The organism is Mycolicibacterium novocastrense (assembly GCF_001570485.1).
Taxonomy (GTDB): Bacteria; Actinomycetota; Actinomycetes; order Mycobacteriales; family Mycobacteriaceae; genus Mycobacterium; species Mycobacterium novocastrense.
Genome location: NZ_BCTA01000043.1, coordinates 1 through 50063, shown reverse-complemented (window position 1 = coordinate 50063; position 50063 = coordinate 1). Strand labels below are relative to the sequence as shown.

General features: G+C 67.3%; 56 protein-coding genes. 20 read left to right on the top strand and 36 right to left on the bottom strand.

Annotated elements, in window-relative coordinates; translation table 11 throughout:
- Positions 1-141: 141 nt before the first annotated feature.
- On the bottom strand, positions 142-1347 hold the full coding sequence (locus tag RMCN_RS18045) for a glycosyltransferase family 4 protein (RefSeq protein ID WP_084377545.1): 1206 nt from the start codon (positions 1345-1347) through the stop codon (positions 142-144).
- A gap of 133 nt (positions 1348-1480) precedes the next feature.
- Between RMCN_RS18045 and RMCN_RS18040 the strand changes: the two genes are divergently transcribed.
- Complete coding sequence (locus RMCN_RS18040; RefSeq protein WP_067392001.1) at positions 1481-2152, top strand: DsbA family protein; 672 nt, start codon at positions 1481-1483, stop codon at positions 2150-2152.
- 3 nt (positions 2153-2155) lie between these two features.
- Here the strand turns inward: RMCN_RS18040 and RMCN_RS18035 are convergent, their stop codons facing one another.
- From RMCN_RS18035 to RMCN_RS17995, 9 genes are all read right to left on the bottom strand, one after another.
- A complete protein-coding gene (locus RMCN_RS18035; RefSeq protein ID WP_084377553.1) occupies positions 2156-2698 on the bottom strand; it encodes a DUF3592 domain-containing protein in 543 nt (180 codons plus the stop codon).
- Between the two features lie 83 nt (positions 2699-2781).
- Positions 2782-4431, bottom strand: a complete 1650-nt coding sequence (menD, locus tag RMCN_RS18030) for a 2-succinyl-5-enolpyruvyl-6-hydroxy-3-cyclohexene-1-carboxylic-acid synthase (RefSeq protein ID WP_064416683.1) — start codon at positions 4429-4431, stop codon at positions 2782-2784.
- Between the two features lie 2 nt (positions 4432-4433).
- A complete protein-coding gene (locus tag RMCN_RS18025) occupies positions 4434-5216 on the bottom strand; it encodes an alpha/beta fold hydrolase (RefSeq protein ID WP_067391999.1) in 783 nt (260 codons plus the stop codon).
- 66 nt (positions 5217-5282) lie between these two features.
- Positions 5283-5792, bottom strand: coding sequence for a nitroreductase family deazaflavin-dependent oxidoreductase (locus RMCN_RS18020; protein WP_067392021.1), 510 nt, complete (start codon positions 5790-5792; stop codon positions 5283-5285).
- A 23-nt stretch (positions 5793-5815) separates the two neighbouring features.
- Positions 5816-6523 carry a DJ-1/PfpI family protein gene (locus RMCN_RS18015; protein WP_201028864.1) on the bottom strand — a complete coding sequence of 236 codons (708 nt, stop codon included), beginning with the start codon at positions 6521-6523 and terminating at the stop codon, positions 5816-5818.
- A gap of 33 nt (positions 6524-6556) precedes the next feature.
- Positions 6557-7516 (bottom strand): GlxA family transcriptional regulator, encoded by a 960-nt coding sequence (locus RMCN_RS18010; RefSeq protein ID WP_067392019.1) that lies wholly within the window; start codon positions 7514-7516, stop codon positions 6557-6559.
- Positions 7517-7601: 85 nt separating this feature from the next.
- Positions 7602-8189 (bottom strand): TetR/AcrR family transcriptional regulator, encoded by a 588-nt coding sequence (locus RMCN_RS18005; protein WP_067391995.1) that lies wholly within the window; start codon positions 8187-8189, stop codon positions 7602-7604.
- Positions 8190-8198: 9 nt separating this feature from the next.
- On the bottom strand, positions 8199-9164 hold the full coding sequence (locus tag RMCN_RS18000; RefSeq protein ID WP_067391987.1) for an oxygenase MpaB family protein: 966 nt from the start codon (positions 9162-9164) through the stop codon (positions 8199-8201).
- 41 nt (positions 9165-9205) lie between these two features.
- Complete coding sequence (locus RMCN_RS17995; RefSeq protein WP_165604457.1) at positions 9206-10162, bottom strand: o-succinylbenzoate synthase; 957 nt, start codon at positions 10160-10162, stop codon at positions 9206-9208.
- Between the two features lie 100 nt (positions 10163-10262).
- Between RMCN_RS17995 and RMCN_RS17990 the strand changes: the two genes are divergently transcribed.
- Together RMCN_RS17990 and RMCN_RS17985 are read left to right on the top strand one after the other, a co-directional pair.
- Positions 10263-10745: a TspO/MBR family protein gene (locus RMCN_RS17990; RefSeq protein ID WP_067392018.1), complete on the top strand. Its 483-nt coding sequence runs from the start codon at positions 10263-10265 to the stop codon at positions 10743-10745.
- Positions 10745-11368, top strand: coding sequence for an SOUL family heme-binding protein (locus tag RMCN_RS17985; RefSeq protein ID WP_084377549.1), 624 nt, complete (start codon positions 10745-10747; stop codon positions 11366-11368). Before RMCN_RS17990 ends, RMCN_RS17985 begins: the two co-directional genes overlap by 1 nt.
- Here the strand turns inward: RMCN_RS17985 and RMCN_RS17980 are convergent.
- Genes RMCN_RS17980 through RMCN_RS17970 form a run of 3 tightly spaced genes read right to left on the bottom strand, consistent with a single transcriptional unit; the run spans position 11365 to position 15742 of the window.
- Positions 11365-12930, bottom strand: a complete 1566-nt coding sequence (locus tag RMCN_RS17980) for a long-chain-fatty-acid--CoA ligase (RefSeq protein ID WP_067391979.1) — start codon at positions 12928-12930, stop codon at positions 11365-11367. The genes RMCN_RS17985 and RMCN_RS17980 overlap by 4 nt on opposite strands.
- 30 nt (positions 12931-12960) lie before the next feature.
- Positions 12961-14565: an amidohydrolase gene (locus RMCN_RS17975; protein ID WP_067391977.1), complete on the bottom strand. Its 1605-nt coding sequence runs from the start codon at positions 14563-14565 to the stop codon at positions 12961-12963.
- A complete protein-coding gene (locus RMCN_RS17970; protein ID WP_067391974.1) occupies positions 14555-15742 on the bottom strand; it encodes a PA2928 family protein in 1188 nt (395 codons plus the stop codon). The genes RMCN_RS17975 and RMCN_RS17970 overlap by 11 nt, the downstream gene beginning before the upstream one ends.
- 170 nt (positions 15743-15912) lie before the next feature.
- Here RMCN_RS17970 and RMCN_RS17965 point away from each other — a divergent pair, with 170 nt between their 5' ends.
- Positions 15913-16377, top strand: coding sequence for a YciI family protein (locus tag RMCN_RS17965; RefSeq protein WP_064351373.1), 465 nt, complete (start codon positions 15913-15915; stop codon positions 16375-16377).
- A gap of 27 nt (positions 16378-16404) precedes the next feature.
- On the opposite strand, the gene RMCN_RS17960 is transcribed toward RMCN_RS17965, so the two are convergent.
- From RMCN_RS17960 to RMCN_RS17905, 12 genes are read right to left on the bottom strand one after another with little or no spacing between them, the layout of a single operon-like run.
- Positions 16405-16659 carry a DUF3253 domain-containing protein gene (locus tag RMCN_RS17960; protein WP_067391971.1) on the bottom strand — a complete coding sequence of 85 codons (255 nt, stop codon included), beginning with the start codon at positions 16657-16659 and terminating at the stop codon, positions 16405-16407.
- A 17-nt stretch (positions 16660-16676) separates the two neighbouring features.
- Positions 16677-17249, bottom strand: coding sequence for a hypothetical protein (locus RMCN_RS17955; RefSeq protein ID WP_067391968.1), 573 nt, complete (start codon positions 17247-17249; stop codon positions 16677-16679).
- Positions 17250-17251: 2 nt separating this feature from the next.
- Positions 17252-18055 carry a mannan-binding family protein gene (locus RMCN_RS17950; protein ID WP_067391965.1) on the bottom strand — a complete coding sequence of 268 codons (804 nt, stop codon included), beginning with the start codon at positions 18053-18055 and terminating at the stop codon, positions 17252-17254.
- A 19-nt stretch (positions 18056-18074) separates the two neighbouring features.
- Positions 18075-18761, bottom strand: coding sequence for an Rv1363c family protein (locus RMCN_RS17945; RefSeq protein ID WP_084377543.1), 687 nt, complete (start codon positions 18759-18761; stop codon positions 18075-18077).
- A 27-nt stretch (positions 18762-18788) separates the two neighbouring features.
- Positions 18789-20039, bottom strand: a complete 1251-nt coding sequence (locus RMCN_RS17940; RefSeq protein ID WP_067391958.1) for an MlaD family protein — start codon at positions 20037-20039, stop codon at positions 18789-18791.
- Entirely contained in the window at positions 20036-21367 is a 1332-nt protein-coding gene (locus tag RMCN_RS17935) for an MCE family protein (RefSeq protein ID WP_110765873.1), read from the bottom strand. The genes RMCN_RS17940 and RMCN_RS17935 overlap by 4 nt, the downstream gene beginning before the upstream one ends.
- Complete coding sequence (locus RMCN_RS17930) at positions 21367-22485, bottom strand: MCE family protein (RefSeq protein WP_067391952.1); 1119 nt, start codon at positions 22483-22485, stop codon at positions 21367-21369. The genes RMCN_RS17935 and RMCN_RS17930 overlap by 1 nt, the downstream gene beginning before the upstream one ends.
- A gap of 22 nt (positions 22486-22507) precedes the next feature.
- Positions 22508-23554, bottom strand: a complete 1047-nt coding sequence (locus RMCN_RS17925) for an MCE family protein (RefSeq protein WP_067391949.1) — start codon at positions 23552-23554, stop codon at positions 22508-22510.
- Positions 23547-24602 carry an MCE family protein gene (locus RMCN_RS17920; protein ID WP_064401358.1) on the bottom strand — a complete coding sequence of 352 codons (1056 nt, stop codon included), beginning with the start codon at positions 24600-24602 and terminating at the stop codon, positions 23547-23549. Before RMCN_RS17920 ends, RMCN_RS17925 begins: the two co-directional genes overlap by 8 nt.
- On the bottom strand, positions 24599-26110 hold the full coding sequence (locus tag RMCN_RS17915; RefSeq protein ID WP_067391946.1) for an MlaD family protein: 1512 nt from the start codon (positions 26108-26110) through the stop codon (positions 24599-24601). The genes RMCN_RS17920 and RMCN_RS17915 overlap by 4 nt, the downstream gene beginning before the upstream one ends.
- Positions 26111-26965: an MlaE family ABC transporter permease gene (locus RMCN_RS17910; protein WP_067391942.1), complete on the bottom strand. Its 855-nt coding sequence runs from the start codon at positions 26963-26965 to the stop codon at positions 26111-26113.
- Position 26966: 1 nt separating this feature from the next.
- Entirely contained in the window at positions 26967-27806 is an 840-nt protein-coding gene (locus RMCN_RS17905; protein WP_064416631.1) for an MlaE family ABC transporter permease, read from the bottom strand.
- A 375-nt stretch (positions 27807-28181) separates the two neighbouring features.
- On the opposite strand from RMCN_RS17905, the gene fadD8 reads away from it, so the two are divergent.
- The gene (fadD8, locus tag RMCN_RS17900) at positions 28182-29780 is read left to right on the top strand and encodes a fatty-acid--CoA ligase FadD8 (RefSeq protein ID WP_067392016.1); all 1599 of its coding nucleotides are present in this window, start codon (positions 28182-28184) and stop codon (positions 29778-29780) included.
- A 112-nt stretch (positions 29781-29892) separates the two neighbouring features.
- On the opposite strand, the gene RMCN_RS17895 is transcribed toward fadD8, so the two are convergent.
- Both RMCN_RS17895 and RMCN_RS17890 read right to left on the bottom strand, forming a co-directional pair.
- Positions 29893-30495: a nucleoside/nucleotide kinase family protein gene (locus RMCN_RS17895; protein ID WP_067391939.1), complete on the bottom strand. Its 603-nt coding sequence runs from the start codon at positions 30493-30495 to the stop codon at positions 29893-29895.
- On the bottom strand, positions 30479-30676 hold the full coding sequence (locus tag RMCN_RS17890) for a hypothetical protein (protein WP_234787702.1): 198 nt from the start codon (positions 30674-30676) through the stop codon (positions 30479-30481). The genes RMCN_RS17895 and RMCN_RS17890 overlap by 17 nt, the downstream gene beginning before the upstream one ends.
- A 141-nt stretch (positions 30677-30817) precedes the next feature.
- Between RMCN_RS17890 and RMCN_RS17885 the strand changes: the two genes are divergently transcribed.
- The 4 genes from RMCN_RS17885 to RMCN_RS17870 all read left to right on the top strand — a co-directional run bounded on the left by RMCN_RS17885 (position 30818) and on the right by RMCN_RS17870 (position 33945).
- The gene (locus RMCN_RS17885) at positions 30818-32020 is read left to right on the top strand and encodes an RNA polymerase sigma factor (protein ID WP_067392014.1); all 1203 of its coding nucleotides are present in this window, start codon (positions 30818-30820) and stop codon (positions 32018-32020) included.
- Between the two features lie 101 nt (positions 32021-32121).
- Positions 32122-32577 (top strand): nitroreductase family deazaflavin-dependent oxidoreductase, encoded by a 456-nt coding sequence (locus tag RMCN_RS17880; RefSeq protein ID WP_064416629.1) that lies wholly within the window; start codon positions 32122-32124, stop codon positions 32575-32577.
- A gap of 10 nt (positions 32578-32587) precedes the next feature.
- Positions 32588-33037 carry a nitroreductase family deazaflavin-dependent oxidoreductase gene (locus RMCN_RS17875; protein ID WP_064351357.1) on the top strand — a complete coding sequence of 150 codons (450 nt, stop codon included), beginning with the start codon at positions 32588-32590 and terminating at the stop codon, positions 33035-33037.
- Positions 33034-33945: a 1,4-dihydroxy-2-naphthoyl-CoA synthase gene (locus RMCN_RS17870; protein WP_064416628.1), complete on the top strand. Its 912-nt coding sequence runs from the start codon at positions 33034-33036 to the stop codon at positions 33943-33945. The genes RMCN_RS17875 and RMCN_RS17870 overlap by 4 nt, the downstream gene beginning before the upstream one ends.
- Here the strand turns inward: RMCN_RS17870 and RMCN_RS17865 are convergent.
- Positions 33936-34880 carry an oxygenase MpaB family protein gene (locus RMCN_RS17865; protein WP_067391936.1) on the bottom strand — a complete coding sequence of 315 codons (945 nt, stop codon included), beginning with the start codon at positions 34878-34880 and terminating at the stop codon, positions 33936-33938. The genes RMCN_RS17870 and RMCN_RS17865 overlap by 10 nt on opposite strands.
- A gap of 146 nt (positions 34881-35026) precedes the next feature.
- Here RMCN_RS17865 and RMCN_RS17860 point away from each other — a divergent pair, with 146 nt between their 5' ends.
- From RMCN_RS17860 to RMCN_RS17845, 4 genes are all read left to right on the top strand, one after another.
- The gene (locus tag RMCN_RS17860) at positions 35027-35608 is read left to right on the top strand and encodes a TetR/AcrR family transcriptional regulator (protein ID WP_067391934.1); all 582 of its coding nucleotides are present in this window, start codon (positions 35027-35029) and stop codon (positions 35606-35608) included.
- 61 nt (positions 35609-35669) lie between these two features.
- Positions 35670-36554: an SDR family oxidoreductase gene (locus RMCN_RS17855; RefSeq protein ID WP_067392006.1), complete on the top strand. Its 885-nt coding sequence runs from the start codon at positions 35670-35672 to the stop codon at positions 36552-36554.
- On the top strand, positions 36555-38096 hold the full coding sequence (locus RMCN_RS17850; protein WP_067391931.1) for a long-chain-fatty-acid--CoA ligase: 1542 nt from the start codon (positions 36555-36557) through the stop codon (positions 38094-38096).
- Positions 38097-38115: 19 nt separating this feature from the next.
- On the top strand, positions 38116-38487 hold the full coding sequence (locus RMCN_RS17845; RefSeq protein ID WP_064416623.1) for a VOC family protein: 372 nt from the start codon (positions 38116-38118) through the stop codon (positions 38485-38487).
- A gap of 10 nt (positions 38488-38497) precedes the next feature.
- Here RMCN_RS17845 and RMCN_RS17840 read toward each other — a convergent pair whose 3' ends face one another.
- The 3 genes from RMCN_RS17840 to RMCN_RS17830 are packed head-to-tail and all read right to left on the bottom strand — an operon-like array spanning position 38498 to position 40374.
- On the bottom strand, positions 38498-38800 hold the full coding sequence (locus RMCN_RS17840; protein WP_064416677.1) for a DUF3349 domain-containing protein: 303 nt from the start codon (positions 38798-38800) through the stop codon (positions 38498-38500).
- A 13-nt stretch (positions 38801-38813) separates the two neighbouring features.
- A complete protein-coding gene (locus tag RMCN_RS17835; RefSeq protein WP_064416622.1) occupies positions 38814-39098 on the bottom strand; it encodes a hypothetical protein in 285 nt (94 codons plus the stop codon).
- Positions 39099-39111: 13 nt separating this feature from the next.
- Complete coding sequence (locus tag RMCN_RS17830) at positions 39112-40374, bottom strand: inorganic phosphate transporter (protein ID WP_067391929.1); 1263 nt, start codon at positions 40372-40374, stop codon at positions 39112-39114.
- 223 nt (positions 40375-40597) lie between these two features.
- Between RMCN_RS17830 and RMCN_RS17825 the strand changes: the two genes are divergently transcribed.
- Complete coding sequence (locus tag RMCN_RS17825) at positions 40598-40900, top strand: DUF3349 domain-containing protein (RefSeq protein ID WP_067391926.1); 303 nt, start codon at positions 40598-40600, stop codon at positions 40898-40900.
- A gap of 68 nt (positions 40901-40968) precedes the next feature.
- Positions 40969-42156, top strand: a complete 1188-nt coding sequence (locus tag RMCN_RS17820) for an AMP-binding protein (RefSeq protein ID WP_084377547.1) — start codon at positions 40969-40971, stop codon at positions 42154-42156.
- Here RMCN_RS17820 and RMCN_RS17815 read toward each other — a convergent pair.
- Entirely contained in the window at positions 42153-42494 is a 342-nt protein-coding gene (locus RMCN_RS17815) for a DUF3140 domain-containing protein (RefSeq protein ID WP_067391923.1), read from the bottom strand. The genes RMCN_RS17820 and RMCN_RS17815 overlap by 4 nt on opposite strands.
- A gap of 76 nt (positions 42495-42570) precedes the next feature.
- On the opposite strand from RMCN_RS17815, the gene RMCN_RS17810 reads away from it, so the two are divergent.
- Positions 42571-43185, top strand: a complete 615-nt coding sequence (locus RMCN_RS17810) for a pyridoxamine 5'-phosphate oxidase family protein (protein WP_067391920.1) — start codon at positions 42571-42573, stop codon at positions 43183-43185.
- A 48-nt stretch (positions 43186-43233) separates the two neighbouring features.
- Here the strand turns inward: RMCN_RS17810 and RMCN_RS17805 are convergent, their stop codons facing one another.
- Positions 43234-43995 carry an SDR family NAD(P)-dependent oxidoreductase gene (locus tag RMCN_RS17805; protein WP_067391918.1) on the bottom strand — a complete coding sequence of 254 codons (762 nt, stop codon included), beginning with the start codon at positions 43993-43995 and terminating at the stop codon, positions 43234-43236.
- 77 nt (positions 43996-44072) lie between these two features.
- Positions 44073-44663 (bottom strand): TetR/AcrR family transcriptional regulator, encoded by a 591-nt coding sequence (locus RMCN_RS17800; RefSeq protein WP_067391914.1) that lies wholly within the window; start codon positions 44661-44663, stop codon positions 44073-44075.
- Positions 44664-44773: 110 nt separating this feature from the next.
- Between RMCN_RS17800 and RMCN_RS17795 the strand changes: the two genes are divergently transcribed.
- The gene (locus RMCN_RS17795; RefSeq protein WP_067391911.1) at positions 44774-46129 is read left to right on the top strand and encodes a hypothetical protein; all 1356 of its coding nucleotides are present in this window, start codon (positions 44774-44776) and stop codon (positions 46127-46129) included.
- 36 nt (positions 46130-46165) lie between these two features.
- Here the strand turns inward: RMCN_RS17795 and RMCN_RS17790 are convergent, their stop codons facing one another.
- Positions 46166-46828 carry a TIGR04282 family arsenosugar biosynthesis glycosyltransferase gene (locus RMCN_RS17790; protein WP_067391908.1) on the bottom strand — a complete coding sequence of 221 codons (663 nt, stop codon included), beginning with the start codon at positions 46826-46828 and terminating at the stop codon, positions 46166-46168.
- Entirely contained in the window at positions 46825-47481 is a 657-nt protein-coding gene (locus RMCN_RS17785) for a glycosyltransferase family 2 protein (RefSeq protein WP_067391905.1), read from the bottom strand. The genes RMCN_RS17790 and RMCN_RS17785 overlap by 4 nt, the downstream gene beginning before the upstream one ends.
- Positions 47482-47584: 103 nt before the next feature.
- Here RMCN_RS17785 and RMCN_RS17780 point away from each other — a divergent pair, with 103 nt between their 5' ends.
- The 3 genes from RMCN_RS17780 to RMCN_RS17770 all read left to right on the top strand — a co-directional run bounded on the left by RMCN_RS17780 (position 47585) and on the right by RMCN_RS17770 (position 49891).
- Positions 47585-48286 carry a response regulator transcription factor gene (locus RMCN_RS17780; RefSeq protein ID WP_064416612.1) on the top strand — a complete coding sequence of 234 codons (702 nt, stop codon included), beginning with the start codon at positions 47585-47587 and terminating at the stop codon, positions 48284-48286.
- A complete protein-coding gene (locus RMCN_RS17775) occupies positions 48286-49308 on the top strand; it encodes a sensor histidine kinase (RefSeq protein WP_067391902.1) in 1023 nt (340 codons plus the stop codon). The genes RMCN_RS17780 and RMCN_RS17775 overlap by 1 nt, the downstream gene beginning before the upstream one ends.
- Positions 49309-49441: 133 nt before the next feature.
- Positions 49442-49891, top strand: coding sequence for a nitroreductase family deazaflavin-dependent oxidoreductase (locus RMCN_RS17770; protein WP_067391899.1), 450 nt, complete (start codon positions 49442-49444; stop codon positions 49889-49891).
- Positions 49892-50063: the final 172 nt, after the last annotated feature.

The following is a 50063-nucleotide window of genomic DNA, read 5'->3' as shown; positions in this document are numbered from 1 at the left end:
GCCGCCTCGTCGAAGGCGGCACGCAACGCGCTCACCGCGGCCTGCAGGTCGACTCCCGACATACTTCGAACATACATTCGACCACCGACAAAATCGGGCTTGCACATCAGTCGCGCAATTGGCCACACCCGGGGTCGACAGTTACGCACTCTCGCTGCGGCGCGACTGTGCGCGAAGTGTCGAATTTCCGCGGCGCGTCGGGTGCAGACGCGCACCCTCGCGGGGATGGGGAGTGCCGGATTTGGCGATGACGTCTCGGTAGTGGCCGAGAAGTTCGTCGCAGATCGCCGGCCAGGTGCGCGTCAGCACACTGCGGCGCGCAGCGATCGAATACCGTTGCCGCTCGGCGATCAGGTGCTCGACGGACTCCGGCAGGCGGGCCTCGAACTCGTCGACCGCCAGAAGAAGCCCGGTGCGGTAGGGGGCGACGAGGTCCCGCGGGCCGCCGGCGTCCGGGGCGATGACCGGCAGACCCGAGGCCATCGCCTCCTGGACCGCCTGACAGAAGGTCTCGTGCTCGCCGGGATGCACGAACACATCCATGCTGGCGTACGCGGCTGCCAGGTCCCGGCCGTACAGCGCACCGGTGAAAACCGCTGAGGGAAGCAGGCTTTGAAGCTTAGCCCGGTCGATACCGTCGCCGACGATGACCACCCGCATGTCATCCCGCTGCGCGAGCACCGCCAGTCGCTCGACGTGCTTCTCCGGCGCGAGGCGACCGACGAACCCGACGATCGGCTTACCGCCGGGCGACCACCGGCGCCGCAGCGCGTCGTCGCGCGCCGACGGCACGAAGCCGGTGATGTCGACACCCCTCCCCCACTTGTGCACACTCGGAATGCCGTGCACCGTCAGGTCTTCCATCGCGGCGGTGGACGGGGCGAGGGTCCGGTCGGCCCGGCTGTGCAGATGCTTCGTCCACGCCCACGCGGCGCGGGACGTGAAGCCGACGCCGTAACTCTCGGCGAATCCGGCGACGTCGGTCTGGAACACGGCCACGGTCGGAACACCGAGATGGCGTGCAGCGCACAGGCCGCCGTACCCGAGCAACGCGGGTGACGCCAGGTGCACGATGTCGGGGTCGAATCCCCGTAGCACACCAACGATCCGGGGTCGTGGTACGCCGAGCGGCAGCGAAGTGACCTTGGGGAACATCCGCGAAGGCACGCGATGGACGCGGATGCCGTCGTGCACGCGTTCGGCGGGTGGTTCGCCGCGCGGCGTATCGGGGGCGATGACGAGGGCTTCGTGTCCGGTGCGGCGGAGATGCTCGATCACCCGCAGCACCGAGTTGGTGACGCCGTTGACATTCGGGAGGAACGATTCTGCGACGATTGCCACGCGCACGATGGAATCGTCTCAGCGCAGCCTGTCGCGAAGGTTGCGGCCAGGAATACGGCACGCGAAAGCCCGGTGCGCCAACGGGTGCTGCGACGCGTTCGCGTCGAGTATCGTGCGCACCAGAGAAAGGGCGGTCGACATGCGGTTCTCGCGGACACTGGCGGCGTTGGCGCTCACCGTGCTGCTCGCCGCCGTCGGCTGCACCAACCATGTCGCCGGCACCGCCAAGCGCGATCCCGCCCAGGCCCCACTGAAGGTCAGCGAAGACGGTTTCGGAGTGGTGGCCGGATTCGACGACGCACCGGTCAAAATCGAGATCTTCACCGAGCCGCAATGCACCCATTGCGCGGACCTACAAGCCGATTTCGGCGATCAGCTCGCCTACTACATCGGTGTCGGCCAACTCAACGTCACGTACCGACCGCTGATCTTCCTCGACGAGGCGACCGACGGACACTCGGCGCGGGTGAGCAACGCGTTGTTCCTCGCCACCGGAAGCGGCGCGACCGGCACCCAGTTCCAGCGGTTCGTCAAAGAGCTGTGGGCCAACCAGGATCCGGGCGGGCCTGGTCCGAGCGACGACGAGATGGCCGACATGGCCAGCGCCGCAGGCATGCCCGACAAGGCCGTCAAGCGGGTCGCCACCGGCGGGTCGGCGGTGAACATCGTCGAGATGGACGAGAGCAACTTCGGTTTCCTGTACGACGTGGATCCAGGGGCGACCGGCACACCGACCGTCTACGACCTGGTCACCGGCGAAAAGGTCGACATCTACGACAACGACTGGCTCGACAAGCTGATCCAGTCCTGACCGTCAGATCGTGCTCGACAGCTCGGCGGAGTTCCGATCGGGAGTCGAACGCGGTGAGGTTCTGCGCTCGATCAGCGTCACGCCGGCCAATGCGGCGCTGGCGATCAGCCAGCCGACGACCGCGATCGAACTCGCTGGGATGATCGCCAACGCCGCGTTGCGGTGCTGCACGCGAACGAGATCCGGGTCGTTTGTGTCGTATTCGACGTAGATGTTCATCCCCGTCTCGAGCTCGGAGGGATAGAGCACACCGAGTTCGGGGCGGTATGTGACGCGGTCGGGGGTGACGAACTCGATCGTCGACCGGCGCGGCCCGGCGTCGAGCACCTCGGCGGCGGCGACGCCCATGTGCCGTTCGATCTGGCGGTCGTTGCGCCACGCGCCCAACACCATCAGCACCGACTGCAGGGTCACCAGGCATGCCGCGATCACGATGCCGACGCGCATCCGGCGGAACACCCGCTGGCGGTGTGACTCGTTGGGGTCGGCGGTCAGCCGCGGCAGAAACCGGCGCGCCCATCGGATGGGTTTCCGTAGGCGGTCCACGGCGGATCGCCTCAGTCCGGTCGGGTTGCTCACAGGGGCTGAATCGTTCGCTTCGCTCACAGAAGCTGAATCGTTCGCTCCGCTCACAGGGCCGCCTTGATCGACGCGTGCAGCGCCCGCAACGACGACCGGTCGGCCTTCACCTCCAGCACCCGCATGCCGTCGTAGGGTTCGTCGAGCGCCTCGGCCAGATCGTCGGCCTCGAGTTGCCGGCTCTCGACGTGGTACGCCCGGCACAGAGCGCCCACGTCGACGTCGTGCGGCGTGCCGAAGATGCGCGACGACACGTCGGAGAACCGCGGGTCGCCCTGCTCGAGCAGTTCGAAGATGCCGCCGCCGTTGTCATTGGACACCACGATGGTCAGGTTGCGCGGCGTCGGCTCCGTCGGCCCGATCAACAGCCCCGAGCTGTCGTGGACGAACGTCAGATCACCGAGCAGCGCGATCGTGCGGTTCGCCCCGCTCCCGCCACCCGCCCGCTCATGGGCGAGCGCAGCCCCGATGGCCGTCGACACCGTGCCGTCGATACCGGCGACTCCGCGGTTCGATCGCACCTTGACGCCGTGGGTGCTCAGGCCGACCAGCGCCGCGTCACGTACCGGGTTCGACGCGCCGAGCACCAGCTGGTCGCCGGGCCGGACCGCGTCGGCGACCGCGGCGGCCACGTGCAAACCGGTCTTGAGCGGATGCGCCCGCAGCTGCGAGTGGACCGCCTCCATCGCGTGCCGGTGCACCTCGGCGCACCTGGCGAGCCAGGCGGGGTCCGGGGTGCCCGTGGTGACGGCGCGGGTACCGGTGGCCTGCGAATTGCCCGACACGTCGGGCCAGCGGGGACCGGTGGTCAGCGCGTACACCGGCACCGACGGGTCGGCCAACAGCGCCGAAACCGGGCGGTGCAGCGTCGGGCGGCCGAGCATGATGACCTGTTTGGGCCGCACCAACCGCAGCGCGAAGGGGTGCAGCGGGTTGTCCGCGGCCGGCGCCGTCGGTTCGGCGACGGTCGGCAACGCGGCCAGGTTCGGATGCTCGCCCGCGCCGTGCCCGGCGATCACGACGGTGTCCGGCGTCAGGTCGATGTCGAGCGGCTGGTCGAAGGACACCGGCGGCGTGTACGTCCACGGCTTGCCGCCGGGCCTGCCCTGGGGCACGTAGGTCACCGTCTCGTCCGCATCGGGCACCAGCGGCTCCCGCAGCGGGATGTCGAACTGCACCGGGCCCGCATTCGCGGATCGAGAACCCTTGGCCGCCACCAGAATCCGACATACCGCGGAACGCCATTGCGCGTTGAGCACATCGAGATGCTCCGGGGATTCCTCGGCCAGGCCCAGGCTGATCGACGCGCGGACCTGCGTGCCGAAATACCCCAGCTGCTCGAAGGTCTGGTTCGCGCCGGTGCCGAGCAACTCGTAGGGACGGTTGGCGCTCAGCACGACCAGCGGCACCCGCGCGTAGTTCGCCTCGACCACGGCGGGCCCGAGGTTGGCCACCGCGGTCCCCGACGTCATCGCGATGCAGACCGGGGCGCGCTCGGCGATCGCCAACCCGATGGCCAGGAAGCCCGCGGTGCGCTCGTCGATGCGGACGTGCAACCGGAGCCGTCCTGCGCGGTCGGCGTCCTGCAACGCAAACGCCAGCGGGGCGTTACGCGATCCGGGGCACAGCACGACGTCCCGTACGCCGCCGCGAATCAGTTCGTCGACGACCACGCGGGCCTGCGCGGTCGAGGGGTTCACCACTACAGCTTATCGGCGAAGAAATCGAGCGCCGCTTTGTTGATCGCCTCGGGATGCTCCAGGAAGCCGAGGTGGCCGGCGTCGGGAATCTCCAGGTAGCGGCCGTTCGGGATCGCGTCGGCGACCTCGCGGCTCAGGTGCGGGGGCAACACCAGGTCGTCGGCGAACCCGATGACCAGTGTGGGCGCCGTGATACTTCGGTAAGCCGGCAGTCGGTTGCCCTGCGGCCGGACCTCGATCTGCGCACGCCCGCCGGGTGTGGGCTTGGTCGGCCACATGACGAACATGTCGATCCAGTCGCGGACCTTGACGTCGTCGTTGAGCGTCTTGGGCGAGAAGCTCTCCAGCAGGCGCAGTTTCGCGTCGTACTTGGTGGGCAGCACCATGTTGGAGGCGGCGAGCTCGCGCTCGGCGTCGCGGAAGAACTCGCGGGTGCGGTCCTCGCGGCCACGGGTGGCCATCAACACCGCCCGGTCGACCAGGTCGGGCCGGGCCACCATCAGCTCCTGGGCGATGTACGAGCCCATCGACACCGAGACGATGCGCACCGGCGCCGCGTCGAGCTTCTCGATCAGCGCCGCCGTGTCGGACACCATCGTCTCGGTGGTGAAGCCGGTGGCGTTCTCGGTGGCGCCCACCCCGCGGTTGTCGAACGTGATGCAGCGGTAGCCGGCGCGCTGGAACTCGGGCACCTGATGCAGGTGCCAGGTTCGGCCCGCACCGCCGTGACCGGCGATGAACAGTACCGATGGGCCGCTACCGCGATCGTCGTAGGCCAAATTCACCCGACTGACGGTACTCAAGTCCCACGCGTGCGGCGCTTCGGGTGCAGTCGGTCGCACCCGGCGCGACTATGCCGATTCCGCCGCTTCGGTGAACGCGATGACCGGGATACGGCGGCCGGCGGCGCGCTTCTCGTAGTCGGCGTAGTTCGGTACGAACTGTTTGGCCAGCTCGAACAGGCGGTCCCGTTCGGCCCCGGTGACCTCCTCGCCGATGAAGGTGCCCTGGTAGCCGCGCGCCGACAGCGTGACCCGCGGGTTGGCTTTGACATTGTGAAACCACGCCGGATGCCGGTCGCCGCCGTAGTTGGAGGCGATGACGATCACCCGGCCGGCATCGGTGAAGTAGGTCAGCGGCGTACTGCGTTGCCGGCCGGTCTTGGCGCCCGTGTGCGTCAGCAGCACCTCCGGCATGACCAGCGACATCGAGACCCGGCCGTTGGTCAGGTTGATCACCGCGCGATCCAGCCGCCATCCGATGCGGCGCAGAAACCACCGCGACGGCCCCAACCCCATCAAACGGGCGCCCGCACGCACGAACGGCGTCGGCGGCTCGGGTCGCACTTCAGGAATCCCCACAGCTGCGAGGGTATCGCCGACCGTCAGCGCGCCGAGACCGCCTTCCTGCGGACCCGTTGCACCGCGGCGGTCCACAGCAGCGCCAACGTCGGGGCGAGCTGTCGCTGTTTGACGGTGTCGCGGCTCAGCAGGGTCGATGCGGTCGCCTTGGTGGCGGCCGACGCCTTCGACAGGTGCCCGGAGTCGTAGGGCGGCTGCGGGTCGTATTCGATGACGAGTTGCACCGCCTTGGCCTTCGCGTCACCGGCGATCTGCCCGTAGAGCCACAGGCCGAGGTCGATTCCGGCCGACACCCCTGCGGCGGTGACGATCTTGCCGTCATGCACCACGCGATGGTCGGAGACGGTGTCGACGCCGAACGGTTTGAGCATCGGCAACGCCATCCAGTGCGACGTCGCGCGTCGGCCGTCGAGCAGGCCCGCGGCGGCGAGGATGACCGAACCCGAGCACACCGATGTCGTCCAGGTCGACGTCTCGTGGGCCGTGCGCACCCAGTCGAGCACCTTCTCGTCGCGGGCGTGCTGAAAGCTCGACAGTCCGCCGGGGACCAAAACGATGTCGGGCGAGGGTGTCTCGTCGAACGAATGGGTCGCGCCGACGAGCAGCACGCCGGAGTCGGCCTCGATCGGCCCCGGTTCGTGCCAGACGAACCGCACCTCGGCGTCGGGCAGGTTGCGCAGCACCTCGTAGGGGCCGATGAAGTCGAGCGCGGTGTAGCCGGGGTACACCATGATCGCGATCTGGGTCACGGGTCATCTCCTGTCTCAGGCGAAGGTCTTGCGATACTGGTCGGGTGAGATACCAAGGCGGCGAACGAAATTGCGTCGAAGCGACTCGGCGCTGCCGAACCCGCAACGCGCGGCGATGACGGTGACGGTGTCGCCGGTCTCCTCGAGCTGTCGGCGCGCGGCCTCGGTGCGGATCCGTTCGACGTAGGCGCCGGGCGCCTCCCCCACCTCCTCGGTGAACAACCGGGTGAAGTGGCGCGGGCTCATCGCGGCACGACGAGCCAACTCCGTGATGCTGTGCACACCACCGGGTTCGGTCTCGATGGCCTCCTGCACCTCGCGGATGGGCGCCCTCTTCGCGCGCGGCATCCACACCGGTGCGGCGAACTGCGTCTGACCGCCCGGTCTGCGCAGGTACATGACGAGCCAGCGCGCGACCGTCTGCGCGACATCGGTGCCGTGGTCGTCCTCGACGAGCGAGAGTGCGAGGTCGATACCGGCCGTTACACCGGCGGCGGTCCACGTCCGATCGTTACTGCGCACGAAGATCGGCTCGGGATCGACTGTCACCGCCGGGAATTCACTCGAGAGCTGGTCGGTATAGGCCCAGTGTGTGGTGGCGGTGCAGCCGTCGAGCAGGCCGGCCTCGGCGGCGAGGAACGCGCCGGTGCACACGCTGACGACCCGGCGCGAGTTCGGGGCGACGGTCTGGATCCAGTTGATCAGGTCGAGGTTGTTCCGGGCATCCTGAACTCCGGCACCGCCGGGAAGGACCAGGGTGTCGATCGGTGCGCGCGGGTCCGGCAGTGGTGCGGCGACAAGCGCCAGGCCCGTGCCGGTGGTCGCCGGTTCGCCATCGAGTGTCACCACTTTGGCGTCGTAGCCCTCGCGGCCCATGCCCTGCAGATATCGGGACGCTCCCATGAACACCTCGAATGGACCGACCAGGTCCAGGGCCTGCACGCCGGTAAAGCCGAGAATCACCACCGATCGCATGAACCCAGTGTTGGCCACCAGGTCGATGGCGTCTAGGCCATGCAGCCCACAGATCAGGACATCACCGGCGACGAGTGTCGGACGCTCACCACACCAGCGGGGCGAGGTGTTTGAGCGCATAGGCGCGCACCGCGTCGCCGTCGTTGACGTCGAGCACCGGCGTGCGTACCTGAGCCAGCGATGCGGCCAGCCGGATGTGCAGCTCACTGACCGCAAGCAGATCCTCGTCGGGCATGGTCGCGCCGGCGGCCCTCAACGCCCTGGCCATGGCAGCGGACGCGCTGTCGAGGAACTCCTGGGCCTCGTCGTACATGCCCGACATCGCCGACAGGTCGCCGTCGAGCCGTAGGAACCGGCGCATGACCGGTTCGGCCGTCAGCAGCCGCAGGCCCTCACAGAACGCCGCGACGGCAGCCTCCTTGGCGCCGGAGTCGATGCCGACGGTCTGCAGGCGTGCCATCGCGAAATCGAATGTCTGCCTTCCGAGTTCGGTGATCAACACGTCGCGGCTCGGAAAGCGACGATACAGCGTGCTGCGGCTGACGCCTGCTTGGCGCGCGATGACGTCCATGCTGGCCCTGCCGACGCCGACGAGCGCGACCTCCTCGGCGGCCGCCTTGAGGATCGCGGCCTCCTGTTCGGTGCGGCTGTCGGTGTTGCGGAGACGGCGCATCGGTCTAGGTTATGCCCGCCGACCGGCCGGGCACGCCGCAGGCGGCGCGAAGGAGTCGAGCGTGACCGAGCGGTGGAACCGCACGAGCTTCTCGTACTCCAACCGGTTGCGCGCCAACGGAATCAGCCTCACCTTGTCGGGGAGTACCCGCCACGCCAGTTGCAGCACGCGGGTGTACACCTCGAACTCCCGCTGATGGCGGTCCTCCCATTGGAAGCCCGTCATCTCGCGGATCCCGGGATGCAGGATGCCGAACGAGCAGATTTTGACGACGCGTCCGGCGACAGGTCGTAGCAGCAGCCACGGCGGAGTCAGCGCGACACGCATCGCGGGTGGAATCATCAACGTCGGCAACGGCAGTCGCGTCAGCTGATCGGTGACGCGGCGCAGAAACGCGTTGTCGGCCAGCTCGTTGTCGACCATCGAGTCGTAGTACCGCACGGCCTCGTCGTAGCTCGCCGGGAGCTTGGCGTGGTTTCCGGGCAGTTCCAATGACCGGAAGGCCTCGAGCAACTGCTGATAGGCCGCCTCCTTCTCGGCTTCGGTCATGGTGATCGCCGTACAGGGAGTGAACGAGTTCAACACGAGGAACATCCCGCTCACCGCAATCCAGTTCCACAGCTTCGGATCGAGCGCGCTGTAGCGCACGTCGGTGAACGCGCCGTCACCGCGGCCGCGCACCTCGCGATGCATTCGCTTGAGCCGCTCCCCCTCGGCGGCTCGGTCGTGCGGATCGCCCCAGATCGCGAGGAACGCCGAGAGCCCACTTCGCACCCCTCGATCAGCGAAGTTGGCCTCGAATCGACCGGTCTTGTCGACGGCCGCGGCCACCGGCACCAACGCGACCTCGTCGAAGGCCGCCGCGCCGAAGAAGCCACCGAGCGCGCTGCCGCTGTGTTTTCGGAACTCGCGCATGACCTTTGGGCGGATATCGCCGGCGATCTGGACGGGTGGAGCTTCGGCCGTTTCGGTCATGTCGCCTCCGTAGCTTCTGAAACAGAGACTAGTGACTTGTGTCAATGTGTCAACGGGTGACAGGCGCGGACCCTCTCGATCCACCACCGGCGGCGGTCGGGAGGTGCGGCCAGCGCCGATAGGCGCGCCGGATCCGGTTCGGCGAGCGCCGCCGGCAGGTACCCACCCCGGGCACGCAGTGGTTCGGCGACGTCATCGACGAACAACCCGCCGGTGCCCAGCCCGCACGCGTAGCGCAGGTCTGGCAGCGCCGCGGCGGCGAGTAGGCCGCGGCCGATACCGACCGCCGAGTCCAACGCACTGGAGACGACGACGGGGATATCGATCTGCGCGGCGATCGCGAGCAGCGCGCGCACCCCGCCCAACGGTGCGACCTTTAGCACCGCGATGTCCGCCGCCTTCTCGCGCACCACCCGCAGGGGGTCGGTGGCCTTGCGGATGCTCTCGTCGGCGGCGATCGGGACGTCGACGCGGCGGCGCAGCTCGGCCAGTTCCGCCACCGTGGCGCACGGTTGTTCCAGGTATTCCAGCGGCCCGTCGGCGGTCAGCGCCGTCGCCGCCGCGACCGCTTCGTCGACGCTCCAGCCACCGTTGGCATCGACCCGCACCGTCGGCACTGCGGCCCGGACCGCGTTCACGCGCGCCGTGTCATCGGCCAAGGTCTGCCCCGGCTCGGCGACCTTGACCTTCGCGGTGCGCGCTCCGGGGAAGCGCGCCAGCACCTCCGGCACCTGGGCGGCGTCGACGGCGGGCACGGTCGCGTTGATCGGAATCTTGTCGCGATGTACCTGCGGCGGTGGTTCATAGGCCGCCTCCAGCGCGGATGCCAGCCAATGCGCCGCCTCCGGCGGCTCGTATTCGAGGAACGCGCCGAACTCGCCCCACCCGGCCGGGCCCTCGATCAGCGCGACTTCGCGGACCGTGATGCCGCGAAAGCGCACCCGCATCGGGAGCGCGACGACGTGCATGCGGTCGAGGACGTCGTCGAGCTGCGGCATGCGCACCATCCTGCCGGTTCCGGGTCGGGAGGTTTAACGATCACGAATCCGGCTACCTTTCAGTTGCTTAACTAATTGTGATTCGTAGTAGGAGCACATGGTGCAACTGAAGACTCTGGTGCCCTCGGCGCTGGCGGTGACGGTGACCGCGGTCGCCGGTGGTCTGGCCAGCAAGGACTCGCAATCCCTCTGGTACGCGAAGCTGCGTAAGCCGCCGTATCAACCACCGCGGCAAGCGTTTCCGATCGTGTGGCCCATTCTGTACGCCGATATCGCCGTGACCTCGTCGGCGACGCTCGACGAACTCGAGCGCCGTGGCCGAAGCGAGGAACGTCGGCGCTACCTCACCGCCCTCGCGGTCAACCTGGCGCTCAACGGCAGCTGGTCGTGGCTGTTCTTCAACCAGGGCAAGCTCGGCACGTCGGCGGTGGCGGCGGGCGCGCTGACGCTCAGCAGCGCCGACCTCACCCGCCGTGCCGTGCAGGTGCGCGGCGCCCAGGCGGCACCGCTGGCGTTGTATCCGCTGTGGTGTGCGTTCGCGACCGCGCTGTCGACGCACATCTGGTTCCTGAACCGACGATGATGCGGCTATTGGAGATCCCGCGCCAGGTCGCGGAGTCGGTGTTCTCGATGGTCGGGATCCGGGTGGGCACCGAGGAGCCGCACTACCTGGCCACGAAGCTGTCCGGGCAGGTGGAGATACGCCGGTACGGTCCCAGGATCGCCGCCGAGACCACGGTGAGCGCCGACGAGGACCGCGCCAGAAGCATCGGGTTCCGGCGCCTTGCCGGCTACATCTTCGGCGGCAACCACCGCGACGAGACGATCGCGATGACCGCACCGGTCAGCCAGCAGTCGCGCGAGAAGATCGCGATGACGGCGCCGGTCGCGCAAGCCCGCGACGGCGAGAACTCGACGATCCGCTTCTACATGCCGTCGAAGTGGACGATGGACACATTGCCCACTCCCGACGACGAGAACGTGCGATTGGTCCAGGTGCCGGGCGAAACGGTCGCGGTGCTGCGGTTCACCGGCGATCGCAGTCCGCGAGCCGTCGCCGAACGCACGCGTGAGCTCTCGGCGACGCTGCGCGCCAACGGGATCGAGGCCGTCGGGCCGCCGCAGTCCTGGTTCTACGACCCGCCGTGGACGCTGCCGTTCCGCCGCCGCAACGAGATCGCGATCCCGGTGCGGCCCACCGACTAAACTGTCGCGCGGTCGCGGCCCTCCCAGTAGGGCTTGCGCAGCTCCTTTTTCAGGATCTTGCCCGTCGGATTGCGGGGCAGCTCATCGGTGATGTCGACCGTCTTGGGGCACTTGTACGCCGCGAGCCGTTCCCGGCACCATGCGATGAGGTCTTCGGGTGCCACCGAATCCTCGACCGACACAACGGCCTTGACCACTTCGCCCCACTTCTCGTCGGGTACGCCGATCACCGCGACGTCGGTCACGGCGGGGTGTTCTGCGATGACGCGTTCCACCTCGATGGAGTAGATGTTCTCTCCGCCGGAGATGATCATGTCCTTGAGGCGGTCCTCGACGAAGATGTAACCGTCATCGTCGATGCGGCCGATGTCTCCCGTGCGGAACCAGCCGTCGTCGGTGATCGCCTCCGCCGTCGCCTCGGGTTTGTTGTGGTACCCCTTCATCAGTTGCGGTGTGCGGAACCACAATTCGCCCTGCTCCCCAGCCGGCACATCTTTCAGCGTGTCCGGGTCGACCACCCGGACCTCGGCGCCGGGGATGACTCGTCCCGCGCTGACCAGCCGTTCCTCGGTGCCCGAGCGGTGGTCGTCGGGCAACAGCTGGCTGATCACCCCGCAGACCTCGGTCAGTCCATACACCTGGATGAAATCGGTGTTCGGCCAGGCTTCCAACGCCGCGCGCAGCAGCGGCAGCGGCATCGGCGACGCCCCGTACACGTACGTCTTCAGTGCCCCGAACAACTTGACCGCGTCCTCGCCGGACTCCAGCACCTTGGCCAGCACCGCGGGCACCAGGAAGGTTCGGTTGGCGCCGTTGAGGATTGCGCCGGCCAGCGCAGCGCCGTCGACCTCGCGCGTCATCACCGTCGGTACACCGTCGTGAATGCTGAACTGCACGTAGGACGATCCGCCGACGTGGAAGAGCGGCATCGACACCATGCTCTTGTCGCCCTCGTCGAAGCCCCACCCGTTGTGCGCGTTGACGGTGTGCGCGATCAGGTTGGACTGGGTGATCTGCACACCCTTCGGGCGTCCCGTCGTGCCCGATGAGTACATGATGATCGCCACGTCGTCGGGCTGAACATCGTCGGCGCGCCCGACCGGCGTCGCGTCGGTGAGCAGCGCCTCGTACTCGTCACCGTCACCGCCGTCGGGCGTCACCTCGAAGAGGTGTTCGACGTGGGTGAGCTTGTCGCGGATCTTGTCGATCGTCGGCTTCAACTCCGTGCCCACGATCAACAGCTTGGCTCCCGAGTCGGTGAGCACGTAGTCGATCTCATCGGCGGCCAGCCGGAAGTTGATGATCGCCGTTGCCGCGCCCAACGACGCGGCCGCGATGGTCAATTCGACGCAGGCCGGGTGGTTCTTGTCGAGGAAGGCCACCACGTCACCGCGTTTGATACCGCGCTGCTGCAACGCGCCCGCCAAGCGGCGGACCCGGTCGTTCCATTGCGACCACGTCCAGGTGCGGTCGAGGAAGGTCATCGCCTCGGCGTCGGGTTTGGTTTCGGCCCAATGCGCGAGCCGTTCGTCGAGGAATCGCGGGTCATGCAGGTCAGACATGGGAGAAGCCTAGCGACCGTCGCGGTCTGGTCAGTCGCCTTTGCGGTAAACCTGTCGGCCGGCCAGATACGTGGCCTGCACCTGCAGATCGGCGATCTCCTCGGGCGCCACCGTGCGCGGATCGGCCGACAGCACCACCATGTCGGCGTACTTGCCCACTTCAAGCGAGCCGACCACGTCGTCGGCGAACAGCTGGTAGGCCGCGTCCACTGTCTGCGCCCGGATCGCCTGCTCGACGGAGATGCGTTGCTCCGGGCCGATCACCCGCCCGCTCGAAGCCGTGCGGGTGGCCGCGACGCTGATGTTGCGCAGCGGTTCTTCGGGGGTCACCGGCGGATCGTTGTGCAGCGAGATCCGCATACCCGTGGCGACCGCGGATCCGCATGGCATCCAACGGCTTCCGTGTTCGGTGCCGAACAAACCATCGACGATGATGTCGCCCCAGTAGTGGATCTGATCGACGAACACGCTGCAGACGACGCCGAGGTCGTGCGCGCGTTGCAGCTGATCGTCGCGGATGGCGCCGACGTGCTCGAGCCGCAGCCGGTGATCGTCACGGGGCCAGCGCCGCAACGCTTCTTCGTACACGTCGAGGATGGTGTCGACGCCGGCGTCGCCCTGGACATGGCAGGCCATCGGCCAGCCCTTGGGGAAATAGGCCTGCACGATCTCGGTGAGTTGTTCGCGGGTGTAGTTGGCGTGCCCGCACGATCCGGGTGCGACGCCGATGGTGCGCGTGGCGTCGGTGTCCAAGTACGGAAACGACAGGTCGATGTTGCCGATCCACGGCGACCCGTCGACCCAGATCTTGATCCCGACCTGACGGAGCAGGTCGTCGCCGGCGCCGGGGGTCGCGTCGGTGGACATCTGGGCATTGGAAATTTCGTAGAGCCGCAGTCGCACGCTCAATTCAGTGCGCAGCGTTTCGATCACCGGCCGGAACACCGGATCGAAGGCCATCTCCGAGCAGGTGGTCAGTCCGGCGGCGTTGAGCCGCTGCAGTTCGGTGTGCAGCATCGCCGGGTAGTCGGCGGGATCGATCACGCCTGCCAGCAGGCTGAACACCGCTGCGGTCTCCTCGGCGGTGCCGTCGAGTTCACCGTTCGCGTCGCGGCCGTACCGGGCGCCTTTGGGGTCGGGGGTGTCGCGGGTGAGCCCGAAGCGCCGGGCGGTGGCGCTGTTGAAGTAGGCCTTGTGCCCCGAGTTGTGCACGATCACCAAGGGATCGTCGGGGGCGACGTCGTCGAGCCAGGCCAATGTCGGCGCCGGTAAGCCCTTCTGCAGCAGCGGATCCCAGCCGTTGAGGTACGCACCCTCGGGGCCGCGGTTGGCGACCTCGGCCTTGATGGCGGCGACCACGTCGTCGGCCTTGGGCAGTGTGACCGGCCGGATGTCGACCATCCGCTCGGACAGCACGATGGCCTCCATCAGCGGATGGCCGTGCGCCTCGACGAATCCTGGCATCACGCACCCGTCGACGTCGCGGGTCTCGGTGCCGGGGCCGATCCAGCCGTCGATCTCGTTGCCGCTGCCCACGGCGACGATGCGGCCGTCGCTCACCGCGAGCGCCTCCGCGGTCGGCTGGCTTTCGTCGACCGTCAGGATGGTTCCACGGATGATCAGGTCAGCGGGCATCGCTGCTCCTCGTGTCGGCTTTGGTACGGCCCCAGAAGTCGGTCAGCCCGAGATCGGTCGACGTGACCCGGCCGTCGGGCCGCAGCACGATCAGACGGTTGTCGTTGGAGGGCTCGAAGGCGGGCGGGGTGGGCGTCGCGATGACGAGGATGTCCCCGTCGGGTGTGGCGGTCACCCGCTTGACGTCGTCGAGGTCGGCCACCACCGCCATCGTCTCCCCCGACCCGATGTCGATCAGCAAAAGTGACTCTCGCCCATCGGTGTTCGGGTCGTCGCCGCGCACGAGCACCACGCCGCTCACGGTACCCAGTGCCGCCGCGGCCGAGTGGTGCTTCGTGAACATGTCTGTGCCTTCGGCGAGTTGTTCGGCGGTGGCGAGTGCCGCAGGGGTGCGCACGATCTCGTAGACGAGTTCGGGGCGGGTCACATCGTGGATGCGGGTGAGCACCTCGGTGCGTCCGTCGGGCCATTCGCGGGTCAACACGCCCGTCTGCCGGGACAGGTGCACCGCGCCGCCGTCGGGAAGCGCCATGCGCTTCGGCGTGGCCGCCGGGTCGACGTCGATCATCTCGAATGCCGCGTCGCGCGTGGGCGCCGAGTCGGCGATCAGCGTGCCGCGCCAGTTGTCGGCCACATCGTGGGGTGTAGGCGTGGCTTCGGTTGTGCCCAGCGGGATGTGGACGACGGCGCCCGACTGGGTCAGCGCGATGACGGCGTCGAGGTCCGGGTCGACGTGGTAGGCCATGTAGGCCTGCACGTAATCGTTGCCGAGACCGGGGATCTGGTCGTTCTGCATGACGATCCGACCGTCCTCGACGGCAACGATCGACAATCCGTAGTCGGTGGCGACGTATGCGAGGCCGTCGGCGACGGCGAGTACAGCCCGCTCCCAGCCACTCTTGCCGTGCAACTGGACATCCCACAGCAGTTTGCCGGTGTGAAGCGACACCGCGGCCAAGCGCTCCTGCCATACGTCGTCGGTACCGAACGGGGCCGAGCGCACACCGCCGGTGCGGCCGTACGCCGCCAGCACGGCGGGGTGACCGGCGACGGTGGCGAAGCCCACGACGGGGCCGACGCTGGGCATCGGATCGCCGAGCACCCGCGGGACGGCGTACATCCCGAGCAGGGCGCCGACCACCACCACGGCGAATCCGAGCGAACGTGCGAGACCCATGACCGATTGTCGGCGGCGCGGTCTAAGTCCGCTCTGGCTCGGTGATGAGAAGTCTCCCAAACTCCGATGAAAATTTCGTGCGGCACGTGTCGAATTCAGTGGGAGCCCGTTCGACGGAGTTGTGAGGGCGCGAGAACCCGCCCCGACAGAAGCGACAAGGAGACAGACAAATGGCGCGATACATGCTGATCATGCGGGTCACCCCCGAGGCCGAAGCTGCGTTCGCCGACGCCAACGTGGACTTCAACGAGGTCATCGAGTCGATGGGCCGCTACAACGAGGAGCTCATCAAGGCCGGTGTGATGCTCGCCGGCGAGGGCCTGACCGGTCCGGAGGACGGTTTCGTCGTCGACTTCGACTCCGATCCGCCGGTGGTGACCGACGGCCCGTACACCGAGGCCAAGGAGCTGTTCAACGGGTTCTGGATCATCGACGTGTCGTCGAAGGAGGAGGCCAAGCAGTGGGCCCAGAAGTGCCCCCTGGGGCCTGGCGTGAGGCTCGAGGTGCGGCTGGTCGGCGAGACCGACCAGTTCCCGCAGGACAACCCCTGGATCAAGAAGGAGATCCAGTGGAAGGCCGAGCTGGCGGAGAAGGTCGCGGCGCAGGCGCGGGCCGAGGCCGACAAGTTGGCGTGAGTCCTTGCTGAGCGCGTGCGACGGGCGCTACGTGGCGCGGATCCGGATGGGTCCGCGCCACTGGGCGTTCGGGTCGAGCACCTCACCTTTCTGGGTGATCTCTACGTCGCCGTCGCGGGCCAGGTCGCGGGCGGTCTCGCGGGCGTCGTCCATCAGTTCGCGCCAGTCGTCGCCGCCGACGGCGCGGGCCGCGTCCGACGGGCAGATCGTCTTGTCCGGGCCGCGCTCATGAGTGAGCTTCAGGATCGTCTCGCGCAGCCGCTGCCTGGCATCGGTGCTCACCGGCCGAACCCTACGCGCTATGCGCCCGCACAGACCCCGGAGTCGCGGATCACGCCACCATAGACGTTGGCGGTCGCGATGTTGGCGTTGATCTGCCCGGACGGCATCCGCTTCTTGATCTTGTCGCTGATCTGAGTGAACTGATACCACAACCGGTAGATCGAATCCCCGTGGAACACCGGCGAATACTCGCTCTGGTCCGGGTAATTGATGATGAACAATGTGTGGGCGCGAGGGTCGAGGAATGCGGCGGACTGATCGAGGTTGGCCGCGACGATGTCGCCCGCCTCGCTGACCCCGGGCCGTCCCCAGTCGTCGCCCTGATCGGCCAGGAAACGCTGAAATCCGTACACCTGGCCCATCAGCTGCTCGTACTGCGCGTTGAACCACTGACATGAATCACGCATCGCGGTGATCTGCTCCGGCGTGACCCGTATCTGCCACAGGTTGTACGGGAACACGGTGTAGTCGGGCTGCCAATCCGACGGATGCGGTGTGAACACCGGCAGCGTCGGGGCTGCGGGTTCGGCGCGGCTCACCGGAGCGAACAACAGCAATCCGGTCAGTAGTGCGGCAAGCGCCCGAAACATGGTCAACCACCGCCGAATTCGGGGCGCAGGATCGGCGCGAGCGCCGACAGCGGGATGTGAGCCTGCACGGTGCCGCCGTCCATCGCCCACTGCGGAAGCCCCGGGCTGAAGTTGATCGGCCGGTCCCGGGCCACCGGGTAGTCAGGCATGTAGAGGATCAGCTCATCTGGAGTGAGCGCCCACGCCTTGTACGCACCGGAGTAGACCTTGTCCGGGGTCCAGCGGTCCGGGGTGAACGGGTAGGTGCCAGGTTGGTGCGGCGGCGGTGCGGCGTCGAGTGCGGCGACGATGAACGGCGCGCCCAGGCACGGGATTTCGGCCATGTGGTCGACGCCCGGTTTGAACAGGTCGGCCAGTTGCAGCCGCCGACCGTCGGCGAAGGTGAAGGTGCGGTAGGCGTCGCTGATGATCGGCGCGTTCGGGTGTGCGAGGGCGTCGGTACCGACCGTCCCCGAGTACATCTCGTGGAAGACGACGGTCATCGCGCCGCCGTGCTGGAAGATCTGGAAGTGCTGCTCGCCGAAACTGTCGTGGACCGTCATCTTCGCGGCGTCGCGCCAGTTGTTCATCAGGTTGGTCAGGTACTCCCGGATCGTCGGGTTGTCCACCAGATCGCCGGGCAACGCCATCTTGATGTTGCGCGTCGCTTTGCGCTCCGAAACCACCGACGTGCTGCAGAACTGCCCGTCCCAATGCCCGCCGAGCTCCGCGCAGAAGGAGGGCGCCGACGCGGACGCGGTGGGTGCGACGGCCACCACCGCGGTGATCATGGCCGTCGCGGCCAGTGCCGGGCTCAGCAGGCGCATCTCACGTCTCCTCACGTCTTCACGGCAATTCGACTTTGCTTGCCCGCCAACGCCCGTCGATGTTCTCCATCGTCATCTTGATACGGCTGCGGTCGATGCGCGGATCGGGCACATTGGTGTTGGTGACGGACTGGTCGACGAACAGCAGCACGACCGCCTTGTCCTTGGTCGCCGACTGGACCGCCGATTCGAGCACCACCCCGTGAGCGGATGCCTTGTTGTCGATCAGCAACTGCCGCAGTTGGCTGCTGGACTGTGAGTACATGTCCTTGAACTCGCCGGTCGCCCCGTCGAGCACCGCATCGAAGTTCTCGTCGACCTTCGCCGAGTCGATGCTCGTCAAGACCTGTGCGTAGGTCACCGCTGCGGCCTGGGCCTGTTCACCGGCCTGTGCGATTTGACGCTCCTGCCACAGTTGCCAGCCGAGGAACCCGGTTGCGCCGAGCAGCACCACGAACGCCAGGATCAGCGCCCCGCGCAGAACCGGGCGGCGCCAGTTGCGTGCGGTGCCTTCGCCGTTGGAGTCGTTGGAGGCGTCGTCACCGGACTCGGTTTCGGGAGTCTTCGCATCGGATTCGGCGGTGTCGGTTTCGGCGGTGTCGGACGTGGCGGTGTCGGACGTGGCGGTATCGGACTCGGCCGCCGTGTCGGCTTGCGGCGCGTCGGGCTTGTCGGTCTCGCGGTCTCGGTCGGTACTCACGGGCATCGTTATCTCCTCACGGATAGGCGTCGGTCAGCGCGGCGGCTCGATCGGGAGCGTCGGGCCACCGTAGGGCGTCGGAATCGTGTAGCGCCCCTTCGGGGTTGGGTCCATCTGTCGGCCGAGGTCGGCACCCGGGGGTGGCCCGGCGGTGTCGTCTCCGGCGGGTCGTGGTGCGTTCTTGGCTCCGCGCACCAGGACTCCGGGGTGGTCGTCGCGGCAGTAGGTGTACATGAACGGTTCGGGGTAGTCCGCGTTCGACGGCGGCAGCTTGGGCGTGCCGTAGTCGCACGTGTAGCGGGGATAGATCTCGGCGGTTCCCCACAATCCGCCGCTGTGCATGGCGGCGCCGAGCGCGTCGAGCACCGATGTGCGGTGCTTCGGGAACAGCGCGTTCAGCGCCGGCACCCGCAGGTAGAGCAACCGGGACGTGGTGCTCAGATTGCCCAGCAGCTGCACCATGGTGTCGGAGTTGTCGACGAACAGGTTGTCGACGTGCTTCAGGACGCCGGGTGTCTGGTCGGTGAGCCGGCGATAGCCGTCGCGCAACTTGTTGATTCCGACGAAGCTCTCGCTGAGATTGTCTGAGGCGGCATCGATTCCGGCGTTCTTGTCGGCGACGAGGGTGAACACCACCTGGCTGGTGCGCAACAGCGAACTGGTCTCGGGCAGGACCGAATCGAGGGTCGACAACAGGAAGGTGCCGCCGTCGACGATGTCGGCCAGCTTCTGCGGACCGGCTTCGCTCAGACTCAGTTCTCGTCTGATGAGTTCGAGCTTCTCGGTGTCGGCCTGGGCCAGCGCCCCGTCGGCGTTGGCGAGCAGCTCGGCCAGGCTCACCGGAATCGTGGCCCGGCCCTGACCGACCACTGCGCCGTCCGCAAGGAACGGGCCCGTCTGATCGTCGGGAACGAAGTCGATGTACTGCTCACCGGCCGGGGACAGCCCCGAGACCCGCACGGCAGACGATTTCGGGATCTGCGTCGTCGAGTTGACGGTCACCACCGCGTTGACGCCGCCGGGCGTGAGGTCGAGTCGTTCCACCCGGCCGATCCGCACTCCGCGCAGCGTCACATCCTGATTGGGCAACAACCCGGCCGACGCCGGCAGTTCGACGGTGAGCCGGTACGTCGACGCGAGCGGATTCACCTGTAACGCACCGAACAACAGATACGCGGTCGCCACCACGAGCGTCATGACCAACGCGATCGCCGACAGCCAGGCCCGGCGACGGTAACCGAACCGGACGAGGCCGACGATGCGGGCGGCGGCAGCGCCGATCATCGTGGGGCCTCGGCGGGCAGCGGGGCAGGCGACGGCGGCGACGGCGGCGACGGCGGCGACGGCGGCGACGGCGGCGGAGCGACCGGCGGCGCTTGGGGAGCGGCGGCCCGTCCAGGAGCGGCGGCCGGCGCAGGCCCATGCTGGGGCGCGACGATGATCTCACCGGGCTCCGTCGGGCTGGGGATCACCGGGACTTGCGGTACCCCCGGCCCCCTGCCAACGACCCGCTCCTGCAACCGAAACAGCGTGTACTGCAGCGTGCCCACCAGCTGATGCCAGTCGTGGCGCTTGGGTCCGTGCAGCCCCGGGTCGCCGGCGTATCCGATGTCGGGGATGGACCCCAGGACCAAACGGTCGACGCTGGCGTCCAGCGCGATCGAGCTACTGGTCAACGTCTTGAGGAACGGCGGCATCAACCGGTTCAGCGCGTAGAGCGTGGCGCCAGGAGCCAGCGCGACGTCGTTCCACGCGCGCGCAACGGTGTTCGCATCGGCGATGACACTGCGTCCGCTGGTGTCGGTGCCCGCGATCGACGGGAACTTGCGCATCTGGTTCGAGACATCGCCGAGCTGTTGGACGAGATCGGCGATTTGGGTGGTGTGGGCCGCCAACGTGTCGGTGGCCGGGCGGGCCTCAGCCATCACGTCGGCTATCACCTGGTTCTTGGCGGCGATGGAGTTGGCCAACCGCGAAGTCTCGGTCATCGCGGTCGAGATCTCGTCCGAACGCGCGTTGAGCCTGCCGAGCGTGTCGTTGGTCTTGCGGATGAGGGCGCCGAACGCCTGGCCCTCGTCACCGGTCGCCTTGCCCAGACCGTTGATGATGTTGGTGAAGTTGCGCACCGCACCGCCGTTGACCAGGATCGCGGCCGAACCCAACACCGATTCGACCGTGGCCGCGGCCGTCGTCGACTCCAGGGGAATGGTGTCGCCGTCCTTGAGCAGCGGCGTGTCCGGTTCCACCGGACTCGGCGGCTTGATCGCCACGAACACGTCCCCCAGCGGTGTCGCAGAACGTAATTCGGCCGTGCTGCCCTGCGGCAACTGCACACCGTCCATGATCCGCAATGTGGTGACCGCGGTGTAGTTGCGGGCCACCATCGACTCCATCTGGCCGACATCGGCGCCGGCCAGCTTGACCTTCGCGTTCGCCGGCAGGTTCAGTGCGTTGGAGAACACGGCGGTTACCCGGTATCCACCCGAGCCCACACTGGGTGCCGGCAGCGGCAGACTCGACAGACCCTCGGTGGCGCAGCCGGAGACGACCAGGCACCCGCTCATCGCCAGGGCCGCTGCCAGCCGCCGCCGGCGGTTCCGGACGGTGGCCATCACTTCTGCCCCATCGCCGCAAGCCCTTCGAGCATGTACGTCAACCCGAAATCCGGTCCGAAGTCCTGCAATGTTCCCGTGCTGCAACCCAACTGGCGCAGGCCCATCATGTTGCAGACCTCCTTGATCAGCTGGTTGTCGAACAGGACCTTGTCGGTGACCACCTTCACCCGCAGCGCGCCGTTCTTCTGGTCGGCGACGTTGTAGAGGTTGTCCAGGGTCATCGGCGCGAGGTCGAGAAACTCCATCAGATCGCGTTCGTGGTCGACCGCGGTGTTCAACACGATGTCACCGTTGGCGACGAGATCCTTGATCGAATCCCGGTGCTTTTCCAACACTTCGCCGGTGTTGGTCAACACCTCGTTGATCTTCTTACCGGTGGTGCCACTGCCGAGTTCCTCGTCGGCCAGGATCTGGCTCAGGGCCCGCACGGACGAACCGAACTCCCGCATCATCGAGTCGTTGCGGGCCGCCGCCTCCGACAGCGAACTCACGTTGCGCACGATGGTGGTGAGCTGATCCTTGGTCACGGTGCCGCGATCGGCGCTGAGCCGCAACGCATGCGACAGTTCACCCAGCGCGTCCTTCATCTGCTGGCCGTTGCCGTCGACGATCGCCGCGCTGGCGTCCACCACATCGGCGATCGGGCCGTCTCCCTTCCCGTCACCGCGCAGCGACAGCGCGAGCTTGTCGAGAACGTCGAGTACCCTGGCGAATTCGACCGGTGTCCGGGTGCGGTTCAAACCGATGGTGTCGTGGTTCTGCAAGGTGGGGCCGTCACGGTAGGGCGGGGTCAACTCGATCTGGCGATCGGTGAGGATCGAGTTCGAGATGGTGGCGGCCTGGACGTCGGCGGGCACCTTGACATCCTTGTCGACGGTGAAATCGACCTCGACGTAACCACCCTTGGTGGTGATCTTGGTGACCTTGCCCACCGGCATCCCGAGGACCGCGACCACATTGCCCTCGTATAACCCTGCGGCGCTGTCGAATTGGGCGGTGACAGTGATGGTGTCGAGCTGATCCACTGCGAACTTGACCACCACCACGGCCGCGGCCAGTGCTACGGCGAGGCCGACGGCGACCACCGCGATGATCTTGGACCTGGTGCTTTTCACACTCGCTCCTCGGATGCCTGGCTCATTTGCAGTCCTGGTAGTACTCGAGCATGCCGAACTGCTTGGCACGACCGCTGATTGCACACATCCAGGAGTCGACCAGCAGGCCGCTGGAGGCGTTGAAGTCGATCGCGTTGCCGGTGCCGGTGATGTTGGTCATGTTGCGTAGTGCGACGGCCCCCGACTGCAGGATGCTGCGCACCATGCCGTCGTTTCGGCCGAGCAGAGTGGAAAGCTGCCGCAGGTTGTCGAGCAGCTCCTCGAGCTCGGGCCGATCGTCGATCACAATGCTGCTCAACGTCTCCACCAGGTTGGTCAGCCCGTCCATCATCGCGTGGAACGTGGCACGCCGCGCGACGAACTCACCGAGCAACGAGTTGCCCTGATCCATCAGGCTGCCGATCGTGGATTGCTGGCGACGCAGCGTGGAGCTGACCAGTTCCGTCGTCTTGAGTAGCTCGCCCAACTGGTCGCGGCGTTCGGCGATGATCGTCGACAGCGTGTGGGTGTTCTCCAACGCCTGCGGAACGACCGGGGGCAGGGTCTCCAGCTGGCGGCCCAGAATCGCCAGGGTTTCGGCGAACTGATCGGAGTCGACCTGCTCGTAGGTGGTGGTGACGTCGGCCAGCGCCTCCTGCAGGTCGTAGGGCACCTCGGTGTGCGTCAGGTCGAAAGTGTCGTCGGGCAACGATCCTGGCCCGTCGGGATACAGCGCGAGGTAGCGCGATCCCAGGATCGTCGTGATCTTGATCGAGGCGCGCGAGTCTTCACCGAGCACGACGTCGTTGCGGACTTTCAGGTCCGCCTCGACATGGTCACCCTTGAGTTCCATGCTCGACACCTCGCCCACCGGGATGCCGGCCACGGTGATCGGATTGCCCGGTTGCAGCGCCGCGGCTTGCAGAAAACGCGCGGTGTAATGGCGGTAACCGAAGTCGGCGACTCTCACCAACATCAGCGCTCCGATGAGAGCCGAAACCACCGCGACGGCAACGACTCCCAACCAGATCTTGCTGTAGCTCTCCAGGGGGCGCCGCCTGCGCGCGGCGTTGAGTGTTCGATCAGCCATTGGCCATATTCCTGCACTTGGGGGTGTAGCGGGCTTTGTTGCCGGGGGTGGCCGCGTCGACGACGATCGGGGTCACGTCGTTGAGCCCGGGGAAGAACGCGGTGCCGTCGAGGTTGCACGCGTAGGCGCTGGCGTAGGTGCCCTCGCCGGTGATGCGCGCAAATCCCTTCAGCATCAACGGCAGATTGGCCCCGACGAAGGCCAGTTGCGGTTCGATCTTGACCATGTGCTGCGCGAAACCCGGTTCGCGCTGAACGAGTTCGTTCAGCGACGGGTAGACCTCGTCGGAGATCGTCGACAGCTGGCGCACCACTTTGGCGATCGAGCCCATCGAATCCACCAGTTGGGGCCGTCGCGCGTCGAAGGTCGAGACCACCGAGCGTGCTTCACCGATGATGTGGTCGAGGTCGTCGTTGTGTCGGGCGAGGTTGGCGACCACGAGGTTCAGGTCGGTGATCACCCCGCCGAGTTCCTCGTCGCGGCCGGCGAACGCGTCGGTCAGCTGCGCGGTCTGGTCGATCAATGCGGTGATCGACCCCTCGTCGCCCTGGAGCGACTGGATGACACCCTTGGTGAGGTTGTCGGCATGCCGCGGGTCGAGCACGCTGAACAGCGGTTCGTACCCGTTGAGCAGCCTGCCCACGTCGAACGACGGATCGGTCTGTTCGACCGGGATGACGCTGCCGGCGGGTAGCGGATCGGGCGATCCCAGGTTCCCCAGCGACAGGCCGAGGTACCGCTGCCCGACGATGTTCTGGTAGGTCACCGAGGCGACGGTGGTGCCGAGCAGCTGCTGGTCGCGTTGCACGACGAACGACACCTTGGCGTGTTTGCCTTGCAGGTCAATGCTTTCCACCCGACCCACCCGGACGCCGGCCATCCGGACGTCGTCACCTTCGCGTAGCCCGAAGACATCGGTGAAGACCGCGGCGTAGGGCACCGTCGAGCCGGCGACGTCCCGGCGCAGCGTGACGTAGACAAGCCAGGTCAACGTCAGCGCCACCACCATGAACAGTGACAGCCCGACGAGTGCGGCACGATATTTCATCGGGTCCCCCCGATCACGGCTTCGGCGGGCAGCGGCGGCGCCGGTGCGGGCGCGGCCGGTGGCGGTGCGGGCGCGGCCGGCGGCGGCGCGGGTGCCCGGGGCGAATCACCCGGTTTGGGTGCAACCGGCGCCACAGGCGACTGGTTCACCGGTGGTGGCGGTATCGGCACCAACGCGTCGTTCGCCGTTCCCGGCACCGGCGGTGCGGGCGACATCCACGGTGGCAGTGGTGGGTTCGGGTCGGCGAGGCTGGGATTGGGGTTCACCAGCGGCGGACCCACGGCGATCAGGTTTCCGTTCTCGCCGAGTACCGTGCCCGGTGGAGGCGCCAGATCCTTGGGCGGCTGATAGTTCTGCGGCAGAAGGACGTCGGGCAACTCCGGCCGGGTCACCACCAGGGGCGCGGTGTAACAGCTGGGACCCTTCAGTTCCCCGTACCGCGGGCAGTCGGCCCGGGTGTAGGTGTAGCTCGGGGTCAGGGAGAAGTTCATCCGCATGTTGCCGACATCGCGCTCGGGCCGCCAGACCTCGTTGAAGAACTTGTCGGACAAGCCGTTCAGCTTGATGAAGGCCGGCAGCCAGTGATGTGAGGTGTCGGCCAGGATCCCCATCACCGGCGTCAGCTCCGAGGTGGTCGTGACCAGCCGGTCGGTGTGGTTGTTCAGTGCAGTGTGCGTGGTTCCCATGGTGTGCATACCGCCACTGATCAGCGCGTCGAGTTGAGCGCGCTGCTGCACCAGGGTCTGCATCGGTTCGACGGCCATGTGCAGCGCGTCGATCAGCTCCGGCGCGGTGGCCTGCAGCCCCCGCGTCGCATCGACAAGCGCCGAGACCGTGGTCGGGCCCGGATCGGTGGCGACGATCGCGTTGAGCTGATCGAGCATCCGATTCAGTTGCGCGCCACTGGTGAGCAGTTCGGTGCGGCGATCCTCGGTGGCCTCGTTCACGGCCGCCAGGACGCCCACCGTCTTGTCCTCGCGACCGCGGCCGGTGGCGGCCAGGATGTCGCGCAACTTACTGATCGTGGTCTGAAACAGCACGGTGGGCAGCTCGGTGTCTTCCGGAATGTGCGCCCCCGCACTGATCGCCGGTCCGCGTTGCTCGCTTGGATCATTCGCCGTCCCGCCGGCGGGATCCACCAGTTGCACCGACGACACCGCGAACACGTTGCTGGGCACGACCCGCGCCGTGACGTTCGCCGGTATGGAGCGGGCGTAGTGCGGATCGAGGTTGATGTGGACGTAGTTGGGGTTTCCGTGCGCTGCCGGGGTGACACTGTCGACGGCTCCGACCAGGACACCGTGGTACTTCACGTCTGAGCGTTGCGGCAGTCCGTCACCGACGTTGACGAGATTCGCCACGACACGCACGAACGGATCGAGGCGTCCCGTCGCCTTGACCAACAGGGTCACCGAAATCAACGCCAGCACAACGGCAACGGCGATACCGGCTCCGATCAACTGGCGATCGGTGGGGCCCCGCCCGTCCAGATCAAAGGAATTCGCCACCTACCCCCCAAACCTCGCTCCGGAGTCGACGTTCCACAGCGCCATGGTGAGAAGCATGTTGACGATGATCACCACGGTGATGCTGGCCCGCATGGCATGTCCGGCGGCGACCCCGACGCCCTCGTGCCCGCCACTGGCATAAAAGCCGTAGTAACACTGGATCGTCGTGGCGATCCAGACGAAGACGATCGCTTTGAGAAGCGAATACAGGATGTCCTGGCCCGACAGCATCAGCGTGAAGTAGTGCAGATACGAGCCTGTCGATCCCCCGCTGATGACGTACACGACGACCTGTGTGGTCAGGTAGCTGACCGCCAGGCAGACGACGTAGAGCGGGATCACCGCGATCACCGAGGCCATCAGGCGGGTGGTGACGAGGTACGGAATGGGCCGGATCGCCAGTGAGTCAAGGGCGTCGATCTCTTCGGCGATGCGCATGGAGCCCAGCTGCGCGGTGAACCGGCAGCCGGCCTGGGTGGCGAACGCCAGCGACAGCGCGATCGGGGCGAGTTCGCGGGTGTTGACCAGTGAGGAGATGATTCCCGTCGCGGGACCCAGGCCGAGCAGGTCGAGGAAGTTGTAACCCTCGATGCCGACCAGCGCTCCGACGGTGACGCCGAGGACGATCGCCACCCCGGCGGTTCCGCCTCCGACCACCAAAGAACCGTTGCCCCAGGCGATATCGGACAGCAGGCGGACGAACTCGGAGCGATAGTGCCGAAGCGCCAACGGGATCGCGACGATCGCCCGGACGAAGAAAACCAGCATGTGGCCGAGCCGCCCGATCGGGGGGCCGACCTTGCCGAAGAAGCGGACGAAGGGCACCAGCACCGGGGGTACGTACGTCGAGGCCATGTCACAAACCGACCCTGGGGAACAGCATGATGTAGAGCTGGCTGATCGCGACATTGACGACCATCAGGATCAGAATCGATTCGACGACGGCGGCGTTGACGGAGTTCGCGACGCCGGTGGGGCCGCCCTGCGTGGACAGCCCCTTCTGACAGGACACCACGGCGACGATGGCACCGAAGATGACCGCCTTCACCATCGCCACGATCATGTCGCCGGTAGTCGTGAACGAGGCGAACGTCGCAACGAAGCTGCCGGGCGCGCCGTTCTGGAAGTAGACGTTGAACAAGTAGCTGGCCAGGAATCCGACGAAGCACACCATTCCGGTGAGCGCCACGCCGATCATGATCGCCGCGGCAAACCGGGGAACGACCAGGCGGCGGATCACCGACACGCCCATCACTTCCATCGCGTCAGTCTCCTCGCGCATCTTGCGCGAACCGAGGTCTGCGGTGATGGCCGAGCCGACGGCGGCCGCCATCAGGATCGCGGCGGTCAGGGATGCCGCCTGTCGGATCACCGCCAGGCCGCTGGCCGCTCCGGCAAGTGACGTGGCCCCGACCTGACCGGCCAGGAGCGCGAACTGGATCGACAGAGTGACGCCGATGGGTAGCGCCACGAGGACCGTCGGCAAGACTGCGGTGCCCGCCATGAACGCGGCCTGCCGAATGAACTCCCACCACTGGAAACGTCCGGTGAACAGGTCGATGAACATGTACTGCACAGTGCGCACGCCCAGCACGAACTGGTCCCCGGCCGTCGCGAGCGAGGCCAGGGGGTGGCGCCTGACGTAGCCGCCGGCCCAGTTGCCGATGACCTCGATTCCGTCACCACGTGCCGTCATGCTGAATCGCAATTCACTTAATGCTCAACCCCCTGCCGGCAGCATTCACTATGCCCTGAGACCGCCGCAGCAATATCCAGTATTTTCCGCCTGTTTGCCGCGGCTGCTCTTTTGCCGCAGCGTCGAGACCCGTCACCACACCAATCATCCGATGAGGATGGACATTAACTTATTCCGAATGTGGGGTGGTCCGATACGGCCCCCCTCCAGTCGTCCGAGGTGCCGACACGAGCAGAGCTCGCGTTAAATACGCATCGCGGACTGCGTGAGGTCAGGGGCTGACAGTCGAGCGCCATCAGCGCTGATAGATCCGCGTGCGCCCCGATTCCCAGGGACTTGCTGACTGGAATTGGAACACGTTCTAATCTGATGGCCATGAGTGACCTGCTGCGCCATCCGATCCACTCCGGCCACCTCACCGTCGGGGCACTGAAGCGGAACAAGGACAAGCCGGTGCTGTTCCTCGGGGACACCACGCTCACCGGCGGACAGCTCGCCGAGCGCATCAGCCAGTACATTCAGGCGTTCGAGGCGCTCGGCGCGGGCGCGGGAACGGCCACCGGCCTGCTGTCGCTGAACCGGCCGGAGGTGCTGATGATCATCGGCGCCGGACAGACCCAGGGTTACCGCCGCACGGCACTACACCCTCTCGGTTCGCTGGACGACCACGCCTATGTGTTGAACGACGCCGGTGTCACGTCGCTGATCATCGACCCGAACCCGATGTTCGTCGAGCGGGCGCGGGGACTGTTGGAGAAGGTGCCCGCGCTCAAGCAGGTGCTGACGATCGGGCCGGTGCCCCCGGAACTGGAGGGCGTCGGCGTCGACCTGACCGCCGAGGCCGCGAAGTACTCGCCGCAGCCGCTGGTGGCCGCGGATCTGCCGCCCGATCACATCGGCGGCATGGCCTACACCGGCGGCACGACCGGTAAGCCCAAGGGCGTGATCGGCACCGTGCAGTCGATCACGACGATGACGACGATCCAGTTGGCCGAGTGGGAGTGGCCGGAACGCCCGAAGTTTCTGATGTGCACCCCGCTGTCGCATGCGGGCGCGGCGTTCTTCGTGCCGACGATCATCAAGGGCGGCGAACTGGTCGTGCTGACCAAGTTCGACCCGGCCGAGGTGCTGCGGGTGATCGAGGAGCAGAAGATCACCGCGACGATGCTGGTGCCGTCGATGATCTACGCGCTGATGGACCACCCCGATTCGCACACCCGCGACCTGTCGTCGCTGGAGACGGTGTATTACGGCGCCTCGGCGATGAACCCCGTGCGGCTGCGCGAGGCGATCGACCGGTTCGGCCCGATCTTCGCGCAGTACTACGGCCAGTCCGAGGCGCCGATGGTGATCACGTACCTGGCCAAGGGTGATCATGACGAGGAGCGGTTGACGTCCTGTGGGCGGCCGACGGTCTTCGCGCGGGTCGCGCTGCTCGACGGTGACGGTAACCCGGTGCCGCAGGGCGAGGTCGGTGAGATCTGCGTGTCCGGCCCGCTGGTGTCCGGTGGCTACTGGAACAAGCCGGAGGCGACGGCTGAGACGTTCCGCGACGGCTGGATGCACACCGGCGATCTGGCCCGCGAGGACTCCGACGGCTTCTACTACATCGTCGACCGCACCAAGGACATGATCGTCACCGGCGGGTTCAACGTGTTCCCCCGCGAGGTGGAAGACGTTGTGGCCGAACATCCGTCGGTCGCCCAGGTGTGTGTGATCGGAACGCCCGACGAGAAGTGGGGCGAGGCGGTGACCGCGGTGGTCGTGCTGCGCCCCGACGCCGACCGCTCCGAGGACGCCGTCGCGCAGATGACCTCCGAGATCCAGGCCGCGGTCAAGGAGCGCAAGGGTTCGGTGCAGTCGCCCAAGCAGGTGATCGTCGTCGACTCGGTGCCGGTGACCGCGCTGGGCAAGCCGGACAAGAAGGCCGTGCGCGCGCAGTTCTGGGAGGGCAGCGACCGCGCGGTCGGCTGAGGCTGGCTTTCTGTTGGCGCGAGCGACCGCGTTTGTACATGCGATAGCGGCGTGTCGACGGGCAGACACGGTCGCTCGCGGGGGTTTAGTTACGGGGTTGCTGCGGGGTTTGCTACGGGGTGACGACGAAATCCGCTCTCGCCCGGGCGGTTTCGATGCGCGCGGCGTTCGGGTCGTCGACCGCGCGCACCCATGCCTCGGCCTGCTCGGGTGACTTACCGAACTCGACGTGCCGGCCGACGAGGCGACGACGGCGTACGTCAGGCGGGGCGTCGACGTACCAGACCTCGTCGAGCAGGGCGCGAATAGTCGGCCACGGGAGCTCGTCATCGAGCAGGTAGTTGCCCTCGGTGACGATCAGTCGATGGCCGGGCAGGACGGGGATGCTGCCCGCGATCGACTGTTCTAATTTGCGGTGAAACGCCGGTGCGTAAACGGTCTCCTCGCGTTGCGCTCGGATGCGTTGCAAGAGAGCGAGATATCCATGGGCGTCGAACGTGTCGATCGCGCCTTTGCGGTGGATGCGGCCCAGCCGCCGCAGTTCGACGTCGGCGAGGTGGAAGCCGTCCATCGGCACATACACCGCGTCATCGGTCGCGGTCGCGATCGCCTCGGCCAGCGTCGACTTGCCCGCACCCGGCGGCCCCGTGACGCCGAGAACGACGCGGGGCTGTCGGCGCTGAAGCGCGTCGAGCCGACTAGTCCAGGAGGGCATCGATTTCCGCGGCGAAGCGAGCAAGTCGCTCCTCTTCGCTGGGAATGCCCCGCTGCTCGTCGGCGGCGCGCTGCCAGCCCAGCCGCCACATCCTCGCGATCGCCCGGTCCCCCAGTCCCGCGTACGGGTTGACGAGCGTGTGCGGGAATGCCTTGCGGCCTTCCCAATACGCTGTAACCAACCTGTGGGTCATACCTTCTAACTTTCCGTCGCCACCAGTTGGAAAGCACTGCGACACGCCGCACGAAAACGGCGGTTTGCATCGGCTCGGCACAATGAAGGCGTGAGCGACGTGCAGGCGACCGTCGACGCGGTGTGGCGCATGGAGGCGGCGAAAATCGTCGCGACGTTGACGCGCTCGGTCGGCGATGTCGGGCTCGCCGAAGACCTGGCCGCCGACGCGCTCGTCGACGCTCTGGAGCAGTGGCCCGTGACCGGCGTTCCGCGCAACGCCGGCGCATGGTTGACCACCGTTGCCAAACGCAAGGCCATCGACTTGTGGCGCCGCCAGGAGAATCTCGACAGCAAATACGCCGCGATGGCTCGCGAACTCGAAAGCCATGTCGAGGAGTCGTGGGACCCCGACCGCATCGACGACGACGTGCTCCGCCTGATCTTCATCTCGGCACATCCGGTGCTGCCGCGGGAAGGCCGGATCGCGTTGACATTGCGGGTCATCGGCGGGCTGACCACCGAGGAGATCGCCCGCGCCTTCCTGACGTCCACCCCGACCGTCGCCGCGCGGATCACCCGCGCCAAGAAGGCCCTCTCGGCCGCGAACGTGCCCTTCGAGGTGCCGGACCGCTCGGAGTATCCGGAGCGGCTCTCGGCGGTGCTGAGCGTGATCTACCTGATCTACAACGAAGGCTACTCGGCGTCGTTCGGACAGCGCTGGATCCGTGACGAGCTGTGCACCGAGGCGCTGCGGCTTGGCCGGGTGCTCGCCGCGCTGGTGCCCGATGAACCGGAAGTCCACGGCCTGGTGGCGTTGATGGAGCTGCAGTCGTCGCGTTTCGCCGCCCGCACCGACAGCGACGGCCGGCCGATCCTGCTCGAGGACCAGAACCGGGCGAAATGGGACCGGGCGCAGATCCAGCGTGGTGTGGCCATGCTCGAACACGCCGCGAACACGTTGCGGCGCAAGGGCACTGGATGGGGCCCGTATGCACTGCAGGCGGCGATCGCTGAGTGCCACGCCACCGCGCCGACCGCAGCCGACACCGACTGGGGCCGCATCGTCGCGCTGTACGACGGATTGGCGCGGGCAGCACCGTCACCGGTGGTCGAACTCAACCGCGCGGTGGCGGTGGCGATGGCCGACGGCCCCGAAGCGGGGCTGGCGATCGTCGACTCGTTGACGGGCCTGGAGGCTTCGTATCTGTTGCCGAGCGTGCGCGGCGAACTGCTCGCCCGGTTGGGCCGAAGCGCCGAGGCCGCCGCCGAGTTCGACCGGGCAGCGGCGATGACCGACAATGAGCGTGAACGAGAAGTCCTGCGCGACAAGGCAAGTCAGGTGCGCCGGTAGCATCGCATCGGCGCCAGGCGTGAGATCGAGGCCGCCCTCGTCGGCCATTCGGGTGCGTTGTTCCGGCTACGTCGTCACCGTCTGAGCGGTAGCCTCCCCGCATGGGCGATCGGACGGCGCCCCCGCGGTGGCTCAAATTCGCCAACAAGCTGGTGATGGTGCTGTTGCGCCTCGGGCTGCCGATCTCACGGCACGAGTCCCCCGTGGTGTTGACCGTGCCCGGCCGCAGGACCGGTAAGCCACGGTCGACGCCGATCACGCCGATGTTCGTCGACGGCGCCCGCTACGTCATCAACGGCTACCCGGGCGCGGACTGGGTGAGCAACGCCCGCGCGGCCAAACAGGTCAAGCTGCGGTATGGCCGGCGATCCGAGCGGGTGCGCCTCGTCGAGCTGACCCCGGACGAGGCGCGGCCAGTGCTGCGGCAGTTCCCGGCGCAGGTTCCCGTCGGCGTCGAGATGATGACGCGCGCCGGGGTGTTGGAGACCGGGACACCCGAGGAACTCGAGGCCATGGCGGGCCGCCTGCCGGTGTTCCGCGTCGAGGTCATCACGTAGCGTTTGCGCCATGTCCGACATTCGCCTGCCCTGGTGGCTGAAGTACGTCAACAAGGTGATGATCGGCCTGCAGAAGCTGGGCATCCTGGGCGACAAGGGCCCGGTCGTGCTCGAGGCGCCCGGGCGCAAGACCGGTAAGCCGCGCAAGACCCCGGTCACCCCGATGGAGGTAGACGGACAACGCTATGTCGTCGGCGGAGTGCCCGGCTCGGACTGGGCCGCCAACGTCAGGGCCGCCGGTGAGGTCACCCTGCACATCGGCCGCCGCAGCGAACGGGTGCGGATGGTGGAGATGCCGATCGACGAGGCCCGACCGTTGCTGCGAGAGTTCCCGTCGAAGGTGCCCACCGGCGTGGACTTCATCAAGGGCGCCGGGCTGGTCACCGGACCCGACCCCGACGAGTTCGAAGCGCTCGCGGGCCGCTGCCCGGTTTTCCGCATCGATAAGGTAACCCCGTGAGTGACAACCCCTTTGACCCGTCGCTGTGGCAAGCCGTCGACGGTTTCGAGCTGACCGACATCACCTACCACCGCCACGTCGTCGACGGCGTCGCGCAGCCCACGGTTCGCGTCGCGTTCGACCGGCCCGAGGTGCGCAACGCGTTTCGGCCGCACACCGTCGACGAGCTGTACCGCGTCCTGGACCATGCGCGGATGTCATCGGACGTCGGTGTGGTGCTGCTGACCGGTAACGGCCCCTCGCCGAAGGACGGTGGATGGGCGTTCTGCTCCGGCGGGGATCAGCGGATCCGCGGCCGCAGCGGTTACCAGTACGCATCGGGCGAGACCGCCGAAACCGTCGACCCTGCGCGCGCCGGGCGCCTGCACATCCTCGAGGTGCAGCGGCTGATCCGGTTCATGCCCAAACCGGTGATCTGTCTGGTCAACGGGTGGGCGGCCGGCGGCGGACACAGCCTGCACGCGGTGTGCGACCTGACACTGGCCAGCCGCGAGCATGCCAGGTTCAAGCAGACCGACGCCGACGTCGGCAGCTTCGACGGCGGATACGGCAGCGCGTATCTGGCGAAGCAGGTCGGCCAGAAGTTCGCGCGTGAGATCTTCTTCCTGGGCCGCCCGTACACCGCCGAGCAGATGCACGCGATGGGTGCGGTCAACGCGGTCGTCGACCACGCTGAATTGGAGAAGGTGGCGTTGGAGTGGGCGTCGGATATCAACGGCAAGTCGCCGCAAGCGATCCGGATGCTCAAGTACGCCTTCAACCTCACCGACGACGGCCTCGTGGGTCAGCAGTTGTTCGCCGGTGAGGCGACGCGATTGGCGTACATGACCGACGAGGCGGTCGAGGGCCGCGACGCGTTCCTGGAGAAGCGGGACCCCGACTGGAGCGCCTTCCCGCGCTACTTCTGAGCGACGGCGCCCGGCACCCGGTAGGCGAACGACTTCTTCTGCCGCTCGGCCATCTTCTCCAGGCACTGGTGGTGCTTGCGGGCGTGGTAGGCCAGCGGGAAGTACGTCAGCCGGTCGGGAAGTACGCGGTAGGCGATGCGGATCGCCTTGTAGATGCGGTTGAGCTGACGCTCCTCGCCGGGGCTCCAACTCACGCCGAGCTTGGCGCGCAGGCGCGGGTCGAGCAGCCCGACGATCGACAGGTAGTTCAAGCGGAGTACCGGCCGCAGCATGGCCTTGATCAGCGGATAGAACAGCGTCGGCACCGACGGCGGCATCTCCATCGTGCCGGTGATCAGGTCGTCCATCAGCTTCCGGGCCTGCGGGGTGGCCTCGAGCTTGTCGATCATCGACTCGAAGTACTCGGTCATCTCCCGATCGGTCTCGGGATAGTCGCGCATCGGCACATGCAGCAGGCGCGCCAGCCGGCGGTTGTCGCGCAGCAGTTGCGTCTTCTCGTCGTCGGTGAAGTCGCGCCCGATCAGCAGGCGAGCGCCGTGCACGTTGACGATGTAGCCGGTGCAGATGACCCATTGGTACGCCTCGGGGTTCAGGGCGCTGATCTGTTTGCCGGTCTCCGCGCTCTTCATCGTCATCGGCCGGTGCATGGCCCTGACCCGGTTTCCCTCGGCGACGGCTTCGGTGCCGCCGTACGTCCACCGCAGCACCGAGTCGATGGACCGGATCGCGCGCCCGCCCGGATCGCCGTGAAATGCCGCCGAGTAGCGGCCGGTGACCTCGGCGATGACGGGATGCATCGCCTGCATCATGAACGCCGCGCCCTCGAAGATCAGGAACGTCCAACGCCCGGTGTGCTCGGCGGTCAGCGAATCCGGCGGGACCAGTTCGATCGGCTCGTCGTCAACGGACAGATCGATGTCCGAAGTGGCGGTCATGGGCGGTGGCCACCTCCAATTCAGGTAGTCAGGCGAGGTTAATATGACCGCCAGGTCGCATTCAAGTCGCGTAAGGGGCGCTCGTGAGCAGCGATAAACGCAGGTCAGCACGCCGTAAGACGCCGAAGCAGCAGCGCTCTCGTGAGATGGTCGCGAAAATCGTCGAGACGACGGCCGGTCTGCTCCTCACCAACGATCCGGCACAGGTGACGACGAACCTGATCGCCGACCGGGCGGGGGTCAGTAAGGGATCGATCTACCAGTACTTCGCCGACAAGGACGAGATCCTCGAGGCCGCCATCGAACACCTCGCCCGCTCGCAGGCACCGGTCATCGAGGAACGCCTGCGGGACGTGACGCTCGCCCAGCCCGCCGAGGCGATGGCCGCCTCCATCGACTTCCTCATCGACGTGACGATCGCCAACCGCGGCCTGCTTCGGTACCTCGCCGAACGACCCGACCATGTGCGCGCATTCGAGAGCATCTCGGGCCTGAACGCCACGCTCGTGGCGATGTCGACGTTGCACATGAACCACTACCACGACCAGTACCGAAACGAGCTCAGCCCAAAGGCGTTGGCGTGGTTGTTCTTCAACATGACGGTGGCGACGACGCTGCGTTACATCGAGTCCGAAGACCCGATCCACTTGGAAGAACTCCGTGCCGGGCTGAAGTTCGCATCGTCGGGCCTGCTGGCCGGCGGCCCCGGCCGCACGCGCGATTCGTGAGTGAATTCGATCAGTGATCGAACGTTTTCACTCACAAACGCCTCACCTAGACTCACCGCTCGTGAGCAAGAGCCCGTTGCGGCGGTTCGCCGATCAACTCGTCCTGACCACCATGCGCCCGCCGGTGGTCCCCGAGTTGCTGCAGTATCAGCCCGGCCGCGACATCGTTGACCTGCGCGGTAAGCGCATCCTGCTCACGGGCGCGTCATCGGGCATCGGCGAGGCGGCCGCGGAGAAGTTCGCCCGCCGCGGAGCCACCGTCGTGGTGGCCGCACGCCGCCAGGAGCTGCTGGGGGCGCTGGTCGAGCGGATCGTCGATCAGGGCGGGGACGCCTGGGCGCACGCATGTGACCTGTCGGACCTCGACGCGGTCGACGGCCTGGTCGAGCGGGTCACCACGGAGCTCGGGGGCGTCGACATCCTGATCAACAACGCCGGCCGGTCGATCCGCAGGCCGCTGGCCGAGTCGCTGGAACGCTGGCACGACGTCGAACGCACCATGGCGCTCAACTACTACGGACCGCTGCGACTGATCCGCGGCCTGGCGCCGGGCATGCGCGAGCGGCGCGACGGCCACATCATCAACGTGTCCACCTGGGGTGTGCTCAGCGAGTCGTCGCCGTTGTTCTCGGTGTACAACGCCTCGAAGGCGGCGCTGACCGCGGTGAGCCGCGTCATCGAAACCGAATGGAGCGCCGACGGAGTGCACTCCACCACGCTGTTCTATCCGCTGGTGCGCACACCGATGATCGCCCCCACCCGCGCCTACGACGGCCTGCCCGGGCTGACCTCCGACGAGGCCGCCGACTGGATGATCACGGCCGCCAGAACCCGGCCCGTGCGGATCGCGCCGCGGATGGCCGTCAGCGCCCAGGTGCTCAACAGCTTCGCGCCCGCGGTCGTCGATGCCGTGATGAAACGGCAACGCGTACAACCGAACAAGTAGATGCCGCACCCTGACATCGCGACCGTCGCCGACATCGCACGCGTCTTCGGCGCCGAACGTCGCGACGCCGTCGCGTTGATATCCGGCGAGCGCACCGCGACGTTCGGCGACCTCGACACGCGCTCGAACCGGGTGGCCCAGGCGCTGCGCGCCGCCGGTGTCGGATTCGGTGACCGGGTCGCGTTCGTCGAGAAGAACGGCATCGAGTTCTTCGAAGTCGCTTGTGCGCTCTCCAAACTCGGTGCGGTCGTGGTCCCGGTCAACTGGCGGCTGGCGCCACCGGAGATGTTGCACATCATCGACGACGCCGGCGCGAAGGTGGTGATCGTCGGCGGCGAATTCTTCAGTCACATGGAGGCGATCGAGGACCGATTGGATGCTCTCGTCGTCGCCGTCGGTGAGCATCCCCGTTGGCCGGACTTCGATCGCTGGATCAGCACCTATCCCGCCGAGGACCCCTGGGTCACAACGCAACCCGACGATATCGCGTTCTTGATGTACACCTCCGGCACCACCGGCTCGCCCAAGGGCGTGATGCTGACCAACGACAACTACTTCTGCAAGGCCACCGGGATCGCCGACAAGTGGCGCTTCGATGCCGACAGCGTGAGCCTGGCCGTGATGCCGATGTTCCACATGGCGGGCTCGGGTTGGGCACTGGTCGGGTTGTGTGAGGGTGCGCGCACGGTTGTGCTTCGCGACGTCGACCCGTCGGCCATCCTCGATGCCGTTGCGCGGCACGGCATTACGAACATGCTGCTGGTTCCGGTGGTGATTCAGCGCCTGCTGGAGACCCCGGGGGTCGCGACGACCGACTTCTCGGCCCTGCGCGCCATCGTCTACGGCGCATCGCCGATCACCGACGACGTCCTGGTCCGGGCGCTCGAACGGTTCAACTGCGATCTGCTGCAGGTGTACGGGCAGACCGAAACCACCGGATCCATCACCCAACTGGACCGTCACGACCCCGAACTGCTGCGATCCTGCGGTAAGCCGTTCGATTGGGTCGAGGTGCGCATCGTCGACGACGCGGGCCGCGACGTCCCCACCGGGGCGGTCGGCGAGGTGTGGACGCGCTCGCGCCAGAACATGCGCGGCTACTGGAACAACCCCGCGGCGACGGCGGCGACCGTCACCCCTGACGGTTGGCTGAAGACCGGCGACGCCGGTTACGTCGACGCCGAGGGTTATGTGTACCTACACGACCGGGTCAAGGACATGATCGTCTCCGGCGGCGAGAACGTGTATCCGACCGAGGTCGAGAACGTTCTGATGACGCATCCGGAGGTCGCTGACGTGGCGGTGATCGGCGTACCGGACCCGACGTGGGGTGAGGCGGTGAAGGCTGTCGTGGTCCCCGCCCCGGGCTGCTCCCCCAGCGAGGTGCGGTTGATCGCGTACGCACGCGAGCGGCTGGCGGGCTTCAAGTTGCCCAAGTCGGTGTCGTTCGCCGAGGACCTGCCCCGCACTCCGAGCGGCAAGATCCTCAAGCGTGCGCTGCGAGAACCCTACTGGGACGGTGTCGGGCGGCGGATCGGCTGAGCGTGATAGACACGATGTCATGGAGATTCTGGCCAGTCGGATGCTCATTCGGCCGGCGGACTACCAGCGTTCGCTGACGTTCTATCGCGACGAGCTGGGGCTGGCGATCGCCCGCGACTACGGTGCGGGCACAGTTTTCTACGCCGGCCAGTCGTTGATCGAACTCGCCGGTCACGGTGGCCCGCGTGCGGGCGGCACGATGTGGCTTCAGGTGCGCGACGTGTACGACACCGAGAAGGAGTTGTCGGGTCGGGGTGTGCCGATCGCGCGGGAGGCCCGCGAGGAACCGTGGGGTCTGCACGAGATGCATGTCAACGACCCCGACGGAGTCCTGCTGATCTTCGTCCAGGTGCCCGAGACCCACCCGCTGCGCCGCGACACCCGGCGGTGATGCCCTGAACTCAGCGGGCCGGCGCCAGCGGCCAGCCGACGGAGGCCAGCCGCGACGCGACCTGGTGCATCTCTTCGGGATTCGGCTCCTGCGCGGTGACCCGGTGGATCGCCGCGCGGATGTCGTCTTCGGTGACGATGTCCGAGTTGGCGCCCTTGAGGACCGCCTGCGCGGCGCTGACCACTTCGTCCTCGGCGAGCGAGCGCTTCAGCAACGCGAGCAGCGGGAAGTAATCGGTGGGCGGCACGCCTTCCGGATACCCGCGGCGCAGCCAGTTGAGCACGCTGTCCAGCACGGTGCGGTTCTCGGTCATGGTGCGGCACATCTCATTTCTGCGGCATGAAGGGGAACAGGTCGATTCCCGTGTGGTGGATGATCGTGGCCCGGGTGATCCACAGCACCGCGGTGACGATCACCCATGCGACGAAGACGAACAAACCGATGCCGAGGTATTTGCGGGCCGGGTTGGGCGCGGTCACGGTGCCGTCGGCGGACTCGTCACCCACGCCGCTGGAGAAGGCCATCAATCCGGTGGCAAACAACGCGGGCAGTCCCGCGCCCAGGACCAGCCCGACCACCAATACCTTCAGAATGCTCTCGAGATAGGTCATCGACGTTCCTCTGCTACACCGTCGCGGCCGGCTTGGCGGGTTCGGGCATGGCCTCCTCGATCGCGGCCCGCAGTTCGGCCGGGACCACGGAGTTGGTGGCGTCGTCCCACTCGGCGTTGACGTTGGTGTGGTCGACCTTCTGCTGCTGGGCGCGCCACCACATGTAGAACGACAGGCCGACCAATACCAGGAAGATGAACCCGTCACCGGCCAGGCCCGATCCGGTGAGTGTCTCGACGCCATGCGCCAGCCAGAACGACAGTGCGCCAACGAGTCCCGCGGCCGGCAGGGTGATCAACCAGGCGACGGCCATCCGGCCCGCCACCGCCCAGCGCACTTCGGCGGCCGGCTTGCCGACGCCGCTGCCCAGGATCGAACCGGTGGCGACGTGGGTGGTGGACAACGCCATGCCCGCGGCGCTCGAGCTGAGAATGATTGCGGCCGAGGATGCTTCGGCGGCGAAGCCCTGCGGTGACTGAATCTCGACCAGACCTTTGCCCAGGGTGCGGATGACGCGCCAGCCGCCCAGGTACGTGCCGAGGCCGATCGCGACGGCACAGCTGAAGATGACCCAGAACGGCAGGCCGTTCTCCTTGACGTCGCCGCTCAGGTGCCCGGTGGTGATGAGCGCGAGCGCGATGACGCCCATCGTCTTCTGTGCGTCGTTGGTGCCGTGCGACAGCGCGACCAGCGAGGCGGTCGCGACCTGGCCCCAGCGGAAGCCCTCCCGGCGGCGACGCTCGGCCACCTTGCGGGTGATCCGGTACACCAGCCAGGTGCCGCAGGCGGCCACCAGGCACGCGATGACCGGCGCGGCGATCGCCGGAATGAGCACCTTCTGGCTGATGCCGCTCCAGTTGACCCCGGCGGTGCCCATCGCGGCCAGGCCGGCGCCGATCAGCCCGCCGAACAGTGCGTGCGAGGAACTCGACGGGATGCCGAACAACCACGTCAGCAGGTTCCACAGGATGCCGCCGATCAGCCCGGCGAAGATGATTGTCAGGCCGGTCGACGCGTCGATCGACGGCAGCAGGGCGCCGGTCTGGCCGTCCTGCACGTTGAGCACCGAGGTGGTCACCGTGACTGCGACCTCGACCGACAGGAATGCGCCGACCAGGTTCAGAATGCCCGCCAGCAGGACCGCGGTCTTGGGCTTGAGTGCGCCGGTGGCGATCGACGTGGCCATCGCATTGCCGGTGTCGTGGAAGCCGTTGGTGAAGTCGAAGGCCAGTGCGGTTGTGATCAACAGCACGAGGACGATCAACTCAGCGCTCACGGCGTTAATTCTGCGGCCATGGAGTTCGTTTCACCTAATCTTCAACGCTCTTCGACCGGCGTGTCATCTGGCATTTCGCCTTCTCGGGCAATGTGTTCACCCATTGTTCACCCGCCGGCGGTCGAGTGTTTGCCACCGGCGCCAAACTCCTCTTTGTTCCGTCGCGCACTAGCATCATCCAATCGAGAGTGGGTAGACCCGATGCGACACGCGGGAGGGCACAGTGACGAAGTTTCTGGCCAAAATTGTCGCGTGGATCACGGCGGGTTACCCCGAGGGGGTGCCCGGGCCGGACCGGGTGCCGCTGTTCTCGCTCCTGCGGCGGCGCCTCACCGAGGACGAGGTGCGAACCGTCGCCATGGAGCTCAAGCGAAACGGCGATTTCGACGATGCCGATATCGGGGTCCTCATCACCCAGATCACCGATGCGTTGCCCACGTCCGAGGATGTGGAGCGGGTTCGCCAACGGTTGGCGGTCCGCGGCTGGCCCCTCGATGACCCCCGCGACGGGGAGGGTGACTCATAGCCGTCCTGCGCCCGGTCGCGGTCGGATCAGGTGCCGCGGCGTTGTCATTGTTGCCCGTCGTGCACGACATGCTGGCCGGCCGCGCCACCGTGCTGCCGATCCCTGCCGAGGATGATCGCGAATCGTCGTTTTTAACAACGGCTTTGCGATGCGGGGCGGAGATCGACGACGACGTGGCGGTGGTGGTGCCGACATCGGGCACCACCGGAACCCCCAAGGGCGCGATGCTGACCCCCGCCGCCTTGACCGCCAGCGCCGAGGCGACACACCACCGGCTCGGCGGACCGGGACGCTGGCTGCTGGCATTGGCGGCGCATCACATCGCGGGACTTCAGGTGCTGATCCGCAGCGTCGTCGCGGGCACCACACCGGTGGCCTTGGCGCCATCCTTCGACCCCTCCGAATTACCCTCTGCCATCAACGCTTTGGGCTCCGGACGTCGGTACGCCTCGCTGGTGGCCATACAACTCGACAAAGCGCTGCGCGACGAGCGGGCGGCCGACGCGTTGGCCGCGCTGGACGCCGTCCTGATCGGCGGCGGCCCGATGCCGGTGGGTCTGGCCGAACGTGCTGCCGCCGCGGGGATTTCGGTCGTGCGTACCTACGGAATGAGCGAGACCGCGGGCGGGTGCGTGTACGACGGTGTGCCGTTGGATGGTGTGCGTGTCCGGATCCTCGACGGCGCGGAGCCGGCGACATCAGGCGGCGGAGCCGGGCAGCCGGCGACATCAAGCGGCGGAGCCGGGCAGCCGGCGACATCAAGCGGCGGAGCCGGGCAGCCGGCGACATCAAACGGGGGCCGGATTGTGTTGGGCGGCCGGACACTTGCGAAGGGCTACCGCAACACGGTGGACCCCGATCCCTTCGCCGATGCGGGCTGGTTCCGCACTGATGACATGGGAGTCGTCGACGCCGAGGGCCGGTTGACGGTTCTCGGCCGGGTCGACGACGCGATCGGCAGCGGCGGGTTGACCATCATGCCGCAGATCGTGGAGGCCGTCCTGGCGACCCACGATGCGGTGGCCGAATGCGCGGTGTTCGGGGTGCCCGATGAGCGGCTGGGCCAGCGGGTCGCGGCGGCCGTCGTACTCGCGCCCGACCGTGCCTCCCCCTCGCCCGCCGAACTACGCGAGCACGTCGCCGCGACCCTGGATGCCACCGCGGCACCGCGCGAGTTCCACGTCGTCGACGAATTGCCGCGGCGCGGCATCGGCAAGATCGACCGGCGCGCGCTGGCGGCCCGGTTCCAGAACTAAGTCACGGGTTTGAGCGGGTCGTGACCGATCGTCATGAGCCTGTGCCGCCAGTTCTCCTGGCCGGCCGTGGGCTCGAAGTCGACGCCGCGTTCGGCATGAACGCGGTCGACAACCTTGCGCATCACCCGCTCGTCCTCGTCGGTGAGATCGACCGACCGCTTCTGCAGGATCTCGAGTACAGCGCGGCCGGTCTTGGTGCCCGACTGGTCGGGCATCTCTTCGGAGTCCTCGGCGGCCGAGCGGGTGCGTAGCCAGTCCAGCAGCTCGCGGGACGTCATGTTGACCACGCGGTGGAATTCGTCCCACAGCTCGGCATCGACCTCGACGTGGTGTGCCATTGCACTCACCTCCGCCCGTTCGGCTACCCGGCGACCGGCGGGGTTAACCCATTGCGCGGTCGAGCATGATGGACCCATGCGTCGCGAAGTCAACACGGTCGACGAGTTACGGGCCATCGTCGGGCGACCGGACCACTACGTCGCCAACAAGGTCAGGGACCGCCTGTCGCCGGCACAGCGCGACTGGCTCGCCCACTCACCGCTGGGTTTCGTCGCGACGACGGATGCGCACGGTCGGGTCGACGTGTCACCCAAGGGCGATCCGCCCGGCTTCGTGCACGTCATCGACGACGCCACGATCGCGATCCCCGAGCGGCCGGGGAACAAACGGGTCGACGGCTATCTCAACGTGCTGCAGAATCCGCATGTCGGCACGGTGTTCCTGATCCCCGGCCGTGGCGACACCCTGCGCATCAACGGAACCGCCAAGATCGTTTCGGACGCCGACTATTTCGATGTCCTTGCGGTCAAGGGCAAGCGTCCGATCCTCGCGTTGGAGGTCGCGGTCGAAGAGGTGTTCTTTCACTGCGCCAAGGCCTTTCTGCGTTCGGAGGCCTGGGATCCGTCGACGTGGAACCCGTCGGCGCTGCCGAGCGTCGCACAGCTACTCAAGGCGATGCGGCCCGAGTGGAGCCAGGCCCAGCTCGACGAGTACTACAGCGACGAGAACACCCGCACCCGGCTGTACTGATTCGGTGTAGTTCGTCGCGGTGGACGCGACGAACTACACCGAAATCACTCAGATCTGGTTGGTGCCGCCGTCGACGGGAATATCGGCGCCGGTGGTGTAGGTGCTCAGGTCCGAGGCGAGGAACAGAACCGCGTTGGCCACCTCGTCGGGCGTGCCACGGCGGCCCATCGGAATCACGCTGCGCTGTTGTCTTTCGAACTCCTCGACGGCATTCGGCCCCTCGACGAGAACGCGCGCCAGGTCATTGAGACCCGGGGTGTCGGTGGCACCGGGACTGACCACGTTGACCCGAATATTCCGGTCGCGCAACTCACTTGCCCACGTGCGCGCCAGCGATCGCACCGCCGCCTTGATCGCCGCGTAGACGCCGATGCCCTCGGAGCCCTTGGCGTTCGTGTTGGAGGAGTTCAAGATGACCGACGCCCCGTCCTCGAGGAGCGGCAGCGCCTTCTGCACGGTGAACACTAGGCCCTTGAAGTCGATGTTGAGCAGGTGATCGAGGTGTTGTTCGGTGATCTCGCCCAGGCGCGCGACGTCGATCACCGCGGCGTTGGCGAACAGCACGTCGATGCGCCTGCCGCTGTCGGCGACCACGGTGTAGAGGCGGTCCAGGTCCCCGGGGTCGGCCACGTCGCCCTGCACCACGGTCACGTTGTCGCCGATCTCCTTGGCCGCGGCCTCCAGTTCCGCCTGCCTGCGCCCGGTGATGAATACGTAGGCGCCTTCCTCGGCCAGCCTCTTCGCGGTGGCGAGCCCGATTCCTGTGCTACCGCCGGTGATCACCGCTGTCTTGTCTGCGAGTAGTGCCATCGCCGCGCTCCTTAGTTCTGGACTGATTGGTCAATAACCAGGGACGTCCCAGCACGAAGTTCTATTCCACGGCGGGCTCAGGCACGCGATATGAGGTCGAGGATCTCCTCGGCGGCCGCGGCGAGTTGGGATGGTTTGACACCACCCTTGCGCAGCGCCTCCAGCCCGCGCAGGAAACCCAGGAGCATGGTCGCCAGTGCCCGCGGGTCGCGATCCTCGTCGATCGAGCCGTCGCGCTGGGTCTGCTCGATGCAGTCGGCCAGCAGGGTGCACCACTCGCCGTACGCCCGTTCGACAGCGCGCTCGACGGCGGGGTCGGTGGCGCTGAGCTCGGCAGCGCTCTTGGCGATCATGCACCCGCGCAACGCCTTGTCGGCAGCGACGGCCTTCGCTTCCGCGCGCACGTGTCGCACCAGCCGGTCGTAGGCATCGCGGCGCGGATCCTGAAGTTGTCTGCGCACATTGTGCATCGAGTCGGCGATGAAGTCGTCCAGAGCGCGCAGATACAGTCCGTGCTTGTCGCCGAACGCGCCGTAGAGGCTGCCTTTGCCCAGACCCGTTGCAGCGGTGAGATCGTCGACCGAGGTGCCCGCATAGCCGCGCGACCAGAACTCGTCGCGGGCCGCGGAGATCACCTCGGCTTCGTCGAATTCGCGCGGGCGCGGCATGATGTCAGCGTACCGGTGTTATGGACCAGCTGGTCCGTAACTCAATGAACCAGGACGGCGCGCAAGGAGGGCGACCACCTTGAGGACGGCTCCGCGAATAGGGTGACGGAATGCGAACCGGTCGCAAGGAGATCGTGGCGGTGGCCGTCGGTGTGTTGCTGGTGGCCGCCGCGTTCGTGGTGCCGCACCTGAACCTCGGGATCGTCACGCCACTGATAAATGCGACACCCGCGCGCATCCGCCAGTTCGCCGATACCGCGCCGATCTTCGGATGGTGGAACGCACACATCGGGTGGGGGACGGTCCCGGCGGTCGTGATCGGCGGCGCGGTCGTGATGTGGGGACCGATGATCGCGCAACGGCTGACGTGGCGTGCTTTGCCGTGGGCGGCGTGGGCGACGGCGTGTGCATGGGCGTTCTCACTGGCCATGATCGACGGCTGGCAGCGCGGTTTCGCCGGCAGGCTAGCCGCCCGCCATGAATATCTGCGTCAGGTTCCCACCGTCACCGACATACCCTACGCACTGCGGACCTTCTCCGACAGAATCCTTGATTACCAACCTGATTCGTGGATCACCCACGTATCGGGGCATCCTCCCGGTGCGCTGCTCACCTTCGTCTGGCTGGACCGCATCGGGCTCAGCGGTGGGGCGTGGGCCGGCCTGTTGTGCCTGCTGGTGGGATCCAGCGCGGCGGCCGCCATCGTCGTCGCGCTCCGTGCACTGGCAGGGGAAGCGACCGTGCGGCTGGCGGCCCCGTTCGTCGCCGTTGCGCCCACGGCGATCTGGATCGCGGTGTCGGCCGACGGCTACTTCGCGGGGGTCGCGGCGTGGGGTATCGCGCTGCTGGCGACGGCGATCGGAGGCACGGCGCGCTGGCCCGTCCTCGCCGCGGCCGGGGCCGGTCTGCTGCTGGGGTGGGGCCTGTTCCTCAACTACGGCCTGGTTCTGATGGCCTTACCGGCGCTGGCGGTGCTGATGTGCGCGTCCGACTGGCGGGCCGCGGCCCGTGCGGCGGTACCGGCACTCGGGGTCGTCCTTGCTGTGGTGGCGGTGTTCGCGGCATTGGGGTTCTGGTGGTTCGACGGCTATCACCTGGTGCAGGAACGCTATTGGCAGGGCATCGCCAACGATCGGCCGTTCCAGTACTGGGGTTGGGCGAACTTCGCTTCCGTCGTGTGCGCGATCGGCCTCGGCAGCGTGGCCGGCCTGGGCAGGCTGTTTGACATCGGGGCGATCCGGCGTCGGCCCGGCCTGCCCATGATTCTTCTCGGCGCGCTGTTGGCGATCCTGTTCGCCGACCTGTCGATGTTGAGTAAGGCCGAGACAGAACGCATCTGGCTGCCGTTCACCGTCTGGCTGACCGCCGCCGGGGCGCTGTTACCGCCGCGGTCGCACCGCTGGTGGCTCGGCGTCAACGTGGTGGGCGCGCTGTTGCTCAATCACTTCATTCTGACGAACTGGTGACGGTCGCGGGCCACGACCCGCGGTCTCGGCGATGCATCAGGCGAGCACCGCCTCGACCGCTCGGGCGAACCGGCTGTCCGGTGCGCATCGCCGGCACACCGCGTCGATGTCGTCGATGGTGTCGAAGTCGGCGAGCTCACCGACCATCTCGACATCTATCCCCTTGCCGTGCAAGGCCGCCAGGGTCAACGCGCCGGTGTCCGGTCGCGACATCGGCACGCCGCGCAGGCATTCGGCCATGGACGGGTGCGAAACGCCCAACAGCCACCACCCACCGTCGGTCGCGGGACCGAGCACCGCGTCTGTTCCCATCAGCGCTTGGGCGCACTCGGCGAGTAGGCCGGCGGTGATCTGGGGGGTGTCCATGCCGATCTGCAGTACGGGGTCGCCGGTAAAGGCGTCGGCGTGCCCGTTGACCAATCGCTCGGCGAAGTCGGCGCCGCGTTGGGGTATCACCGTGAATTTAGCCAGGCGGCAGGTGATTTCGTCGCATCGGCTTGCCTGCTGAAGGTTGCCGGTCATCGCGACGACCCTTCGCCCGGCAGGCGAGGCGGTGACCGCGTCGAGCGTGTCGAGCAGCGCGGCGGCCGCGAGGTCGGCTGCGGCGGCATCGCCGATCGTCGCGGCGAGCCGGGTCTTCGCCAAACCCGGCACCGGGGCCTTGGCCACCACCAACACCGTCACCGCCAGAACCGTCACGAGATCACCCGCCAGAAGTCGAAGGCCGCAATCGCGCTGCCGCGCACCGACCCGCTGACCTTCGACTTACCGCCGGTGCGCGCGCGGTAGTCGACATCGCGCTCGACGACGCGCCACCCGGCGGCCGCCGCCCGGACCAGCAGTTCGAGGGGGTACCCGGAGCGGCGGTCGCTGACGCCGAGATCGAGTAGAGCGTCGCGGCGGGTGACCCGCATCGGGGCGATGTCGTGTACCGCCAGGCCGTGGCGCCGCCGCAGCCGCCAGCACACCGCCGCGGTACCGAAGCGGGCGTGCCACGGCCACTTGAGCCCCGGCACCGGCCGGCGCCGCCCGATCGCCATGTCGGCCCCGCGGTGCAGTTCGTCGACCAGAGCGGGCAGGTCACCAGGGTCCAAGGAACCGTCGGCGTCCAGGACCGCCACGACGGGCGTCGTCGCCGCCACCACCCCGGCGTGCACCGCGGCGCCGTAGCCTGCGCGCTTCTCGGCGACCACCTGCGCCCCATGCTCCCGGGCGACGTCCGCGGTCGCGTCGGTGCTGTTGTTGTCGACCACCAGCGGGCGGTATCCGTCCGGGATCGCGGCCAGCACGCCGGGCAGTGATTGCGCCTCGTTCAGGCACGGCAGCACCACGGTCACCGGACAGTCGGGCATGAGTTCGAGGCTAATCAGCCGCCGGGGGCGCCCACCAGGGGATCAATGACGAATCCGTGACATCGGCGCAGGTAGTCGCCGTACGGGGCTACTCTCGGGAACTGTGCCGCGCGTATTGATCGCCGACGACGACAGCGTCGTGCGTGATGTCGTGCGTCGCTATCTCGAGCGCGACGGGCTCGACGTCGCGATCGCGCACGACGGAGCCGAGGCGCTGCGGTTGCTCGGTTCCCAGCACATCGACGTCGCGGTGCTCGACGTGATGATGCCCGGTCCCGACGGGCTGACGCTGTGCCGCAACCTGCGTCAGCGCGGCGGCTACGCGGTGCCGGTGATCCTGCTGACCGCGCTCGGCGAGGAGGACGACCGGATCGCGGGCCTGGAGGCCGGCGCCGATGACTATCTGACCAAACCGTTCAGCCCGCGCGAACTGGCGCTGCGGGTGCGTTCGGTGCTGCGGCGCGCGCCCGCGCCGACGGGTCGGCGGGCGTTGGACATCACCGTCGGCGGCTTGAGCGTGTCGACGGCCGCCCGCACCGTGACCGTCGACGGAGCACCGGTGTCGCTGACCAACCGCGAGTTCGACCTGCTGCTGTTCTTCCTCACTCACACCGACGTCGTGTTCAGCCGCGAGGAACTGCTGAAACAGGTGTGGCACTGGGATTTCGGCGACTTGTCGACGGTGACCGTGCACGTCAAGCGATTGCGGTCCAAGCTCGGTGGGCACCACAGGGTGCAGACGGTGTGGGGCCGCGGCTATCTGTGGAGCAGCGAGGCACGCTCGCCGGAAGGGCAGAGCGCCTAGTGCCGTCCGACCTCTGGGAGATCACCGGGTTGGCGCTGGCATGCTCGGTTCCCGTGGTGCTCGCGGGTGCGCTCGTCATTCGGCTGGCCCGGTCGTGGTCGTTGGCGGTGAGCATGGTCGCGCTGGTGCTCATCCCGGTGTTGGCGACGTTCACCGGTGTGCTGGGCGCCAGCCGCTTCATGATCACCGAAACCTTCGAGAAGACCGCGATCGTCCTGGTGATCGTCTCGGTGGTGACGATCCCCGCCGCGGTGATGCTGGGGCGCTATCAGGCCCGTCGCACGGTGTGGGAGCAGGAAATCCGCGAGTCGGAGCGAGCCGCCGAGCAATCGCGCCGGCGGCTTGTCGCTTTCGTCAGCCATGATCTGCGGACCCCGCTGGCCGGGATACGGGCGGTATCCGAGGCGATCGCCGACGGTGTGGTGCCCGACGCCGAGGTCCGCGTCCACGCGAAAACCATTGAGCAGGAGTCGGTCCGGCTCTCCGAGATGGTCGACGACCTGTTCGAGATGTCGAAGATCAACGCGGGTGCGGTCCAGCCGGTGTTCGACAAGGTGGCCCTCGACGAGGTCGTCGACGACGTGGTGAGTGCGCACCGGATCACTGCCGAGCGTGCGGGTGTGGCGTTGACGGCCGAACTACCGCAGACACCGGTCCGGGTGCTGGGCAGCGACCGTGCGCTGGTGCGGGTGCTGTCCAACCTGGTGGCCAACGCGATCGCCCACACCCCGGAGGGTGGCCGGGTGTCGCTGTCGCTGGGATCTGACGAGAACGGCGCGTGGGCGCGTGTCGACGACACCGGCGTGGGCATCGACGAGGCCGACCTGCCGCGGGTGTTCGACGTCGCTTACCGCGGCTCGAACGATCGCGTGCCGCGCGCCGATTCCTCGCTGCCCAGCGGGTCGGGGCTGGGGCTCGCGATCGCCGCGGGGCTGGTACAGGCGCATCGCGGAACGTTGTCGGCGCGCAACCTGGGCAACGGGGCACGTTTCGAGGTGCGGCTGCCGCTGGCGGCCGACTGACTTCTTCGTCGGCGAAACCGCATCCCTGGACGTTGACTTTTCGCGACGAGGGATTCTCGTTCGTCGTCTCGGGGTTGTTTTTGAGTAATCACTCAATTATCGTCGTGAATCTGATCCCACGAGGAGGTTCGAGATGGCCACACGGAGTGCCGACAAGGCGGTGCGCAAGTTCAAGTTCGAGCGGCAGCTGGGTCGTGTCCTGATGAACCCGGTGGTCGCCGCGCTGGACCGCGTCGGTATCCGCTCGTCGCTGGTGGTCGACCTCGAGACGATCGGCCGCAAGAGCGGGGAACCGCGGCTCGTGCCGCTGGCGGGCCGCGCCGACGACACCGGTGTGTGGGTGATCTCTCAGCACGGCCGCCGCGCGGGCTGGGCGTACAACATCGCCGCGAACCCTCATGTGCGGGTGCGCGTCAACGACGAATGGCGCACGGGCACCGCGACATTCGAACCCGACGATGACGTGCGTGCCCGCGCACGCAGCTTCGGCGGCGCGGGCAGGCTCGGTCAGTCGGCGACCGCGTTGACCATGCGGGCGATGGAAAGCGACCCGATCTCGGTGCGGATCACGTTCGACGCCTAGCGATTTGGTGCGCTAGTTGTGATGCCCAGGGAGGTTGGTCAGTCGGGTGACCGGTGGGCGGCCTCCGATGGCGGAGTGGGCTCGGTTCTCTGGGGGTCCTGCCCGGCTGCCGTGACGGATCTCCGCGTTTCCGCAGGTCACGTGGCTAGTGTCTGAAGGTTATCCATTGCAA

Bases quoted from the DNA above. Each gene is read 5' to 3' on its own strand.
- RMCN_RS18040 (WP_067392001.1), top strand. From the start codon at position 1,481: ATGCGGTTCTCGCGGACACTGGCGGCGTTGGCGCTCACCGTGCTGCTC.
- RMCN_RS18015 (WP_201028864.1), bottom strand. From the start codon at position 6,523: ATGGTGTACCCCGGCTACACCGCGCTCGACTTCATCGGCCCCTACGAG.
- RMCN_RS18010 (WP_067392019.1), bottom strand. From the start codon at position 7,516: ATGCGATCGGTGGTGATTCTCGGCTTTACCGGCGTGCAGGCCCTGGAC.
- RMCN_RS18005 (WP_067391995.1), bottom strand. From the start codon at position 8,189: ATGCGCCGTCTCCGCAACACCGACAGCCGCACCGAACAGGAGGCCGCG.
- RMCN_RS18000 (WP_067391987.1), bottom strand. From the start codon at position 9,164: ATGACCGAAACGGCCGAAGCTCCACCCGTCCAGATCGCCGGCGATATC.
- RMCN_RS17995 (WP_165604457.1), bottom strand. From the start codon at position 10,162: ATGCCGCAGCTCGACGACGTCCTCGACCGCATGCACGTCGTCGCGCTC.
- RMCN_RS17985 (WP_084377549.1), top strand. From the start codon at position 10,745: ATGCGGCTATTGGAGATCCCGCGCCAGGTCGCGGAGTCGGTGTTCTCG.
- RMCN_RS17980 (WP_067391979.1), bottom strand. From the start codon at position 12,930: ATGTCTGACCTGCATGACCCGCGATTCCTCGACGAACGGCTCGCGCAT.
- RMCN_RS17975 (WP_067391977.1), bottom strand. From the start codon at position 14,565: ATGCCCGCTGACCTGATCATCCGTGGAACCATCCTGACGGTCGACGAA.
- RMCN_RS17970 (WP_067391974.1), bottom strand. From the start codon at position 15,742: ATGGGTCTCGCACGTTCGCTCGGATTCGCCGTGGTGGTGGTCGGCGCC.
- RMCN_RS17965 (WP_064351373.1), top strand. From the start codon at position 15,913: ATGGCGCGATACATGCTGATCATGCGGGTCACCCCCGAGGCCGAAGCT.
- RMCN_RS17955 (WP_067391968.1), bottom strand. From the start codon at position 17,249: ATGTTTCGGGCGCTTGCCGCACTACTGACCGGATTGCTGTTGTTCGCT.
- RMCN_RS17950 (WP_067391965.1), bottom strand. From the start codon at position 18,055: ATGCGCCTGCTGAGCCCGGCACTGGCCGCGACGGCCATGATCACCGCG.
- RMCN_RS17945 (WP_084377543.1), bottom strand. From the start codon at position 18,761: ATGCCCGTGAGTACCGACCGAGACCGCGAGACCGACAAGCCCGACGCG.
- RMCN_RS17940 (WP_067391958.1), bottom strand. From the start codon at position 20,039: ATGATCGGCGCTGCCGCCGCCCGCATCGTCGGCCTCGTCCGGTTCGGT.
- RMCN_RS17935 (WP_110765873.1), bottom strand. From the start codon at position 21,367: ATGGCCACCGTCCGGAACCGCCGGCGGCGGCTGGCAGCGGCCCTGGCG.
- RMCN_RS17925 (WP_067391949.1), bottom strand. From the start codon at position 23,554: ATGGCTGATCGAACACTCAACGCCGCGCGCAGGCGGCGCCCCCTGGAG.
- RMCN_RS17920 (WP_064401358.1), bottom strand. From the start codon at position 24,602: ATGAAATATCGTGCCGCACTCGTCGGGCTGTCACTGTTCATGGTGGTG.
- RMCN_RS17910 (WP_067391942.1), bottom strand. From the start codon at position 26,965: ATGGCCTCGACGTACGTACCCCCGGTGCTGGTGCCCTTCGTCCGCTTC.
- RMCN_RS17905 (WP_064416631.1), bottom strand. From the start codon at position 27,806: ATGACGGCACGTGGTGACGGAATCGAGGTCATCGGCAACTGGGCCGGC.
- fadD8 (WP_067392016.1), top strand. From the start codon at position 28,182: ATGAGTGACCTGCTGCGCCATCCGATCCACTCCGGCCACCTCACCGTC.
- RMCN_RS17895 (WP_067391939.1), bottom strand. From the start codon at position 30,495: ATGCCCTCCTGGACTAGTCGGCTCGACGCGCTTCAGCGCCGACAGCCC.
- RMCN_RS17885 (WP_067392014.1), top strand. From the start codon at position 30,818: ATGGAGGCGGCGAAAATCGTCGCGACGTTGACGCGCTCGGTCGGCGAT.
- RMCN_RS17880 (WP_064416629.1), top strand. From the start codon at position 32,122: ATGGGCGATCGGACGGCGCCCCCGCGGTGGCTCAAATTCGCCAACAAG.
- RMCN_RS17875 (WP_064351357.1), top strand. From the start codon at position 32,588: ATGTCCGACATTCGCCTGCCCTGGTGGCTGAAGTACGTCAACAAGGTG.
- RMCN_RS17865 (WP_067391936.1), bottom strand. From the start codon at position 34,880: ATGACCGCCACTTCGGACATCGATCTGTCCGTTGACGACGAGCCGATC.
- RMCN_RS17860 (WP_067391934.1), top strand. From the start codon at position 35,027: ATGGTCGCGAAAATCGTCGAGACGACGGCCGGTCTGCTCCTCACCAAC.
- RMCN_RS17850 (WP_067391931.1), top strand. From the start codon at position 36,555: ATGCCGCACCCTGACATCGCGACCGTCGCCGACATCGCACGCGTCTTC.
- RMCN_RS17845 (WP_064416623.1), top strand. From the start codon at position 38,116: ATGGAGATTCTGGCCAGTCGGATGCTCATTCGGCCGGCGGACTACCAG.
- RMCN_RS17840 (WP_064416677.1), bottom strand. From the start codon at position 38,800: ATGACCGAGAACCGCACCGTGCTGGACAGCGTGCTCAACTGGCTGCGC.
- RMCN_RS17835 (WP_064416622.1), bottom strand. From the start codon at position 39,098: ATGACCTATCTCGAGAGCATTCTGAAGGTATTGGTGGTCGGGCTGGTC.
- RMCN_RS17820 (WP_084377547.1), top strand. From the start codon at position 40,969: ATGCTGGCCGGCCGCGCCACCGTGCTGCCGATCCCTGCCGAGGATGAT.
- RMCN_RS17815 (WP_067391923.1), bottom strand. From the start codon at position 42,494: ATGGCACACCACGTCGAGGTCGATGCCGAGCTGTGGGACGAATTCCAC.
- RMCN_RS17810 (WP_067391920.1), top strand. From the start codon at position 42,571: ATGCGTCGCGAAGTCAACACGGTCGACGAGTTACGGGCCATCGTCGGG.
- RMCN_RS17805 (WP_067391918.1), bottom strand. From the start codon at position 43,995: ATGGCACTACTCGCAGACAAGACAGCGGTGATCACCGGCGGTAGCACA.
- RMCN_RS17800 (WP_067391914.1), bottom strand. From the start codon at position 44,663: ATGCCGCGCCCGCGCGAATTCGACGAAGCCGAGGTGATCTCCGCGGCC.
- RMCN_RS17795 (WP_067391911.1), top strand. From the start codon at position 44,774: ATGCGAACCGGTCGCAAGGAGATCGTGGCGGTGGCCGTCGGTGTGTTG.
- RMCN_RS17785 (WP_067391905.1), bottom strand. From the start codon at position 47,481: ATGCCCGACTGTCCGGTGACCGTGGTGCTGCCGTGCCTGAACGAGGCG.
- RMCN_RS17770 (WP_067391899.1), top strand. From the start codon at position 49,442: ATGGCCACACGGAGTGCCGACAAGGCGGTGCGCAAGTTCAAGTTCGAG.